51 protein-coding genes (1 of these 51 running past the window's edge) are annotated in these 57,230 nt (G+C 62.5%); 16 read left to right on the forward strand and 35 right to left on the reverse strand.

Annotation, left to right across the window (positions count from 1 at the left end; translation table 11 throughout):
- Positions 1-213: 213 nt before the first annotated feature.
- From EOE18_RS09305 to EOE18_RS09315, 3 genes are read right to left on the reverse strand one after another with little or no spacing between them, the layout of a single operon-like run.
- Complete coding sequence (locus tag EOE18_RS09305; protein WP_127708779.1) at positions 214-1,746, reverse strand: DHA2 family efflux MFS transporter permease subunit; 1,533 nt, start codon at positions 1,744-1,746, stop codon at positions 214-216.
- Positions 1,743-2,909 (reverse strand): HlyD family secretion protein, encoded by a 1,167-nt coding sequence (locus EOE18_RS09310; protein ID WP_127708781.1) that lies wholly within the window; start codon positions 2,907-2,909, stop codon positions 1,743-1,745. Before EOE18_RS09310 ends, EOE18_RS09305 begins: the two co-directional genes overlap by 4 nt.
- 14 nt (positions 2,910-2,923) lie before the next feature.
- Positions 2,924-4,369, reverse strand: a complete 1,446-nt coding sequence (locus tag EOE18_RS09315) for an efflux transporter outer membrane subunit (protein WP_164852718.1) — start codon at positions 4,367-4,369, stop codon at positions 2,924-2,926.
- Positions 4,370-4,468: 99 nt separating this feature from the next.
- Between EOE18_RS09315 and EOE18_RS09320 the strand changes: the two genes are divergently transcribed.
- Together EOE18_RS09320 and EOE18_RS09325 are read left to right on the forward strand one after the other, a co-directional pair.
- Entirely contained in the window at positions 4,469-5,119 is a 651-nt protein-coding gene (locus EOE18_RS09320) for a TetR/AcrR family transcriptional regulator (RefSeq protein ID WP_127708783.1), read from the forward strand.
- A gap of 89 nt (positions 5,120-5,208) precedes the next feature.
- Positions 5,209-5,805 (forward strand): hypothetical protein, encoded by a 597-nt coding sequence (locus tag EOE18_RS09325; protein WP_127708785.1) that lies wholly within the window; start codon positions 5,209-5,211, stop codon positions 5,803-5,805.
- Here EOE18_RS09325 and EOE18_RS09330 read toward each other — a convergent pair.
- Both EOE18_RS09330 and murA read right to left on the reverse strand, forming a co-directional pair.
- Positions 5,802-6,350, reverse strand: a complete 549-nt coding sequence (locus EOE18_RS09330) for a pseudouridine synthase (RefSeq protein ID WP_127708787.1) — start codon at positions 6,348-6,350, stop codon at positions 5,802-5,804. The two genes, EOE18_RS09325 and EOE18_RS09330, sit on opposite strands and share 4 nt — an antisense overlap.
- A 397-nt stretch (positions 6,351-6,747) precedes the next feature.
- Positions 6,748-8,031 carry a UDP-N-acetylglucosamine 1-carboxyvinyltransferase gene (murA, locus tag EOE18_RS09335; protein WP_127708789.1) on the reverse strand — a complete coding sequence of 428 codons (1,284 nt, stop codon included), beginning with the start codon at positions 8,029-8,031 and terminating at the stop codon, positions 6,748-6,750.
- Positions 8,032-8,182: 151 nt separating this feature from the next.
- Between murA and galU the strand changes: the two genes are divergently transcribed.
- Positions 8,183-9,079 carry a UTP--glucose-1-phosphate uridylyltransferase GalU gene (gene galU / locus EOE18_RS09340; protein WP_127708791.1) on the forward strand — a complete coding sequence of 299 codons (897 nt, stop codon included), beginning with the start codon at positions 8,183-8,185 and terminating at the stop codon, positions 9,077-9,079.
- 57 nt (positions 9,080-9,136) lie between these two features.
- Here the strand turns inward: galU and EOE18_RS09345 are convergent, their stop codons facing one another.
- The 8 genes from EOE18_RS09345 to EOE18_RS09380 all read right to left on the reverse strand — a co-directional run bounded on the left by EOE18_RS09345 (position 9,137) and on the right by EOE18_RS09380 (position 19,241).
- Complete coding sequence (locus EOE18_RS09345) at positions 9,137-10,066, reverse strand: right-handed parallel beta-helix repeat-containing protein (protein ID WP_127708793.1); 930 nt, start codon at positions 10,064-10,066, stop codon at positions 9,137-9,139.
- Positions 10,067-10,078: 12 nt separating this feature from the next.
- Positions 10,079-11,320 carry a RecQ family ATP-dependent DNA helicase gene (locus EOE18_RS09350; RefSeq protein WP_246027359.1) on the reverse strand — a complete coding sequence of 414 codons (1,242 nt, stop codon included), beginning with the start codon at positions 11,318-11,320 and terminating at the stop codon, positions 10,079-10,081.
- On the reverse strand, positions 11,313-13,106 hold the full coding sequence (gene recQ / locus EOE18_RS09355) for a DNA helicase RecQ (RefSeq protein ID WP_425464290.1): 1,794 nt from the start codon (positions 13,104-13,106) through the stop codon (positions 11,313-11,315). The genes EOE18_RS09350 and recQ overlap by 8 nt, the downstream gene beginning before the upstream one ends.
- Positions 13,107-13,194: 88 nt before the next feature.
- A complete protein-coding gene (locus tag EOE18_RS09360; protein ID WP_127708797.1) occupies positions 13,195-13,458 on the reverse strand; it encodes a hypothetical protein in 264 nt (87 codons plus the stop codon).
- Positions 13,459-13,614: 156 nt separating this feature from the next.
- Entirely contained in the window at positions 13,615-16,215 is a 2,601-nt protein-coding gene (gene metH, locus EOE18_RS09365) for a methionine synthase (protein WP_127708799.1), read from the reverse strand.
- Positions 16,216-16,230: 15 nt separating this feature from the next.
- The gene (locus EOE18_RS09370; RefSeq protein WP_127708801.1) at positions 16,231-17,289 is read right to left on the reverse strand and encodes a homocysteine S-methyltransferase family protein; all 1,059 of its coding nucleotides are present in this window, start codon (positions 17,287-17,289) and stop codon (positions 16,231-16,233) included.
- 3 nt (positions 17,290-17,292) lie between these two features.
- Positions 17,293-18,240, reverse strand: coding sequence for a methylenetetrahydrofolate reductase [NAD(P)H] (gene metF / locus EOE18_RS09375; protein ID WP_127708803.1), 948 nt, complete (start codon positions 18,238-18,240; stop codon positions 17,293-17,295).
- Entirely contained in the window at positions 18,237-19,241 is a 1,005-nt protein-coding gene (locus EOE18_RS09380) for an ArsR/SmtB family transcription factor (protein WP_127708805.1), read from the reverse strand. The genes metF and EOE18_RS09380 overlap by 4 nt, the downstream gene beginning before the upstream one ends.
- 171 nt (positions 19,242-19,412) lie before the next feature.
- Between EOE18_RS09380 and EOE18_RS09385 the strand changes: the two genes are divergently transcribed.
- Complete coding sequence (locus EOE18_RS09385) at positions 19,413-19,733, forward strand: hypothetical protein (protein WP_246027360.1); 321 nt, start codon at positions 19,413-19,415, stop codon at positions 19,731-19,733.
- Between the two features lie 19 nt (positions 19,734-19,752).
- Here EOE18_RS09385 and arfB read toward each other — a convergent pair whose 3' ends face one another.
- From arfB to pabB, 4 genes are read right to left on the reverse strand one after another with little or no spacing between them, the layout of a single operon-like run.
- Positions 19,753-20,175: an alternative ribosome rescue aminoacyl-tRNA hydrolase ArfB gene (gene arfB / locus EOE18_RS09390; protein ID WP_127708807.1), complete on the reverse strand. Its 423-nt coding sequence runs from the start codon at positions 20,173-20,175 to the stop codon at positions 19,753-19,755.
- A gap of 6 nt (positions 20,176-20,181) precedes the next feature.
- The gene (locus tag EOE18_RS09395; RefSeq protein WP_127708809.1) at positions 20,182-20,874 is read right to left on the reverse strand and encodes an RluA family pseudouridine synthase; all 693 of its coding nucleotides are present in this window, start codon (positions 20,872-20,874) and stop codon (positions 20,182-20,184) included.
- On the reverse strand, positions 20,864-22,057 hold the full coding sequence (locus EOE18_RS09400) for a pyridoxal phosphate-dependent aminotransferase (RefSeq protein ID WP_246027361.1): 1,194 nt from the start codon (positions 22,055-22,057) through the stop codon (positions 20,864-20,866). The genes EOE18_RS09395 and EOE18_RS09400 overlap by 11 nt, the downstream gene beginning before the upstream one ends.
- A 52-nt stretch (positions 22,058-22,109) precedes the next feature.
- Positions 22,110-24,002 carry an aminodeoxychorismate synthase component I gene (gene pabB, locus EOE18_RS09405; protein ID WP_127708811.1) on the reverse strand — a complete coding sequence of 631 codons (1,893 nt, stop codon included), beginning with the start codon at positions 24,000-24,002 and terminating at the stop codon, positions 22,110-22,112.
- A 200-nt stretch (positions 24,003-24,202) separates the two neighbouring features.
- Here pabB and EOE18_RS09410 point away from each other — a divergent pair, with 200 nt between their 5' ends.
- Complete coding sequence (locus EOE18_RS09410; protein WP_127708813.1) at positions 24,203-26,935, forward strand: M1 family metallopeptidase; 2,733 nt, start codon at positions 24,203-24,205, stop codon at positions 26,933-26,935.
- Between the two features lie 36 nt (positions 26,936-26,971).
- Here the strand turns inward: EOE18_RS09410 and EOE18_RS09415 are convergent, their stop codons facing one another.
- The 4 genes from EOE18_RS09415 to EOE18_RS09430 all read right to left on the reverse strand — a co-directional run bounded on the left by EOE18_RS09415 (position 26,972) and on the right by EOE18_RS09430 (position 32,007).
- Complete coding sequence (locus EOE18_RS09415; RefSeq protein WP_127708815.1) at positions 26,972-28,411, reverse strand: sensor histidine kinase; 1,440 nt, start codon at positions 28,409-28,411, stop codon at positions 26,972-26,974.
- Positions 28,411-29,154 carry a response regulator gene (locus EOE18_RS09420; protein ID WP_127709182.1) on the reverse strand — a complete coding sequence of 248 codons (744 nt, stop codon included), beginning with the start codon at positions 29,152-29,154 and terminating at the stop codon, positions 28,411-28,413. The genes EOE18_RS09415 and EOE18_RS09420 overlap by 1 nt, the downstream gene beginning before the upstream one ends.
- 20 nt (positions 29,155-29,174) lie before the next feature.
- Positions 29,175-29,999, reverse strand: coding sequence for an EF-hand domain-containing protein (locus EOE18_RS09425; protein WP_127708816.1), 825 nt, complete (start codon positions 29,997-29,999; stop codon positions 29,175-29,177).
- 205 nt (positions 30,000-30,204) lie between these two features.
- On the reverse strand, positions 30,205-32,007 hold the full coding sequence (locus tag EOE18_RS09430; protein WP_127708818.1) for an aminopeptidase P family protein: 1,803 nt from the start codon (positions 32,005-32,007) through the stop codon (positions 30,205-30,207).
- 70 nt (positions 32,008-32,077) lie between these two features.
- Here EOE18_RS09430 and EOE18_RS09435 point away from each other — a divergent pair, with 70 nt between their 5' ends.
- Positions 32,078-34,141, forward strand: a complete 2,064-nt coding sequence (locus EOE18_RS09435; protein ID WP_127708820.1) for a S9 family peptidase — start codon at positions 32,078-32,080, stop codon at positions 34,139-34,141.
- Positions 34,142-34,359: 218 nt separating this feature from the next.
- Positions 34,360-34,782, forward strand: coding sequence for an acyl-CoA thioesterase (locus tag EOE18_RS09440; RefSeq protein ID WP_127708822.1), 423 nt, complete (start codon positions 34,360-34,362; stop codon positions 34,780-34,782).
- On the opposite strand, the gene EOE18_RS09445 is transcribed toward EOE18_RS09440, so the two are convergent.
- The 4 genes from EOE18_RS09445 to EOE18_RS09460 all read right to left on the reverse strand — a co-directional run bounded on the left by EOE18_RS09445 (position 34,779) and on the right by EOE18_RS09460 (position 38,809).
- Positions 34,779-35,126: an EthD domain-containing protein gene (locus tag EOE18_RS09445; RefSeq protein ID WP_127708824.1), complete on the reverse strand. Its 348-nt coding sequence runs from the start codon at positions 35,124-35,126 to the stop codon at positions 34,779-34,781. The genes EOE18_RS09440 and EOE18_RS09445 overlap by 4 nt on opposite strands.
- A complete protein-coding gene (locus EOE18_RS09450) occupies positions 35,123-35,614 on the reverse strand; it encodes a CHAP domain-containing protein (protein WP_127708825.1) in 492 nt (163 codons plus the stop codon). Before EOE18_RS09450 ends, EOE18_RS09445 begins: the two co-directional genes overlap by 4 nt.
- Before the next feature lie 154 nt (positions 35,615-35,768).
- Entirely contained in the window at positions 35,769-38,171 is a 2,403-nt protein-coding gene (locus EOE18_RS09455; protein ID WP_127708827.1) for an FtsK/SpoIIIE family DNA translocase, read from the reverse strand.
- 110 nt (positions 38,172-38,281) lie between these two features.
- Positions 38,282-38,809, reverse strand: coding sequence for a thiamine phosphate synthase (locus EOE18_RS09460; RefSeq protein WP_246027363.1), 528 nt, complete (start codon positions 38,807-38,809; stop codon positions 38,282-38,284).
- A 22-nt stretch (positions 38,810-38,831) separates the two neighbouring features.
- Here EOE18_RS09460 and EOE18_RS09465 point away from each other — a divergent pair, with 22 nt between their 5' ends.
- The 4 genes from EOE18_RS09465 to EOE18_RS09480 are packed head-to-tail and all read left to right on the forward strand — an operon-like array spanning position 38,832 to position 42,522.
- Positions 38,832-39,512: a YggS family pyridoxal phosphate-dependent enzyme gene (locus EOE18_RS09465; protein ID WP_127708831.1), complete on the forward strand. Its 681-nt coding sequence runs from the start codon at positions 38,832-38,834 to the stop codon at positions 39,510-39,512.
- Positions 39,513-40,649: an 8-amino-7-oxononanoate synthase gene (locus EOE18_RS09470; protein WP_127708833.1), complete on the forward strand. Its 1,137-nt coding sequence runs from the start codon at positions 39,513-39,515 to the stop codon at positions 40,647-40,649.
- Positions 40,646-41,269 (forward strand): dethiobiotin synthase, encoded by a 624-nt coding sequence (gene bioD, locus EOE18_RS09475; protein WP_127708835.1) that lies wholly within the window; start codon positions 40,646-40,648, stop codon positions 41,267-41,269. Before EOE18_RS09470 ends, bioD begins: the two co-directional genes overlap by 4 nt.
- Positions 41,266-42,522, forward strand: a complete 1,257-nt coding sequence (locus EOE18_RS09480) for an adenosylmethionine--8-amino-7-oxononanoate transaminase (protein WP_127708837.1) — start codon at positions 41,266-41,268, stop codon at positions 42,520-42,522. Before bioD ends, EOE18_RS09480 begins: the two co-directional genes overlap by 4 nt.
- Positions 42,523-42,543: 21 nt before the next feature.
- Here the strand turns inward: EOE18_RS09480 and pyk are convergent, their stop codons facing one another.
- Positions 42,544-44,025 carry a pyruvate kinase gene (pyk, locus tag EOE18_RS09485; protein WP_181953035.1) on the reverse strand — a complete coding sequence of 494 codons (1,482 nt, stop codon included), beginning with the start codon at positions 44,023-44,025 and terminating at the stop codon, positions 42,544-42,546.
- 82 nt (positions 44,026-44,107) lie between these two features.
- Here pyk and EOE18_RS09490 point away from each other — a divergent pair, with 82 nt between their 5' ends.
- The 5 genes from EOE18_RS09490 to ruvC all read left to right on the forward strand — a co-directional run bounded on the left by EOE18_RS09490 (position 44,108) and on the right by ruvC (position 46,582).
- Positions 44,108-44,449 (forward strand): DUF1244 domain-containing protein, encoded by a 342-nt coding sequence (locus EOE18_RS09490; protein WP_246027364.1) that lies wholly within the window; start codon positions 44,108-44,110, stop codon positions 44,447-44,449.
- Positions 44,450-44,583: 134 nt separating this feature from the next.
- Positions 44,584-44,823, forward strand: a complete 240-nt coding sequence (locus tag EOE18_RS09495) for a DUF2312 domain-containing protein (RefSeq protein WP_127708839.1) — start codon at positions 44,584-44,586, stop codon at positions 44,821-44,823.
- 139 nt (positions 44,824-44,962) lie between these two features.
- The gene (locus tag EOE18_RS09500) at positions 44,963-45,727 is read left to right on the forward strand and encodes a YebC/PmpR family DNA-binding transcriptional regulator (protein WP_127708841.1); all 765 of its coding nucleotides are present in this window, start codon (positions 44,963-44,965) and stop codon (positions 45,725-45,727) included.
- A gap of 26 nt (positions 45,728-45,753) precedes the next feature.
- Entirely contained in the window at positions 45,754-46,092 is a 339-nt protein-coding gene (locus EOE18_RS09505; RefSeq protein WP_127709188.1) for a DUF3147 family protein, read from the forward strand.
- A gap of 13 nt (positions 46,093-46,105) precedes the next feature.
- Entirely contained in the window at positions 46,106-46,582 is a 477-nt protein-coding gene (gene ruvC, locus EOE18_RS09510; protein ID WP_127708843.1) for a crossover junction endodeoxyribonuclease RuvC, read from the forward strand.
- A 10-nt stretch (positions 46,583-46,592) separates the two neighbouring features.
- Here ruvC and EOE18_RS09515 read toward each other — a convergent pair whose 3' ends face one another.
- The 9 genes from EOE18_RS09515 to leuS all read right to left on the reverse strand — a co-directional run.
- Positions 46,593-47,798, reverse strand: a complete 1,206-nt coding sequence (locus EOE18_RS09515) for a tetratricopeptide repeat protein (RefSeq protein ID WP_127708845.1) — start codon at positions 47,796-47,798, stop codon at positions 46,593-46,595.
- Positions 47,798-50,041 (reverse strand): GumC family protein, encoded by a 2,244-nt coding sequence (locus EOE18_RS09520; protein ID WP_164852719.1) that lies wholly within the window; start codon positions 50,039-50,041, stop codon positions 47,798-47,800. Before EOE18_RS09520 ends, EOE18_RS09515 begins: the two co-directional genes overlap by 1 nt.
- 17 nt (positions 50,042-50,058) lie before the next feature.
- The gene (locus tag EOE18_RS09525) at positions 50,059-50,751 is read right to left on the reverse strand and encodes a polysaccharide biosynthesis/export family protein (protein ID WP_127708849.1); all 693 of its coding nucleotides are present in this window, start codon (positions 50,749-50,751) and stop codon (positions 50,059-50,061) included.
- Positions 50,748-51,800 (reverse strand): O-antigen ligase family protein, encoded by a 1,053-nt coding sequence (locus EOE18_RS09530; RefSeq protein WP_164852720.1) that lies wholly within the window; start codon positions 51,798-51,800, stop codon positions 50,748-50,750. Before EOE18_RS09530 ends, EOE18_RS09525 begins: the two co-directional genes overlap by 4 nt.
- A gap of 451 nt (positions 51,801-52,251) precedes the next feature.
- Entirely contained in the window at positions 52,252-52,605 is a 354-nt protein-coding gene (locus EOE18_RS09535) for a hypothetical protein (protein WP_127708853.1), read from the reverse strand.
- Positions 52,606-52,907: 302 nt separating this feature from the next.
- On the reverse strand, positions 52,908-54,251 hold the full coding sequence (locus EOE18_RS18785; protein WP_127708855.1) for a sugar transferase: 1,344 nt from the start codon (positions 54,249-54,251) through the stop codon (positions 52,908-52,910).
- A 253-nt stretch (positions 54,252-54,504) separates the two neighbouring features.
- Positions 54,505-55,536 (reverse strand): DNA polymerase III subunit delta, encoded by a 1,032-nt coding sequence (gene holA / locus EOE18_RS09545; protein WP_127708857.1) that lies wholly within the window; start codon positions 55,534-55,536, stop codon positions 54,505-54,507.
- 4 nt (positions 55,537-55,540) lie between these two features.
- Positions 55,541-56,035, reverse strand: coding sequence for an LPS assembly lipoprotein LptE (gene lptE / locus EOE18_RS09550; RefSeq protein ID WP_127708859.1), 495 nt, complete (start codon positions 56,033-56,035; stop codon positions 55,541-55,543).
- Positions 56,035-57,230, reverse strand: partial view of a leucine--tRNA ligase gene (leuS, locus tag EOE18_RS09555; RefSeq protein WP_127708861.1) — the end only. The gene runs 1,318 nt beyond the window's last position; 1,196 of the gene's 2,514 nt are visible here — the last part of the coding sequence; its start codon lies beyond the right edge, outside the window; the stop codon is at positions 56,035-56,037. The genes lptE and leuS overlap by 1 nt, the downstream gene beginning before the upstream one ends.

Below are 57,230 nucleotides of genomic sequence, written 5' to 3' on the forward strand. Positions count from 1 at the left end.
CTGGGTCCTTCCTTTGGGCTTGGTGCTGATGACAGTCGATTTTGGCTGGCGCATCTTCCGATGGGCACGTCCAAAACGCGCGCCCTCCGAGGAAACTCCTACGTAGATAATTTGTCCACGCCGCCTAACTAATTACAAATATTAATCCCGGCCACTGATGAAAAAAGGCGGCAGGATCGCTCCCGCCGCCCCTTTCTTTCACCGCACATGAGATCAATGCGCCGCGCTGGTATCAATCGGCCCCTTGGGCTTGGGCGCGAACCAGATGATCAGGGCCGAAGCCACGAAGCACACCGCAATCGTGGTGAAAATATGCATCGTGGCCACCATCACGCTCTGCCCCTGCACAATACGGTCCAGCGTGGCGACGGCGCTTTCCATGCTCTGCCCCATCGAGGTCAGGCTATCCAAGGCCTGCTGGCCCATCGGCATGGCACCGGCCATGGCGGTCTGGGCGCGGGTTGCCTCGTTTTCCCAACTGGTCTGCACCAGCGATGTGGCAAAGGCGCCAAACAATGTGCGGCTGAAATTGGACAGGCCCGCCGCATTGGCTTCCTCACCCGGTGCCACGCTGGCCATGGCCAGGCCGATGGTGGGGACAAAGAACATCACCATGCAAGGACCGGTTAGCAAAGTAGGGATCGCCAATTGCAGGAAGGTCACATCGCTGTTGAACCCTGCCCGCCAATAGGCCAGCCCGCCCAGCCCCAGAATGCCGGTGAAGATGATCTTGCGCGGGTCCATCTTGGCCGCCAATTGCCCTACCACCGGCGCGGAGAGCACGGCAAAGATGCCCATCATCCCCGTGGCATAACCAGCCCATGTAGCGGTGTAGCCCAGATTTTGCTGGAGCCACAAAGGCAGGATCACAATTTGGGCAAAAAAGGCACCAAAGCCCAAAGAATAGGTGATGGTCGTGGCGGTAAAGCCGCGATGGCGGAAGATGCGCAGATCGACGATGGGGTTCTTCTCGGTCAATTCCCAGATCAGGAAAGCGACAAAGCCCAGCGCGGCAATGATACCCAAGCCGCGAATTTCCGCCGAGGCGAACCAGTCATGGTTGCGCCCTTCGTCCAGCATGATCTGCAAAGCGCCGACCCAGACCACCAGCAGGCCAAGGCCCACCATGTCGATCGGGGCCTTGACCAGTTCGTCCTTGCGACCACGCAGCATCACAATCAGCAACAGGCCACCCACCAGCGCGAAGGGCACGCTGATGAAGAAGATCGATTCCCAGCCCACATTGTCGCACAAAGTGCCACCCAGCACCGGCCCGACAATCGGCCCGATCAGCGTGGTCATCGCCCAGATCACCGTGCCCAGCACCTGCTTTTCAGGCGGCAGGATCCGCATCATCAACGTCTGCGCCAAGGGCATGATCGGCCCGCCACACAGGCCCAAAGCCACGCGGCACGCCACCAACATGCCCAGCGACATCGACAGGCCGCACAGCATCGAAAGCACCGCAAAGCCCAGATAGCACAGGATGAACACCCTCTGCGCGCCAAAGCGGGAGGAGAGCCAGCCCGTCAGCGGCACCGTAATCGCCTCGGCCACCGCATAGGAGGTGATCACCCAGCTGCCCTGCGAGGCGGAAACGCCCAGCGAACCGGCAATGGTCGGCACCGAAACATTGGCGATGGTGGTGTCCAGCACCACCAGAAAATTACCCAGCGCAATCAGCAGCACCACCAGCCACAACTGCGCCCCTTCCAAAGGCCGGTCAGGGGAGGTGGTGGCGATCATTTGGACACGTCAATGTCGGCGTTCATCGACAGGCCAACGCGCAAGGGGTGAGCGGCCAGCTCCTTGGGGTCCAGCGCGACACGCACCGGCAGACGCTGCACCACCTTGATCCAGTTGCCCGTGGCATTCTGTGCGGGCACCACGGCAAAGGCCGCGCCCGTGCCGCCCGAGAAGCCCACCACCGTGCCATGATAAGTGACCGAGGAGCCATAAAGGTCGCTGGTCAGCGTAACGGCCTGACCGGGACGCACCTTGGACAGCTGCACTTCCTTGTAATTGGCATCGACATAGGCGGCCTGCACCGGCACCACCGCCATCAGGCTCTTGCCCGGTTCGGCGCGCTGGCCGACCTGCGCGCTGCGGCGGGCAATCACGCCGTCAAAGGGCGCGCGGATCACGGTGCGTTCCAGATCCACCTTGGCCTGATCGCGGGCGGCGCGGGCGGCCAGCACTTCGGGGTTGGTTTCGGTGGTGGTGTTTTCGATCATCACGCGGTTGGCATCACGCGTGCCAGCGGCAGCGGCGCGATTGGCAGCCGCCAGCGCGACAGCCGCCTGCGCCGCGCGCAGATTAGCATTGGCAGTGGCAAAGGCGCTGCGAGCCAGCGTCAATTCCTCACCCGACACCGAACCGGAAGCGGCCAGAGCCTCACGACGCTTCAAATCCACGCCCGCCTTCTCCACATCGGCGCGGGCCGAGGCGAGCGAAGCGGTGGCGCGGGTTTCATCGGCGGCGCGGGCCGCGATTTGCGCGGCAAGGCCATTGTCGGTGGCCGACAGACCACGCACACGGCGCTCGGTCAGCGCCAGATTGGCTTCGGCGCGGGCCAGTGCGATACGCGCATCGGTATCGTCCAGACGCACCAGCACATCGCCCTGCTTGACGGCCTGGGTATCGCTGACCAGCACTTCGCGGATCGGCGCGGTCACTTGCGCGCTCACCTGCGCCACATCGGCGCCGACATAGGCATTGTCGGTTTCCACATGAGCCGATGCGTAAAAGGCATCATAAGCGCCATAGGCAACGGCCAGCGCGGCAACACAGGCACCAAAGCGCAGGAACAACTTCTTGCGCTTGGCGGCGTTGGCGGCATCTTCTTCCGAGGTGAAGTTTTCGACCACGGTTTCCACATCATGCTCGTGGATACGGGTAATGGTGGACATAGCGGGGGACTCCTTCAGGCTTGGAAGCCGCCACCGAGCGCGCGCACCAGCGCAACGTCGAGGGCAAAAGCACGGGTTTTCAGGGCAGCGGTGGCGCGGCGGGCGGCAATCAGCGAATCTTCGGCCACCAGCACATCCAGAACGGTGGCAAGGCCGCCGCGATAGCGGTTGTTGGCCACGGTCCATGCCGCTTGCGCCGCGCTTTCGGCCTCTTGCGCGCTGGCAAGGCGGCGGGTCAGCTCGCGGCGGCTGGTGGTGGCATCGGCAATCTCGTTCAAGGCATGGACCAGCGTGCCATCATATTGCGCCACGGCGGCGGCATAATTGGCCTCTGCCCCGCGTTTGCGGGCGCGCAACTGGCCGCCGTTAAAAATGGGCAGGTTGATGGCAGGGCCGACCTGTCCATAGTCCGAACCCGATTTGGTCAGGTTGGACAGGCCGAGCGATTGCAGACCGATCACTGCGGACAGGTTGATATTGGGATAGAAAGCGGCCTGCGCGATGCGGATTTGCTGCGCATAGCTTTCGGCATGGGCGCGGGCAGCCACCACATCGGGGCGGCGGCCCAGCAATTGGGCGGGAATGTCGCTCGGCAGGCCGGGGCTGGCCAGACCGGTCACCGCAGGGCGCGCGATCGACAGGCCGCGATCGGGCCCAGCGCCCATCAGCGCGGCCAGACGATGGCGGGCCAGGGCAATCTGTTCATCAACACCGGCCAAATCGCCCTGTTCGCTGGCCAGATTGGCGCGGGCGCGGGCGACGGCACCGTCATTTTCCAGCCCCTGATCGCGGCGCTGTTCGATCAGCGCCAGTGTGCGGGCGCGGATCTTGGCGGCATCATTGGCGGCATCCTGTTCGGCATAAAGACCGGCCAGATCGGCATAGGCCGCCGCAATGCCGGTCGATACGGCCAAACGCGCAGCCGCTGCTTCGGCTGCCGAGGCGCTGGTTTCGGCATGGGCAGCACGCAGAGAAGCCCGCGCCTTGCCCCAGAAGTCCACTTCCCAATTGAGGCTGAGCGTAGCCAGCCCCGTCTCACGCCAGCCCTTGGGGGCAAAGGCGGCGGGGAACAGGTAATTGTAGCTCTGCTTGGCATTGCCCGCACTGGCCGAGGCGGTCAGGCTGGGCAATGTGCCGCCGCGCACTTCGGACACTTGCGCCATGGCGCCAGCATAGCGCGCCTCGGCCACGCGCAGGTCGGTCGCGCCCTTCAACCCCTCGGCAATCAGCGCGGAAAGCTGCGCATCGCCATAGGCCTGCCACCAGCCATCACCCGGCCATGCACCTTGCGGCGCGGTCAGGCTTTGGCTGGCGGCCAGCGATTGGGGAGCCTTGGGCGCCAGGGACGTCGGGACGGACGTTTGGGGGGTAGCGCCCAAGGCAGACGTGGCCATCAGCGCCCCTGCCAGAACGGACAGGGTTGCCATGGCGGGCCACGTCGGGGGGAGGAAGCGACTCATCAGTTCACCTTCAAAACCATACTGAACGGTTCAGTTATCGATTTTGCTGGACGCGTCAAGCAAAAACTGTACAGTCCGGTTTAGATAAGAGAGGGTGAAATGCGCTTCAAATGCGACCTTCGCCGCAAGGCCATCTTGGACGCGGCAACAGCACTGTTTCGGGAACTGGGCTTTGAACGATGCAGCATGTCCCAGATTTCGGCGCGCGTGGGCGGGTCAAAAGCCACGCTTTACAGTTACTTCCAGTCCAAGGACGAATTGTTCGCCGCCGCCATGGTCGATGCCATGCACGAACAGGGCGAAGCCATGCTCGAATTGCTGGACCCGACCGAAAGCGATGTGGCCAAGGTACTGGAGCGATTCGGCAATGCCTATCTGAACTTTGTGACCGGTGGCTCCTGCCTCAACAATGTGCGTACCGCGATGCAGGCCAGTTCGGACAGCGCGCTAGGCCCCTCGCTGTACAAGCTGGGCCCGAAAAAGGGTTGGGAAGACATCGCCCATTACATGGCCGAGGTGATGCAGCGCGGCGGTTTACGGCGCGATGATCCGCATATGGCCGCACTGATGCTCAAAGGCATGCTGGAATCGGCGGTGGTCTATCCGATGATGTTTGGCGCCGAACCCGAATATGCCACACCGATTTGGGTGGAACGCGTGGTCTGCGCCTTCATGCGCGCCTATGGCCCCGATAGTGAGGCGGACGATCCGGCAAAGCTTAACATCATGGACGCGGCGGTCACCGACTGATAAGGCCCAAATACCGCCAGCTTTCCGATCCAAGCGCTGGCGGCTGAGAGACTCATCGTGCTTTCGCTTTGATCCGGAGCACGATTGCCATGGGCGACTATCCACTTCCCCGCGACGGGTTGGCCTTTACCCCGCCCAGCGCCAGCGCTTTGGCCGCCTTGCAACAGGCGCAGGCCAATTTGCGTGACGGGTGCCAATTCCTGATCCGCGACGGACAGGCCCATGCTGATGCCCACACCGCTATCACGCGCCCTACCCCCGCCTATCCCCCCGCTTTCAACCAGCGCCGCGCGGGCAATGCCCTGCGCGAACTCGACCGGATGCTGGCGATCATGCTGGAGGCCTGCGCCTGGGTGTTGGGCGCCAGCGCGCATCAACTGGACGTGTGGGACCATTGGCAGGACACATCGGGCAAGCTGCGGCGGATCGAGGCGATCACCCGCCAGACCAGCCATGGCACACGGCGCCTGCATGCCATCGCCCGCCTGCGCCGCCACTATGCGGCCGAGAGCAAAGGCCTGCCGCAAGCCACGCTGATGCGCGATTGGGCCTGCGCGCTGGACGGGGCCGACATGGCTCTGCCCGATACCCATGCGTCTTGGGGGCAATTGGCCAAAGGGCTGGGCGTGATTGCGAACTTTTATCTGGGTTTGAGCGAAAGGCTCGCTGACCGCATTCTGGGCTAGATCCTGATCTCGCGCCATTCCCCCGGCGCGATACCCTCCAACGTCCAATCGCCAATCTGCCAACGCACCAAACGCAGAGTCGGCAGGCCCACCGCCGCCGTCATACGCCGCACCTGCCGGTTGCGCCCTTCACGGATGGTCAGTTTCAGCCAGCCATCGGGCACGCTCTTGCGGAAACGCACCGGCGGGTCACGATCCCACAGGGCGGGCGGATCCATCGCCTCCACCTGCGCGGGCAAGGTCATGCCATCCTTGAGCATCACCCCCCGCCGCAGCGCGTCGAGCGCCTCGTCACGCGCCTCGCCCTCCACCTGCACTAGATAGGTCTTGGCCATTTTGAAACGCGGATCGGCGATGCGCGCCTGTAGCCGCCCGTCATCGCATAGCAACAGCAACCCCTCGCTATCACGGTCCAACCGGCCAGCGGGATAGACGCCCTTCACATCGACATAATCGGACAGGGTGGAGCGCGGCGCATCCATGCTGCTGTCGGTGAATTGCGAAAGCGTGCCATAGGGTTTGTTGAGCAGGATCAGCCGCGCCATAAATGCCTTGCAGGATGGTGGGGGCCTTATGGCCGGAAAGGGGCTTTCGGCTCATAGCCCGCCGCGCGGCCCGCAATCAAGCGCACAGCAAAAAGGGCGCTCGGTACAAGACCGTAGCGAGGCAATCCTCATTCGGTCAAACCTAAGCGCCCTTGATTGTCAGCCTCGGCAGAACCGTAAGGATCGGAAAGAACCCTCGGTAAAGCCCGTAAGCGTCCGGTGAGGCGCTATTAGGGTTAACTTCCCTAACGAATGGTTAACGGCGCGGTAAAAATTACGCATCTGCGCTTAAGCGCACTTGCGGGGGTGGCGGCAGGGACTCGTTAATGTTTCGCACAAAAAAGCCCGCCGGTCCGGATCGGACAGGCGGGCCTTTTGTTTCAAGCAGATGCGGCGATCAATCGCTGCCCACCCGTTCGATATCGGCGCCCAGCAGCGCGAATTTTTCCTCCAACCGCTCATAACCACGGTCGAGGTGGTACAGGCGGTGGACAGTGGTGACGCCTTCGGCGGCCAAACCGGCAATCACCAGACTCATCGAGGCGCGCAAATCGGTGGCCATCACTTCGGCACCATTGAGGCCCGCCACGCCATGGACAATCGCGGTGCGGCCCTTGGTTTCGATGCGCGCGCCCATGCGGGTCAATTCGGGCACATGCATATAGCGGTTTTCAAAAATGGTTTCGGTCAACACGCTGGTGCCTTCCGCGCGGGTCAACAGCGCCATCAACTGCGCCTGCATATCGGTGGCGAAACCGGGATAGGGCGCGGTAGACAGGGTCACGGGGCGCAAGGGCCCTTGCGCCGCCACGAAAAGGCCCGAAGGACGGTCCTCCACAAACACGCCCGCCTCGCGCAGGGCGGCCACGGTGGCATCCATTTCGTTCATCCGCGCGCCGCGCAATTCAACCTCGCCACCGGTGATGGCGGCGGCGCAGGCATAGCTGCCCGCTTCGATACGGTCGGGCATCACCTGATAGGTGGCGCCATGCAGGCGGTTCACGCCATGAATGGTCAGGTCCGAAGTGCCAATGCCCTCGATCTGGCCCCCCATCGCCACCAGCAGGTTGCACAGGTCCACAATTTCCGGCTCACGCGCGGCATTATGCAGGCGGCAGGTGCCCTTGGCCAGAACGGCGGCCATCAGCGCATTTTCGGTCGCCCCCACCGACACCACGGGGAAAGTATAAGTGCCGCCGGGCAAGCCGCCATCGGGCGCCACAGCGCGCACATAGCCAGCGGCCAGCTCGATTTGCGCGCCAAACGCTTCCAGCGCCTTCAAATGCAGGTCGATCGGACGGTTGCCAATCGCGCAGCCACCCGGCAGCGAAACGGTCGCCTCACCCGCACGGCCCAGCAAGGGACCCAACACCAGAATCGAGGCGCGCATCTTGCGCACCAGTTCATAAGGCGCGGTGGTGCTGGTTAAACGCGTGGCTTGCAGCGTCATCACCCGCCCGAAATCCTCGGGTCGCGTACCGGCAATGCTGGTGGAAACGCCAAACTGGTTCAACAGATGCTGAAACCCGTCTACGTCGGCCAAACGCGGCAGGTTACGCAACGTTAGGGGCTCTTCGGTTAAAAGAGCGCAAGGCAGCAGGGTCAAAGCGGAATTTTTTGCACCGGAGACAGGGATTGATCCAGAAAGCCTGCGGCCGCCACGAATGATGATTTTGTCCATATCTACCGTTTAAGAGCCAAACTGCCCCTCTGCAATGGGCGAAAATCGTGTGCATTGGCAATTTGTCGCAATTTCATACGTTTAAATCTTGCTTGTCTCGTAATCTTAAGGTTTAACACCACTGAAACCCCAAAATGATAGTAGGTTGACCATGAGCGATGCCAACATAATCAAGCCTGTACGCAAAGCCGTGTTCCCCGTGGCCGGCCTCGGTACCCGATTCCTTCCCGCCACCAAGGCGATTCCGAAGGAGATGTTGCCCATCGTTGATCGCCCTTTGATCCAATATGCGGTGGACGAAGCGCGCGAGGCAGGCATCGAACAGCTGGTTTTTGTAACCGGCCGCGGCAAGACCGCCATTGTGGAACATTTTGACACGGCCTACGAACTGGAATCGACCATGTCGGGCCGTGGCAAGAATCTGGACGTGCTGGACGCCACCCGCATTCAACCGGGCAATCTGGTCACCGTGCGCCAACAGGTGCCGATGGGTCTGGGCCATGCCATCTGGTGTGCGCGTGCCGTGATCGGCGACGAGCCTTTCGCCATTTTCCTGCCCGATGAATTGATGATCGGCGCACCGGGCTGCATGAAGCAGATGGTTGATGCCTATAACAAGGTCGGCGGCAATCTGGTTTCCGTGCTGGAAGTGCCGCAGGAAGAGGTTTCCTCCTATGGCGTGATCGATCCGGGCTATGCAGAAGGCAATCTGACGCAGGTCAAGGGTCTGGTCGAAAAGCCCAAGGTGGAAGTGGCTCCGTCAAACAAGATCATTTCGGGCCGCTATATCCTGCAACCCGAAGTGCTGGACGTGCTGGAAAATCAGGAAAAAGGCGCTGGCGGCGAAATCCAGCTGACCGATGCCATGGCCCAGATGATCGGCAAGCAGCCGTTCCACGCCGTGACCTTTGAAGGCAAGCGTTACGATTGCGGTTCCAAGACCGGCTTTGTCGAAGCCACTTTGGCACTGGCCCTGCAACGCCCCGATATGGCCGATGAAGTGCGCGAAATGGCGCTGCGTCTGCTGGGCGTGCGCGAAATCGCCTGATCGGCGCCGCCATCAAAAGGGCGCTTCGGAACCAACCGGAGCGCCCTTTTTGCTGCCCTATTGCCTTTTGTAGCGCACCATCGCGGGCGGCAATTGGTTCGCGCCCAGCATCAGCCGACCGCCCTGCCAATCGCGCACAAACACCGCATTGCTGTTCGCGCCCGCCGCCAGCCGCAAACTATTGCCCTCGATCACCAGCCCGTCCGAAACATGGTCGCGGCTTTCGGCGGCCACCGCGATGATCGTGCTGCCATTTTCCTTATGCGCGCCCTGCACCATCCAATTGCCGCTGATCCTGCCGGTGGCACCCGCTGGCAAATCGATCAGATAGTTTGACGCCCGCCCCGCCGTATCGTCGATCACATTGTCGCGGATATCGACCTTGGCCGAACGGGTCTTGATATAATGCCCGCCGTCGCCCGCCTCGAACCGGCTGTTGGTGATGGTCACCTTGTCGTAAAAACCGATATAGACCGAATGGGCGCAGGCCAGCCCGCGATCACAACGCCCCAAATGGGTGAAGGTCGAACGGTCGATGATGATCTGCCCCTTGGCATCATTGCCCGCCAGAATGCCTTCCTCGCTGTTGCGGAACCAGCTTTGGCTAACCAGCAGGTTCCCCTGCTCCAGCCGGATGCCCGCACCATTGCCATCCTGCGTGCCATAGTTGGAAAAGATCAGCCCCTCCACCCGCGCCGAACGGCCGCGCAGCACCAAGGCGGCCTTGCTTTCGCATAGCTGGCTTTGCAGCACGCTTTTACCCAGCGTAGCGGCCGCGTAAGTCACATTGCCCGAGGTCTGCACCCCGCAATCGCGCCAGGTGCCCTCGGCAATGCGGATCGTGGCGCTGCGGTCGCCAATGGCGTTGAGCGCGGCCTGCAAACGGTCGAACCTTTGCCCGCTTTCGACCACCAGATAGGGTTTGGATGTTTGAGCCTGTGCAGGACCGGCAGCGATCAGGGCGAGCGGGATTAGAGCGCGTTTCATAGGCCCAAACCCTTAAGCCTTGCGCGTTAATTTTCGCCCAAGGCCCATCGCCCATTCCACCACGGCCACCAGCCAGCGCGCCTGCGCACAATTGTCGCAATTCCCGCAGGTCAGCGGCGGCACCTCGCCGAAATAGCGCCGCAAATGCGCACGGCGACACCCCCAAGTGCCGATCAACCGCTCCATCGCCGCCCAGCGCAGCCGGTCCACCCCTGCCCTTGGGCCGCTGGCCTGCGCGATGCGGGCGCGGGAGGCCTTACGCTCCTTGGCCGACCACAGCATCAGCGCCAAAGCGGGCGCCCCGTCGCGTCCGGCCCGCCCCGTTTCCTGATAATAGGCCTCGATCGATCGCGGCAGGCCCAGATGGATGATGAAGCGCACATCGCCCTTGTCCACCCCCATGCCAAAGGCGATCGTGGCCACCATCACCGCGTTGGAGCTGGCGTAGAAGGCGCGCTGGCTGGCCTGCCTTTGCTCTGCCCCCATCCCCGCGTGATAGGCCAAGATCCGCCGCCCACAGTTTTGCAGGGCCTGCGCCACCTGCTCCACCTGTCGGCGGGTGGGGGCATAGATGATACCTGCACCGCGCTGCTCGCGCAGCACATCTGCCACTTGCGCCTGCCAATGGCGGCGCTGGCGGATGGCATAATGGATATTTGGCCGGTCAAAATCCGACAGCAGCATTCCATCGGGGGGCAGGGCAAAATGGGTGAGGATATCCTCCCTTGTATAGTTATCCGCCGTGGCGGTCAGCGCCAGCACCGGCGCTGGATGCGCGTCGAGCAAGGGGCGCAAGCAGCGGTAATCGGGGCGGAAATCATGGCCCCATTCGGACACGCAATGGGCCTCATCAATCGCGAAAAGGCAGATTTTGACCGAGGCCAACAGGGCGGCAAAATCCTCCCGCGCCGCCCTTTCCGGCGCGACATAGAGCAGGTCCAGCGCGCCAGCCTGTAGGCGACGAATCACCTCGGCGCGATTATCCTCCGCGCTGGTTAGACAGGCCGCGCGCAGCCCATGGGTCTGTGCGGCGCGCATCTGGTCCTGCATCAGGGCGATCAACGGGCTGATCACCAGCGCGACCCCGTCCAGCAGCACGGCGGGCAATTGATAGGTCAGCGATTTGCCGCCCCCTGTGGGCATCACCGCCAAAGTGGATTGCCCCACCAGCATGCGCTCGACCACCGCGCGCTGCCCTTCGCGAAAATCCTGATGGCCGAAATGCTGCTGCAAGGCGGCCCTCAGCTCAGGCATGATCGGTAATCACCTTCAGGAAAGCATCGCCATAGGCCTCCAGCTTGCGCGCGCCCACGCCGGAAATCTGCGCCATGGCGTCCAGCGACAAGGGCCGGTCGCTGGCCATTTGCCGCAAGGTGGCATCGTTGAAGATGACATAGGGCGGCACCTTGTTCTCCGCCGCCAGATCGCGGCGCAGGCCGCGCAAAGCCTCGAACAGGGGATCGCCACTGGGGTTGGGCGCCGCGCCGCCGCCACGCTTGCGCGCGGTCTTTTCTCTGGTGGGCGGCTGCGCCATCATCATCGCCGCCTCGCCTTTCAGGATCGCGCGGGCGTCCCCTGCCAGTTGCAAACCGCCATGCTCGGTGCCTTCCAAAGCGCCCCGCGCCTGCAAGGCCCGCGCAAGGGGGCGCAGCAAAACCGCTTCCTCCGCCGAAACAATGCCAAACACCGACAGGGCGGCATGGCCCCGCTCGCGCACCCGATCATCCTCCACGCCGGTCAAAACTTGCGTCACATAGCCCAGCCCGAAACGCTGCCCCGTGCGATAGACGCCCGACAGCAATTTCTGCGCCAGCAGGGTCACATCGATCACCGCAGGGGGCGACAGGCAGTTGTCGCAATTGCCGCAAGTCTGGGGCGCCTCCTCGCCAAAATGGCGGCGCAGCAGGGCGCGGCGGCAACCGGCGCTTTCCACCAAGGCGGCCATGGAATCGAGTCGCTGGCGCTCGCCTGCCTGCCTTTCGGGCTCCACTTCGCCCACTCTCTGCCGCGCGCGGACGAAATCCTCCGCCCCCCACAGCATCATCGCCACCGCCGGATCGCCATCGCGCCCCGCGCGGCCGGTTTCCTGATAATAGGCCTCGATGCTTTTGGGCAGGCCGGCATGGGCGACAAAGCGCACGTCAGGCTTGTCGATACCCATGCCAAAGGCGATGGTCGCCACCATCACCATCTCTTCGCTGGCCACAAAGGCCGCCTGATGCGCGGCGCGCTGTTCGGGCGGCAGGCCCGCGTGATAGGGCAGGCAGGGCCGCCCCGTAGCAGCCAATTGCTCGGCCAGCTTTTCCACCCCTGCGCGCGTTCCGGCATAGACAATCCCCGGACCGGGGTTATCGGCCATCAACCGCTTGATCTGCGCCAGAGGATTGTCGCGCGCGGCAATGCGATATTGGATATTGGGTCGGTCAAAGCCCGAAACGATCAGGCCCTCATCGGGAATGCCCAATTGCTCCAGAATATCGGCCCGCGTATGCGCATCCGCCGTCGCCGTCAGCGCCAGACGGGACACATAGGGCATGGCATCCATCAAGGGGCGCAACAGGCGATAATCGGGGCGGAAATCATGGCCCCATTGCGACACGCAATGCGCTTCATCAATGGCGAAAAGGCTGATGTCGGCCTGTTCCAGCAGCTCGCGGAAATGGGGCTGGCTGGCCCTTTCGGGCGCGACATAGAGCAGGTCCAGCTCGCCCGCCTGCAAGGCCGCGATGGTGGCGCCGCGGTCCATGTCGGCGCTGGTCAGGCTGGCGGCACGGATGCCATTGGCATGGGCGCTGCGCAATTGATCATGCATCAGCGCGATCAGGGGGCTGACCACCACACAGGTTCCTGCCATCATCACCGCCGGCAATTGATAGGTCAGCGATTTGCCCGCCCCCGTGGGCATCACCGCCAAGGTGGATTGCCGCGAGAGCACCCGCTCCACCACCTGTTGCTGCACCCCGCGAAAAGCGGGAAAACCGAAAGTGGCGCGCAGGGCTGATAGGGGATCAGGATGAATAAGGGTGCTGGTCTGCATCATGCCAGCTATGCCAGATTATGCGCCCAAAGCAAAAGCCCCGCGCCTTGGCAAAGGCGCGGGGCTTTCGGACGAAACCTGTGATCGGGCTTTAATGGCGCGTGGTGCCCCAGCCCGCCTGCTGGCCGGTGGTGCGGCGTTGATAGCTTTCCAAGGCATTGCTGCCACTGGCCAGAGTGAGCGCCGACAACGCCTTGTCCAGCCCGCCGCGCACAAATTGGTCGATCGCATGCGCGGGGTCCTGCCCCAATTCCTGCGCCAGATCCTTTACCGCGCGGGCCATGTCCTGATATTCGCGCTCGCTCAAATGGGCGGCTGCTTTGTCGAAACCCTTATGCGATTCAAAGCTCAACATCTCTCTCCCTTGGCGGGTGGGCTGATGAGGTTGAACCTATGCCAGAGTTGCGAAGGCGCGATAAAGGCGCGCCTAGCCCGTAACGCTTAGCTAGGGGAAAGCAGCGATTCATGATGAATCGCCGCCCCCCATTTCGTTAATCAGACGTGTTTTCCCTTAATCAAGATTGGGCCGCAACCAGCGGCGCGTTTCTTCCAGATCCTGCCCGCGACGGCCTGCATAATCAGCCAGTTGGTCCTCACCGATGGTGGCAACGCCGAAATACTGGCTTTCGGGATGGGCGAAATAGAAACCGCTGACCGCAGAGGTGGGCAGCATGGCCTGACTCTCGGTCAAAATAATGCCCGCATTCTCGCCCGCATCCAGCAGGTCGAACAATATCGGCTTCAACGTATGGTCGGGGCAGGCCGGATAGCCCGGCGCGGGGCGGATGCCGCGATATTGCTCACGGATCAGCGCTTCATTGGTCAGCTGCTCACCCGCCGCATAGGCCCATAGCTCGCGGCGGACATGGGCGTGCAGGCGCTCGGCAAAGGCTTCGGCAAAACGGTCGGCCAAGGCTTTCAAAAGGATGTCATTATAGTCATCATGGCCCGCCTTGAAGCGTTCCAGATGCGGTTCGATGCCATGGATGCCCACCGCGAAACCGCCGATCCAGTCATCCTGTGTGTCGATAAAATCGGCCAGACAGAAATTGGCGCGGCCACGGCTCTTGATGAATTGCTGGCGCAGCATGGGCAGGCGGGTCCCCTGTTCCAGCACCACATCATCGCCTTCGCGATGCGCGGGCCAGAAAGCGCAGACGCCGCGCGCGGTCAGCCATTTTTCCTCGATAATCTGCCCCAGCATCTTTTGCGCATCGGCATAAAGGCTGCGCGCCGATTCGCCGACGATGGGGTCCTCCAGAATGGCGGGGAAAGTGCCCGCCAGTTCCCATGCGCGGAAGAAAGGCGTCCAATCGAAATAGTCCGCCAGATCCGACAGGCTCCAATCATCGAACCGATGCAGGCCGGGCTGCGCGGGAGCAGACGCCTTTTGCGCAGGGTCGATCACGAAAGCATTGGCGCGCGCGTCGGTAAGCGACAGCAGCTTCGACCCGCCCTTGCCCGCACGGGCCACACGCACCGCTTCATACTCATCCGCCGTGGCGGCGATAAAGGCGTCGGCCTGCGTGTCGGACAGCAGCTGGCTGGCCACGCCCACTGCGCGGCTCGCGTCCAGCACATGCACCACCGCGCCATCATAGGCCGGATCAATGCGCAGCGCCGTATGCACCTTGGACGTGGTCGCCCCGCCGATCAGCAGCGGGATCGTCAGCCCCGCGCGCTGCATTTCCTCGGCCACGGTCACCATTTCATCGAGCGAAGGGGTGATCAGGCCCGACAGGCCGATGATGTCCACCTGCTCCTTCACCGCCGTCTCGATGATCTTGGCCCAAGGCACCATCACGCCAAGGTCAATCACCTCATAGCCATTGCACTGCAAAACCACGCCCACGATATTCTTGCCAATATCGTGAACGTCGCCCTTCACCGTGGCCATGATGATCCGGCCCTTGGCTTTCGCCCCCGGTTCCTTGGCCGCCTCGATAAAGGGGATCAGATGCGCCACGGCCTTTTTCATCACGCGGGCCGATTTCACCACCTGCGGCAGGAACATCTGGCCCGAACCGAACAGATCGCCCACGCGGTTCATGCCCGCCATCAACGGCCCTTCGATCACCTCGATCGGGCGGGCGTAAAGCTGGCGCGCCTCCTCGGTGTCGTCGACGATATAGGCGTCAATGCCCTTGACCAGCGCGTGTTCAAGGCGCTTCACCACATCATAGGAGCGCCATTCCTCGGCCTCCTTCTCGGCGGCTTTATCCTTGCCCTTATAGCTTTCGGCCAAAGTGATCAGCCGCTCGGTGGCGGTTTCCTCGCCAGCCACAGGGCGCATCAGGATCACATCTTCCACCGCTTCACGCAAAACGGGGTCGATCTGGTCATAAATGTCGATCTGGCCCGCGTTGACGATGGCCATGTCCATGCCGGCGGGGATCGCGTGATAGAGGAACACGCTGTGCATCGCGCGGCGCACGATTTCATTGCCACGGAAGCTGAAAGACAGGTTCGACAGGCCGCCGCTGATATGCACATGCGGACAGGCCGCCTTGATCTCGCGGCAGGCCTCGATGAAGTCCAGACCATAGCGGTCATGCTCTTCAATGCCGGTGGCGACCGCGAAGATATTGGGGTCAAAGATAATATCTTCGGGCGGGAAGCCGATGCCGGTCAGCAGCTTGTAGGCGCGGCTGCAGATTTCCACCTTGCGCGCCTTGGTGTCGGCCTGCCCCTTTTCGTCAAAGGCCATGACCACCACGGCGGCGCCATAATCCATGCATTTGCGGGCCTGGGCTAGGAAGGCTTCCTCGCCCTCCTTCATGCTGATCGAATTGACGATCGGCTTGCCCGAGACGCATTTCAGACCAGCCTCGATCACCTCCCATTTGGAACTGTCGATCATGATTGGCACGCGGGCAATATCGGGTTCCGAAGCGATCAGCTTCAGATAGGTGGTCATCGCCTCGACCGCGTCGAGCAGGCCTTCATCCATGTTGATGTCGATGATCTGCGCGCCATTTTCCACCTGCTGGCGCGCCACTTCGATGGCCTTGGTGTAATCACCTGCGATAATCAGCTTTTTGAAAGCCGCGCTGCCGGTGACATTGGTGCGCTCGCCCACATTGACGAAACGGGCGGAGGATTGGGCGTTCATGGGTAATTCCAGCAATCAGGCAAACAGGAAAGGTTCAAGACCGGCAAGGCGCGTCACCGGCTCCAGCGCGGGCAATGGCCGTGCGGAAAGGCCGGATACGGCGCGGGTCATGGCCGCAATATGCGCAGGGGTCGATCCACAACATCCACCAAGAATATTAACCTGCCCCGCATCCGCCCATTCCTTGACCAGACCCGCCGTGGTTTCAGGCAGCTCGTCATAGGCGCCCAATTCATTGGGCAGGCCCGCATTGGGATAGACCATGATCAGCGTGTCGGCGATTTCGGACAGCACCTTCACGTGGGGGCGCAACTGGGTCGCGCCAAAGGAGCAGTTGAGGCCAATGGTGATGGGGCGCGCATGGCGCACCGCATGCCAGAAAGCCTCCACCGTATGGCCCGACAGATTGCGGCCCGACAGGTCGGTCAGCGTCATCGACAGCATGATGGGGATTTCGCGGCCCAGCTTCTGTTCGACATGGCGCACCGCCATCACGCCCGCCTTGGCGTTGAGCGTATCAAACACCGTCTCGATCAGGATGAAATCCGCGCCGCCTTCGACCAAGGCCTCGATCTGTTCGGCATAGACATCGACCAGATGGTCCCAATCGATCTCGCGGAAACCGGGGTCGTTCACATCGGGGCTGAGCGAGAGCGTCTTGTTCGTCGGCCCGACCGCGCCTGCCACGAAACGGGGGCGGCCATCTTGCGCGGTGAACTCGTCCGCCACGCGGCGCGCCAGCTTGGCGGATTCCACATTGATCTCGCGCACCAGATGTTCGGCGGCATAATCGGCCTGGCTGATGCGGTTGGCGGAAAAAGTGTTGGTTTCGGCAATATCCGCGCCTGCCGCGAAATAGGCGCGGTGGATCGCTTCGGGCACTTCCGGCTTGGTCAGCGCCAGAATGTCATTATTGCCCTTCTGATCCTTGGCCAGCCCCAGATCGCCTGCATAATCGGCTTCCGACAGGCCGTAATTCTGGATTTCAGTGCCAAAGGCGCCATCGGTGATGAGAATGCGCTGCTTGGCCTGCGCCAACAATTCGGCCCGCGCCGCAGAGGGAGTGATGGTCATGGCTCAGGCTGCTTTCTCTTGGATAGCTGCCGCTGCTTTGGGGCGCACGCCCAGCAGATGGCAGATGGCATAGGACAATTCGGCGCGGTTCAGCGTGTAGAAGTGGAAATTGCGCACGCCGCCCGCATAGAGGCGGCGACAGAATTCGGCAGCCACCGTGGCCGCCACCAATTGCCGCGCGGCGGGATGGGTGTCGAGGCCCGCAAATAGCCCCTCCATCCATGCCGGAATGGCCGCGCCACAGGCGGCGGCAAATTTGCGCGTCTGGGCAAAATTGGACACGGGCAGAATGCCGGGCAGCACCGGCGCATCAATCCCCGCAGCCGCCAGACGATCGCGGAAACGGAAGAAGGTTTCGGGTTCAAAGAAGAACTGGCTGATCGCGCGGCTCGCGCCCGCATCCAGCTTGCGTTTCAGGTTGTCGATATCGGCTTCGGGACTGGCCGAATCAGGGTGCATTTCAGGATAGGCGGCTACCGAAATATCAAAAGGCGCAATCGCCTTCAAACCCGCCACTAGATCGGCGGCATTCTGGTACCCCTCGGGATGCGGCACGAAAGGCGCGCCCGGCTCGCCCATATCGCCGCGCAGGGCCACAATATGGCGCACGCCCGCCTCCCAATAGGCCTCGGCCACGGCGTTCACTTCTGCCTTGGTGGCATCGACACAGGTGAGATGGGCGGCAGCGGGCAGGCGTGCCTCGGAAATGATCCGCGCCACCGTGCCATGGGTGCGGTCGCGCGTGGTGCCGCCTGCGCCATAGGTTACCGACACGAATTCGGGCGCCAGCGGGGCCAGAGCCTGCACCACATCCCACAATTGCAGCATCATCGCGTCGCTCTTGGGCGGGAAGAATTCGAAAGACACCGCCACATCGCCGGGCAAACCGGCAAACAGGGGGGTATCGAGCGCCTTGCGGGCCTCGCTCAGGGCGTCATAGCTGGCGATCATGGGGTAACAGCCTCTGGGGTAGAAAGGGATGGAGCCGCACCAGCGCCAAGGCGGCGGCCGGTCCAGATTTTAACGGTGAGCTGCCCGCCGGACAGCGCGATAGAAGGTTCGGCGGCAAAGCCCGCCTGCGCGAACCATTCGCCCATTTGCGCATCGGAAAAACCAAGGCGGGCATGGGCATGGACGCTGCGCAATTCTTCATGCCCATGCGCGTCCAGATCGACGATGGCGATCCGTGCACCGGCACGGGCCACACGGGCGGCTTCGGCCAGCACGGCTTCGGGCGCCTGAGCATAATGGAGCACCTGATGCAGCAGGATCGTATCGAATGTCCCCGCCACGCAGGGAAGCGAGGTGAAATCGCCCTGCACCAGATCGACCTGTCCGCCCGGCAAATGCTGCAAACGGCTGCGCGCGATGCGCAACATGTCGGGGCTTTTGTCCAAGGCCGTAATATGGCGGGCGCGGGGGGCAAACAATTCCGCCATGCGGCCCGTGCCCGTGCCAATATCCAGCATCGCCCCCAGATCATCGCCCAGCGCCACGTCCAGCGCCTGCTCCACCGAACCATCGGGGCTGAGCAGCGAGCGGATCTGGTCCCATTCCTCGGCATGGCGGGCGAAATAGGCAGCAGCAGCAGCTTCCCGCGCGGCGCGGATGGCGGCCAATTGGCGACGATCCTCGGCACATTCGGCCGCAAAACCGGCATCGTCATATTCCGCCGCCGCCAAAAGCCGCGCGGTGGCCGCGCCCAAAGCGCTGGGAACCGTCTCGCCAATCGCGCTTTTCAGGAAAACCCAGCTGCCTTCCTTGCGCCTTTGCGCCAGCGCCGCATCGCACAGGATCTTCACATGGCGCGACACGCGGGGCTGGCTCTGCCCCAAGACCTGCGCCAATTCGCCCACCGCCAACTCCATCGCGGACAGCAGGCGCATGATGCGCAGCCGCGTAGGGTCGGCCAAAGCGCGCAACAGGGGGTCTATGAGCAGAGTCTCGGTCATGGCTGGAGTGTCATATAAAGATATCTTTATATGATTACAACCACCACCTGTTTCAACGCGGAGACAAGCTTTGCTTTGCCCCCTCAAGCCTTGCCTTTTCGCAGCCGGCCTCTAACTAATGATGGCAAAGCTGCTCTTACGAAACCCATGTTTGTCTTCAAGGAAACCGCCATGTCGATGCGCCGCCTGCCCGCTTATGCCCTCGCCCTTGCCGCCCCGCTGGCGCTTGCCGCCTGTGGCAGTTCCGACAAGGCGAGCGAAACCGTCACCGCCGAAAACGTGGAAATGCCCGCCGAACAGGCGATGAGCGGGGTGGATGCCGCCGCCATGCCGGTGATCGATTCCAAGGCTGATTCGAGCGAAGCGCCCACCACCACCGAAGGCGTCGCCGCCGCTGCCGGTCAGGCCGCTGCCGATGTGGCCGCCGCAGCTGCCGCTGCCGGTGTTGACCCCAATGCCGCGCCCAGCCCTGCGGCCAAGAAGGCGCAGTAAGGGGAACGGAGGGGCAAGTTCAGTCGAAGCTGACCTTGCCCCGCCCCGCTTTGACCGCGCCACGGATTTTCTTGCCCTCCAATCGCGCGGTCTTGCCCACGCGGTTGAGGCGGCTCTTGGCCCGCTTTTCGGGCAGCTTATGCGCCTCGCGCAGCATCTCGGCCAAACGGTCACGCGCATCGCGGCGATTCGATTCCTGCGTGCGGAAACTGCGGGCGGTGAACACCAGCTCGCCCCCTGCGGTCATACGGCTGCCCGCCAATTCCTTTAACCGGTGGAACACTTCGGGCGCCAAGCGCAAGGCATAGACATTGACGCGCAATTGGCAGGCAGTGGCCACTTTATTGACATTCTGCCCGCCCGGCCCAGCCGAGGCGATGAAGCTTTCCTGCGCCACAGCATGGGCGCGGGAAATGACCGCCTCGACCTGATCCGGCGCCATGGTGGATTACTCGCCTGTGGGTTCTTCGTCGTGCGATGCGGGCGCGGGTTCCTCACCAAAGCCCAAGGCGGCAAAATCCGCCGGAATCGGGGCAATGGCATGCACGGGAGGCTTGCCCTCGCGCTCCACGGTCAATTCCACGGCATGGAGCAAGGTGCGCGCAGCCCCCTCCCCATCGCCATAGATCGGATCGCCCACCAAAGCCGCGCCCAGCCCCAATTGCGCATGGACGCGAATCTGGTGCGTGCGGCCGGTTTCGGGGCGGAATTCCACCAGAGTCAGCCCGTTCACTTCTTTCACCTTGCGCCAATGGGTGATGGCAGGCTTGCCCTTCTTGGCCGCGATCATCCGCCAGCCATCGGCGGCCGAGGAAATCTTGGACAAAGACAGGCCAATCGTGCCCTCTTCACCCTCGACCACGCCATTGACCACGCCCAGATAGCGTTTGGCCACGGCGCGGGCTTCAAAAGCGGCGGAAAAACGCTTCAACGCCTTGGGGTTGCGCGCCAGCAGCAGACAGCCCGACGTGTCGCGGTCAAGCCGGTGGACCGGCGCGGGCTGGCGCTGGAAACCCAGAGTCAGCGTTTCGAGATGGTCTTCCAGACTGCGCCCGCCCGCGCGGGGCTGGTCCAAAGGCAGGCCTGCGGGCTTGTTGATGATCAGAGCCTCGCCATCTTCAAACAGGATTTCAAGCTCCATCGTGTAACGCCTTCTCAATTCGGGAAATGGCTTCCACCAGTCGCGCCTCGTCGGCGGCAAAACTGATGCGGAAACCGGAAAAACCGCAATGCTGGCCGCCAAAGGCCGAAGCGGCGACAATCGCCACCCCATTCTCCAGCAAATGCATCGCCAAAGCCTCATCATCGCCAAACCGCTCCATCAAGGGCGCGGCGTCGATCATGCAGTAAAAGGCCCCATCGGGCGTGGGGGTAAACAGGCCGGGGATGGCGTTGATCCGGCCCACGCAAAGGTCACGCCGCGCGCGGAAACGGTCGCGCCAATCGAGCAGAAACGCCTGCGGCCCTTCAAAAGCGGCAACCGCGCCCGCCTGCGAGATGGAGGAAGCATTGCCCGACACATGGCTCTGCAAGCGCCCCATCGCGCCGATCAGCCAGGCTGGCCCCGCCGCCACACCGATCCGCAATCCGGTCATCGCATGGCTTTTGGATACGCCCGACACGGTCAACACGCGATCGGCCAGATCGGGGCATTCCACCGCCAACGTGGCATGGGCTCCAGCGCTGTAACGCAAAGGCGCGTAAATATCATCGCTCAGCACCAAGACCTGCGGATGAGCGCGCAGCACCTCGCCCAAGGCCTGCAAATCCTGCGCGCTATAGGTGGCGCCGGTGGGATTGCCCGGCGAATTGAGCAGCAGCCAGCGGGTTTGCGGGGTGATCGCGGCGGCCAGTTGATCGGGCGTGATGCGGAAACCGCCTTGGGCATCCGTCGCAATCGGCACCACATTGGCACCGGCAAAGCGCACGATTTCCGGATAGGACACCCACCATGGCGCGGGGATCAACACATCATCGCCCGCATTCAGCGTGGCCAGTAGTGCCAGAAAGATCGACTGTTTCCCGCCCGAGGACACCAGCACCTGCGCGGGATCCACCTTCAGCCCCAGATCGCGCTCGAAATGCAGCGCGCTTGCCCGCCGCAGGGCCGCCGTGCCCGCCACAGCGGTATAGCGCGTATCGCCCTCGGCCAGCGCGCGCACCATGGCCTCCACCACATGGGGCGGGGTGGGAAAGTCGGGCTCACCCACCGAAAGGCTGATAATATCGCGCCCTTCATCACGCAGGGCGATGGCGCGGTCGGTCATGGCATTGGTGCGCGAGGGCTGGATGCGAGCCAGCGCGGAAGAGATCGAATTGCTCATGGCAGGGGCGATAGAGCCAGTTGGCGCCTGCGTCAAAGTGCGAGACGGCGATTCAGCCCAGCAGGCGCGCCTTCATCAATCCACGCAGCGCATTGCCGATGAAGAATCCATCGGCCAAATCCTCCAGCCGCAGCTCTGCCTCCCGCGCGCGCCCTTCGGCCAACAGGGATTGGCGAAGTACACCGGGCAACAGGCCCAGCGAGGCAGGCGGGGTCAACAAAAGGCCATCGCGTTCAACAAAGATCGAGGTGAAGCAGCCTTCGGTCAACAGGCCATCATCGCGCAGGAACAGGCTTTCCTTCGCGCCCGCCGCCTGCCCCGCCTTCAATCCGGCCTGATAGAACCAGCGGTCGGAGGTTTTGTGCTGGAGGCGCCAATCGCCCTCGTCCACCGGCAAGGGCAGCACCGCGCAAGGCACTGGCGCATCGGCATCCATCGGCGCGGGCGCGGGTTGCAGTTCCACCCCCGTCGCCCCGCTGCGCGCCAAAACCAAGCGCAGGCGCGAGGGCTGATCCGCCTCGAAACAAATCGCCTGAATGGCGTTGCGCGCGGCATGGCGGTCAAAACTGAAACCCAGTTCGGCCGCGCTGGCCTTCATCCGTTCCAGATGCAATTCCAGCAAGGGAATGCCCAGATCGGGATGGAATCCCATGGTTTCTATCAGATCGAATTGCGCAATCGTTCTATCCGGCGCCGGTTGATGCACGAAACCCCCTTTAACAAGGCATTCGCGCCATTCCGGCAAAGCCAGCGAATCCGCCACCACTGCTGAACCAACCCCTAACACAGCTGTGCCAGCGCCCCCTTCGCCCAAAGTCAGACGTAGGCTTCGGATTGCCACATTGAACGACGCCGCGCCAGACGCATTTGTCTGCGTATTGGTGGGATCAACACGTAGTTTTGGCGGATCGATATGGCCAATCGCCCCGCAATAGGCCCCGCGCGGGTCACGCTCATGGGCGTGGATCAATTCCATCGCGCGGATCTTGGGCGCGCCGGTCACCGATCCACAGGGGAACAGGGCGCGCAGCACATCGACCACCCCCAGCCCATCGCCCAATTGCGCGCGCACGGTGGAGACCATCTGATGCACGGTGGGATAGGACTCCACCGCAAAAGCATCCTCTACCCGCACGCTGCCCGCTTGTGCCACGCGGCTGATGTCATTGCGCATCAGATCAAGGATCATCAGATTTTCGGCACGATCCTTGACGCTTTCCACCAGATCGCGGACTTGCGCCTCATCCTGTTCCGGCGTGGCGCCACGTGGGCGGGTGCCCTTCATCGGCTTGGCGCGCAAAGCCCCCTGCTCGGCGTCAAAGAACAATTCGGGCGAGAGGCTGAGCAGATAATGCGAGCCATCATAGACCACCCCGCCATGCGCGCCCCCGCCCGCCTTGCGCAATTGGGCATAAAGCGCCAGCGGATCGCCGCTCCACGGCCCTTCCAGCGGAAAGGTGAAATTGGCCTGATAAATGTCGCCTGCGCGGATCGCTTCGGCCACATGGTCAAAGGCCTGCGCATAGGCCCCCGGCCCGATGGCGGGCAGCATCGGCCCGATGCGGGCAGGGCGGTTATGGCTGGCCTGCATGGCCAGAAAGGCCGATACCTGCTCCGCCGTCAGATCCTGCCAGCCGTCAAAGGCCCCCATCCAGATCAAGGGCCCATCCGCCCCGCAACGCCCCGCCGCCAGATGCGCCAGTTTCGGCTCCAGCACCAGACCCGCCTCATAGGCCAGATGGCCCGCTAGCGCATAGCCCTGCGCCAGCAGCGCCTCCATCCGTTCCAGCGCGGGGGCAACCTCCTGCGGCCTGCGCGCCACCACCACATGGGCCGGTTCCCGATAGAGCCGCGCCTTTTGTCCCGAACCTTCCACGCGGGCATCATCCAGCAACACAAAGGGTGCGCAGCGCAGATCGCCGGTGGGAAGGGTTAATTCAGCCATAGTCGCCGCTGCATAGCCCGCCTTACACGATCATGCAAAAGGCCTGTGGGGCAAGGGGGAAGCCTCGCGCAAAAAGCGGATGGATTTTGCGCAAAACGGTAATTAAGTTGCGCGCCATCGCAACGCTGCACCGCTTGAAAAAGCGCCAGCCTATGCCCCGTAAACCAAAGGCCAACGCCGCCTTCCGCCGGAGAGTCTTGATGCGCAACCGCCTGTTTTACCGCGCCCTGTTGAGCAGCAGCCTGCTCGCCTGCGCCGCCATGAGCCAGCCCGCTCTGGCCGCGCGCCCTGTTAAAGCCGATGCCAAGGCGCCGCCCCCGCCCGCCCCTGCCCCCGCTGTGGTGGAAACCCCGCCGCCTGCGCCTTTGGGCAAGCTGGCCGATGCGGTGCGCCCTGCGGCCTATCGTCTGGACCTGACTTTGGACCCTGCGCAGGAGCGTTTTTCCGGCCATGTGGAAATTGACGCCACGGTAAAAGAATCCAGCCGTTTCATCTATCTCCATGGCCGCGATCTGAAAGTGGCCAAGGCCAGCGCCACCATCGGCGGCAAAACCTATCCTGCCACTTGGAGTCAGGTGGACGAAACCGGCGTAGCACTTCTAACCTTTGCCGAGGCGCTGCCCGCAGGCGTGGCCACTTTCGCCTTTGATTATGATGCAGCTTTCTCCGATGGCCCCGCCGGTCTGTTCCGCGTGAAAGTGGGCGATGCATGGTATAGCTGGAGCCAGTTTGAATCGATCGACGCCCGCGCCGCTTTCCCCTCCTTTGACCAGCCCGGCTATAAGCAGCCCTTCACCGTTACCCTGCGCACGCCCAAGGGGCTGACCGCCGTTTCCAACGCGCCGGAAATCGAAACGCGTGAAGAAGGCGGGATGAGCATCCACCGCTTTGCCCCCACCGCGCCCTTGCCCACCTATTTGCTGGCAATGATGGTCGGTAATTTCGCCGTGGTGGAAAGCGTGGTGCCCCCCACGCCCCAGCGCGCCACCCCGCTGCCCCTGCGCATCATCTCCACCCGGCAGAACAAGGACAAGCTCGCCTTCGCGCTGGAAAATTCCAAGGCGATTGTCGCCCATCTGGAGGATTATTTCGGGCAAGCCTTCCCCTATCCCAAGCTGGACCAGATTACCGCCCCGATCATGCCCGGCGCGATGGAGAATGCAGGCGCGGATCTCTATCAGGACAATCTGCTGGTATTGGATGACAAGGCCAGCACCGGCCAGAAGCGCGCCTTTGGCATGGTGGTGGGCCATGAACTGGCGCATCAATGGTTTGGCGATCTGGTAACGCCGGCATGGTGGGACGATATCTGGCTGAACGAAAGCTTTGCCAACTGGATGGGCTATCGCATCGGCAATGCATGGCGGCCCGATCTCAACATTGGCAAGGGCGCGCTGGAGGAAGGCTTTGGCGCGATGAACACCGACTCGCTGCTGGCCGGTCGCCCGATCCATCAACCGATCACCACCAATGCCCAGATCGACGCCGCCTTTGACACGATCACCTATGGCAAGGGCGGCCATGTGGTGGCGATGATCGCCGCCTTTATGGGCGATGAAAAATTCAAGGCAGGCGTGCGCGCCTATATGGCGGCCCATCGTTACGGCAATGCCACCAGCGCCGAATTCTTTGGCGCCATGGCACAAGTCTCGGGCGATCCGCGCATCCTGCCCGCGATGCAGAGCTTTACCGACCAGCAGGGCTTGCCCTTGGTCAGCTTCACCAAGAACACCGATGGCAGCTACACCGCCACGCAAAGCCGTTATGCCCGTTTCGGCACGACCGCGCCGGAACAGAAATGGGGCGTTCCGCTATGCCTGCGCATGGGGGCGGAGCGCTCGTGCCAATTGCTCGACACGGTGTCGACCAAGATCACCGTCAAGGGCAAAGGCCCGCTGATGCCCAATGCGGGCGGCACCGGCTATTACCGTTTCGAACTGCCCAAGGCAGATTGGGATGCGCTGATCGCTTCCTCAGCCAGCCTGTCGGGCGGGGAAGGTCTGGCGCTGGCTGACAGTCTGCGCGCCAGCTTTATGGCGGGCCGCGCCAGCGCCGCGCAATTGGCGCAATTGGCCCGCGTGATGGTGGCCAATCCCGATTCCTATGCCAGCGATGCCGCCGGAGACGGTCTGGCCGCGCTGGAAGGCTGGGGCATGCTGGATGCCAAGGCGGAAGGTGCCTATCGCGCCTTTGTGGGCAAGCTCTATGGCCCGCTGCTGGCCAAGGCAGGCTTCAATCCGGCCAAGGGCGCCTATGCTGGCGAAGCGGCGGAAGTGTCGCAACGCCGCGCGCAATTGGTGGGCAAGCTGGTCAATGACGCCCGCGACCCCGCCCTGCGCGCCAAGCTGGCGGCGGCGGCACAAAGCTGGCTGGATGGCAAGCAGGAGGCTTTGGACGCCAGTTGGTATCGTTCGGGTTTCTCGACATGGCTGGACGCACAGGGCAAGACCGGCGGCGGTTCGCTGACCGCGGCCAAGACCCTGTTCGAACGCGCCATCGCCTCGCAAGACCCGCTGCTGCGCCCCTCGCTGCTGGGCGTGATCGCGTCGAGCGGCAAGGAGGATGTGGCAACGTGGATCCTGTCCGATGCCAAGGACAAGCGCCTGCGTCTGTCCGAAAGGCTGCAACTGGTCGCAGGCGTGGCCAGCAACCGCAAGACCCGCGACATGGGCTATGACTGGATCCGCAGCCATCTGGACGAATTGCTGGGCGGCAGCGGCGGCATCTTCCTCGCCTCGCGCCTGCCGCAGGTGTTTGCGGGCTATTGCTCGGTGGAAAAGGCCGATGCGATTGCCAAGGATTTTGCCCCCAAGCTGGCGGGCAAGACCGGCGCGCTGGAACTGGAACGCACCATCGAGCGGGTGCGTAGCTGCGGCAAGTTGAAGGACGCCCGCAGCGCGGAAGCCTCGGCGCAAATCGCCAAGCTGAAGTGAGGAACAAGGGGCGGCGTCAAAAACCGCCCCTTCTTTTCAAGCAGACAGCGGCAGCCAGAGCGTCGCGTCCAGCCCGCCCACCGCGCCATGCTCCATACGATTGGCCAGCACCAGCCTGCCACCATGCTGTTCGGCAATGGCGCGGGCCAGAGTCAGGCCCAAGCCCGCCCCACCGGTTGCCATATTACGCGAAGGCTCGCCCCGCGTGAAAGGCTGGAACATGCGCTCGATATCGCCATCGGGGATGCCCTTGCCGCAATCGCTGACACAGATCACCGCCCAATCGCGCCCTTCTTCGGCCACGCGCTCCATCGTCACCGCCGCGCTGCCGCTATAGCGCAAGGCATTGCCGATCAAATTGCGCAAGGCCCGCCGCAACCATGTGGCGCGCGAAGGCATGACCAGACGCGGCAAATGGTCGAGCACCACATCATCGCCCATATCCTCATATTCCTCGACGATAGAGGCCACCAGCGCGGATAGTTCGGTCGGCTCCACCGGATCGCTGGGGCGACCCACGCGGGCCAGCGAGAGAATATCGTCCAGCGAGCGGACAATATCCTCGATGGTCTTGGCCATCTTGTCACGCTCGGCGTCATCATCGACGCATTCGATCCGCACCCGCAGGGCGGCCAGAGGCGTTTTGAGATCATGGCCAATCGCGCCCAGCATCACGTCCTTTTCATTGATCAGCGCGGTGATGCGCTCTTCCAGCGCATTATGCGCCACGATCAGACGGCGCACGTCTTCGGGGCCTTCGGGCGTGATCTGCCCCTTGGCCTCACGGGTCTGGGCAAAATGATCGACGCGATGCGTCAAAGCCGCCAAGGGCCGCGCGATCCGCCGCAGGATCAGCGCCATCGTCCCCACCAACACTGCATAGATCAGCAGAGTTTGCAGGATCAGCGTCACCAGCAACCATGGATCATTGGGCGGCACGCTGGTCCGCACCACCAGCCATGGGCCACCGGCGGTCATCTGCACCGCGCCTACCAGCACCGAGGTCGGGCGCGGCGGGCCATGGTTGCCCATCACGCCGTAACGCTTGGCAATGCGATGGTTCCACAAGGGATCGGCGGCAATCGGACGCTCCACCACCAGAACCCGCGCCGCACCAATATCCTGTCCGGCCAGAATCTGGGTCAGGCGATGGGTATATTCATCGCAGGGCTGGTCCACGGGCAGGGTTTGGAAACCGGCCACCATTTCAGGGCGCGGCCCGCGCGGACCTTCGCCCAGATCAGGGCCTTGCCGCATCGGCCCTTCCATCATCGGCGGCGGCTCATCACGATGGCGCAGGGCGATGGTCGCCTTCAAGGCCAATTCGTGGATCAATTGCTCTTCGCGATATTTGTCCTTGGCCTGATACAGCAAGGCAGCGCTGATCCCCTGCGCCAGCAGCAGCGCCAAGGCCAGAGCCATCAACACCTGACCCGTCAGGCTTTTGGGCATCAGACGGTTGAAACGATCCCGCATCAGGCGCCACCGGCCGGCACGCGGCGCACATCCGCGGCCAGCATATAGCCGCCGCCCCATACGGTCTGGATCAATTGCGGATTACGGCTGTCCACCTCGATCTTGCGGCGCAAGCGGCTGACCTGATTGTCCACCGCGCGGTCAAACAGATGCGCCTCGCGCCCCTGCACCATATCGAGCAGGCGATCACGGTCCAGCACTTGGCGGGGATGTTCCAGAAAGGCCAGCAACAGCCGGAATTCCACCGAGGAAATGGCCACCACCGCGCCATCGCCGGCAATCAAGCGGCGCTTGAGCGGGTCGAGCCGCCAGCCTTCGAACAGGAAATCTTCCTCCACGCTTTCCTGCGCCGCGACCGCAGCGCGGCTGCTGCGGCGCAGGACAGAGCGGATGCGCGCGACCAGTTCGCGCGGTTCAAATGGCTTGACCACATAATCATCCGCACCGATCTCCAGCCCGACAATGCGGTCGGTAGCCTCGCCACGCGCGGTCAGGAAAATGGTGGGAATCGCCTTGGCCTCGGTCAGGTGGCGACACAGAGACAGGCCATCCTCACCGGGCATCATAATGTCGAGCAGCACCAGTTCGGGCACTTCCTCGGCAATCATGGCGCGGGCTTGGGCTGCGCTGGCGGCCTGTTTCACCGCAAAGCCCTGACGCTCCAGATAGGAGGCCAAAGGTTCGCGCAGATCAGGCTCGTCATCCACCAGCAGCAGGCGGGTGGGGCTGGAAGGAGTCTCTATTGTCGCCACAAGACCAGTCTTTACTGAGCAGGAGGGGGAGGAGGCGGGGGCATGTCGCCGCCCATGCCATGTTGGGGGCCATGATGACGGGGGCCATGATCGGGGCCACGATCATCGGGACCATGGTCCGGCCCGTGCTGGGGCCCATGACGCCAGCCACCACGCGGCCCCTTGGGCGCGAATTGGGCAAAGGCGGCGCGACGTTCTTCGGGCGTCACCTTGCCATCATGGTTGGTATCGGCCGTATCGAAACGCTTCAGAGCGGCGGCAACAAAGGCTTCCTTTGTCACGCTGCCCTTATGCTGGGGATCGGCCTGTTGCAGCAGATCCATCATCATCATGCCGCCCATAGGACCCATGCCGTGACGGCCCATCTTGTGCGGCCCCTTCATGTGCGGCCCCATGCCATCCATCGGCGGAGGCGGCGGGCCTTGTTCACCAGCAGGCGGCGGCGGGGGAGGGCCATTCGGCGCATCGGCGGGGCCAGCCTGCGGAGCGCCCTCAGGGCGAGGGCCTTCGGGACGCTTATGCGCAGCAAGGAATTCCTCGCGGCTGATCTGGCCGTCCTTGTTCGCGTCCATCGTGTCGAAACGCTTGCCGAAACGGGCATCACGGTCGGCCGCGTCCAGCTTGCCATCCTTGTTCACATCCATGCGGGCGAACATCTCTTCGGCGCGGGCCTGTGCCTGGGCGCGGGTGATGGTCATCTCCGGCCCGCGCGGAGGCTGGGGCGCGGCGGCGGGCGCCTTGGGCTTCGCGGCGGGGGCGGGGGCAGTGGCAGCCATGGCCGAGCTGCCCAGCATCACGGCGGCGGCGCTCAGGCTCAGATAGGTCCAATGTTTCATCAGGGCGATCCTCAAACTCTCTTCCCCGTGGCGCCAAGGGGCGCGCCATCAGGGGCAACAGGGGATGAAAACCGCCACGGCCGGTCGTTGGGGAGGGAGGGGGCTTCCGGCAGCATGGCGGCTTTCGTCATCCTATCTAGACCGGCTCTGTCGCGCGATTATGCCGACGACCGGCTTTTTTGTCGCCAATTGTCGCGTGAGAGGGTTAGTCCAGCGCCGCACATTCCGCCTCCAGCCAGGCCAGCGCATCACCCGACAATTGCGGGCCGATGATCGCCAGAACCTGCGCGTGATAGGCGTTCCACCATTGCTTTTCCGTTTCGCTCAACAACGAAACATCGACCAGATCGCGGCCAATCGGCACATGGGTCAGCGTTTCAAAACCGAAATAGCAGCCTTCCGCGCCTGCAATCTGCCGCTCCTCCACCAGCACCAGATTTTCGATGCGGATGCCAAAAGCGCCGGTCTTGTAATAGCCCGGCTCGTTGGACAGGATCATACCCGCCTGCAATTCCTGCCCCGTGCCTGCCTGACCGCCGCTGGATTTGGCGATGCGTTGTGGCCCTTCATGCACCGACAGGAAGCTGCCCACACCATGGCCGGTGCCATGGGCATAATCGACGCCCGCCGCCCAGAGATATTGCCGCGCCAGCGTGTCCAATTGACTGCCTGCGGTACCTTCAGGGAAAATGGCGCTGGCCAGCGCGATATGGCCTTTGAGCACGCGGGTGAAGCGGTCTTTCACCTCGGCATCCGGTTCCGCACCCGCAATCCATACCGTGCGGGTAATATCGGTGGTGCCATCAGGATATTGCCCGCCCGAATCGACCAGATAGACGCTGGCAGGCACGAGGGCGCGGTTGGTTTCCTCACTGACACGGTAATGCACGATGGCGCCGTTCGGCCCTGCCCCGCTGATCGTATCAAAGGACAGGTCGCGCAAATCACCACATTCGCGGCGGAACTGGTGCAGGGCTTCGGCGGCGCTGATTTCCGTCACGCCGCCCTTTGGCGCTTCCTGCGAGAGCCAGTGCAGGAAACGGCTAACCGCTGCGCCATCGCGGGCTTGGGCGGCGCGGTGGCCAGCCTGTTCGGTGGGGTTCTTGATCGCTTTGGGCAGCACGCAAGGGTCCAGCGCCTCGATGATCTTCGCGCCCTCCAGCGCGGCGAAGATGGCCGACACCGCCCGTTCGGGGTCCACCGCCACGCATTTGCCCGCCAGAGCTTGCAAGGCAGGCACGAAGGACGCGCGATCCTCGATCCGCACCGCATTGCCCAGATGGGCGCGCAGCTGCGGCGTTACCTTCTCCGGCGCGATAAACAGGTCAGCAGTGCCATCGGCATGGGCGATGACGAAAGACAGCGCCACCGGTGTGCGCGACACATCTTGCCCCCGCAGGTTCAGCAGCCATGCCACGCTATCGAGCGCCGAAATCACCGCCGCATCCGCGCCTTTATCCGCCAGCCATTGCGCCACAGCCTGCCTTTTGGCCTCGCTGCCCTGCCCTGCCAGTTCCAGCGGATGGGGGAAGGCAACGGCCAGCGAAGGCGCGGGGCGGTCGGTCCAGACGGCATCGACAGGGTTGCTCTCCACCGCCAGCAAAGCCGCGCCCTTGGCCGCCAAGCGCCGCTCCAGCCCCTGCGCCCAGGGACGGCCATGCAGCCATGCGTCATAGCCGATCCGCGTGCCCTCACCCGCCTGTTCAGCTACCCAAGCCGCCGCGCTGGTGGCGGGGACATTGTGATATTCATACAGCGCGCCATCCACCTGATCGCGCACCTGCAACGTATAGCGGCCATCGACAAAGATCGCGGCCCTATCGGCCATCACCACCGCTGTTCCCGCCGATCCGCCAAAGCCGGTCAGCCATTCCAGACGCTGGGCATAGGCGCCGACATATTCGCTCATATGTTCATCGGAAATGGGGATGACAAAGCCATCCAGCCCCTGCCGCGCCAGTGCCCCGCGCAGATCGGCAAGGCGGGCGGCAAAAATTGCTTTCGACATGGGCGCATTTCCTGAAACTAGGCCCCCATGCTGGCTTGCAGGGGCGGGCCGCGCACCATAGATGGATTGCATGACCATTTCCAGCCAGCAGCCCCCGCTTGCCGCAAAGCAGCCCCATAGCTTCACCCGTCACGGCATCACCGTAGAGGATGATTACGCATGGCTGCGCGATGCCAATTATCCGCAAGTGGATGATAAAGCGGTGCTGGCCCATCTGGAGGCAGAAAACCGCTGGTTTGAAAGCCGGATGGCGGGGCAAAAGGACACGATCGACCTGTTGTTCAAGGAAATGCGCGCCCGCATCAAGGAAGCGGACAAAAGCGTGCCCCAGAAGGATGGCGACCATCTCTACTGGATCGAATTTGAAGAGGGCGCGGAATATAAGAAGTGGTGGCGCCGCCCTGTGGCTGGCGGGCCGGACGAGTTGATCCTTGACGAAGTGGCGCTGGCGGCGGGCAAGGAATATTTCCGCCTTGGCGCTATCTCGGTCTCCGCCGATGGCCGCCTGCTGGCGTGGAGCGTGGATGACAATGGTTCGGAACGCTTTACCGCGCGGGTAAAAGTGATCGCCACCGGCGAGGAATTGCCCGATGTGATCGAGGGCACTCTGTCATCCTTGGTCTGGGTCGCGGGGGACAAGGGGCTGGTTTACAGCCTTGCCAATGAAAACTGGCGCACCGACAATGCCCGCCTGCACTGGCTGGGGCAGAGTGTGGAACAGGACGTCGAACTGTTCCACGAGGATGACGAGGGCTTTCGCGTGGGATGTTCCATGTCGGCCAACGAACAATGGCTGATCATCTCCACCAGCGACCATGAAACATCCGAATTGCGCCTGATCCCCGCCGCCGATCCCTTGGCCCCGCCTTTGCTGGTGCGCGAGCGCGAGGAAGGGGTGGAATATGACGTGGATGAGCGCGATGGCCTGCTCTATATCCACGCCAATGACACGCATGAAAATTTCCGCCTCGCCACCGCGCCTTTGACTGCGCCTGACCAGTGGACCACGCTGATCGAGGGCAGCGACGAGTTTTACCTCACGGGCTTTGACCTGTTCCGCGATTTCTATGTGGTCGAAGGCCGCGTGCGGGGCTTGGACCGGATCGAGGTGCGCTATTACGATGATCCTGCGCGGATCGAGCCGATCACTTTCCCCGAGGCCAGCTATGAGGCAGGCCTTGCCGACAATCCCGAATGGGCGGTCAGCCAGTTGCGGGTCAGCTATGAAAGCATGGTCAGCCCCGCCAGCGTGTTTGATTATGACGTGGCCACGCGGGAATTGACCCTGTTGAAGGTTCAGGAAATCCCCAGTGGCTATGACGCCAGCCTGTATGAAACGCAAAGGCTGGAGATTACCGCGCGCGATGGCACTTTGGTGCCGGTCAGCATTGTTTACCGCAAGGATCGGGCGGCTGCTGGACCGCTCCATCTCTATGGCTATGGTGCCTACGGCATTGCCATGACGCCCGGTTTCTCCACCACGCGCCTGTCGCTGGTCGATCGCGGCTTTGCTTATGCCATCGCCCATATTCGCGGCGGGGATGATCTTGGCCGCGCATGGTACAAGGCGGGCAAGCGCGAGCAACGGACCAATACGTTCAACGATTTCGTCGATGTCGCGCGCGGCCTTGTGGAACGCGGCTTTACACAGGCGGGCAAGATCAGCATTTCAGGCGGATCGGCCGGTGGCGAGTTGATGGGCGCGGTGATCAATTCCGACCCCGACCTGTGGGGCGCGGTGGTGGCGCATGTGCCCTTTGTCGATGTGCTCAACACCATGCTGGACGAAAGCCTGCCGCTAACGCCGGGCGAATGGCCCGAATGGGGCAATCCGATCGAGGACAGGCAAGCCTTCGAGCTGATCCTGTCCTACTCGCCCTATGATCAGGTGCGGGCGCAGGATTACCCGCCGCTGATGGTGACGGCGGGGTTGAACGACCCGCGCGTGACCTATTGGGAGCCTGCCAAATGGGTGGCCAAGCTGCGCGAGTTGAAAACCGACAGCAATGAACTGATCCTGAAAACCAATATGGGCGCAGGCCATGGCGGCAAGTCGGGGCGGTTTGAAAGCCTGACCGAAACGGCGGAGGAGTTTGCGTTTATTCTGTGGCAGTTGGGGGTTGCGGTGGGGTGAGATCTCTGCCCGTTTAAGGTGCCTCCGGCGGGTTAAGGGCGGGGGCCCTTAACAATCCCAATAAGGGATGCGCCATAAGGTTGAAACCAGCGCTACGCCGCCGCGCCGCAGGCTTTTGTACCGCTTCGCGGAATAGCGCATTTCTTGCAAGCCTGGCACCACACCATAAAGGGATCGCCAAGGGCCCCCGCCCTTGGCCCGCCGGAGGCAAAGACCCCATGCCCAACCGCTACACCCAGACCTTCACCGCCACAGGCGACCATATCGACATCATGGGCCATGTGAACAACGCGGTCTGGGTGCAATGGATGGAGGCGATCTCGGTCGCCCATTGGGAGGCCGATGCAAGGCCCGAACACCGCGCTGCCTATGTCTGGGTCGTGACGCGGCACGAGATCGACTATCGCGGCAATATAGGCAAGGGCGAGAGCGTCACCGCCGAAACCTTCATCCCCGAAGGGCCAACAGGCGCGCGGTTCGACCGGCGGATCGATTTCCGCAATGCAGGCGGCAAGGTGATTGTGTCAGCGCGCAGCACATGGGCGATGCTGGATAAGGACAGCTTGCGCCTGACACGGGTTTCGCCAGAGATCGCCGCGCCTTTTGCACCCGATGGCGGTTGGGCCGGTTCGCAGGGCTAAAGCTTTGAAGAACGCCGATCCACGGTGAAGGTGCGATTGCGGCTGCGGTCGAACAATTGCTCTTCATCGGCCACGATCATCGCCAGAATGTCGGGCGCGGACAGGGCGGCAAAACAGGCATCCATGGTTGCCTGATCCGGAAAGTCGATCTCCATCACCACATCGGGATCATGGATCGAATCTGTGCCATCGGTCGGGATCAGAAAGCGCCGCTCATAGCGGGTGGCGTAGCCTGCCAACACCTGTTCTCCGATGCGGGCGTGGCGGGTTTCGTAATAGTCGATAAACTCATCCTTGCTCATGCCCTCGCGGCGTTTGAGCAAAGTGATGAGCGTTATGCTCATGCGCGGGCGTTGCGGCGCGAAACCTGTGCCACAGCAGTGCCCTTGGCATAGATGAAGCCAAAGGCGGGCGAGGCGCGCAGGCCCAGACCATGGATCGGGGCGTAATAAACGCGAACCTGCGTCCAGTCACCATTGGGCGAGATGTCTTCGGCCATGGCGCTGCGCTCGATCATGCCAGGGCGCGACCAATTGGCGTGGTTGAGCAGCACATGGCGCTCGTCCATCACCTTGGCCACGGTGGCGACATGGCCCGAACGCATCGAACGGGTAGCGCGGAAAGCCAGCACAGCGCCTTCCTTGGGGGCTTGGCCGCGTTCATAACGGCCTTCAGCCTCACCCCACCAGCCAGCGGCGGCGCCATGCAGGGCAATGCCGGAAACTGCGCGGGCATAGGGAGCGCATTGGGTATGGGCTGCTGCGGGCACCGCCAGCACGGTCAGCGTTGCGCAAGCAACCATGGCCAGCAAAGAACGGAAACCCTTGAACATTTAACAACCCCTATGGCGAACCGCTGTTCGTTAGCCATGGTATAGGGGGCAAAATCACATCAGGGAATGTGCGGAGGCGGCAAGTCATCGCGCCTGCACAACGGTTCACCCCCTTTCGCAGATGCAGCAAGAGGATAAACCGTTAATGCAAGGCTCAAAGCGGGCTGCCATCCTTGTCCCGATAGACCTCGCGGCGGCCGACATGGTTGGCGGGGCCGACAAGGCCATCGTTCTCCATCCGCTCGATCCATTTGGCCGCCGTGTTGTAGCCCACGCCCATCTGGCGTTGCAGCCAGCTGGTCGAGGCCTTCTGGCTTTCAAACACAATGTGGCAGGCCTGCAGATATTTGCGCTCTTCGGGATTGTCGCTGGCGGTGGCTTCCAGATCGTCAAAGCCGAAACTGCCCTCTTCGGGCTCCTCGGTGACGGAATCGACATAGGCGGGCTTGCCCTGCGCGCGCCAATGGTCGGCCACGGCTTCCACTTCCTCGTCGCTGACGAAAGGCCCGTGAACGCGCAGGATCGGGCCGGATGAGGGCTTGTAGAGCATGTCGCCCTTGCCCAGCAATTGCTCGGCCCCCTGCTCGCCCAGAATGGTGCGGCTGTCGATGCGGCTCGTCACGGCAAAGGAAATGCGGGTGGGCAGGTTGGCCTTGATCACGCCGGTGATCACGTCGACCGAGGGGCGCTGCGTGGCCATGATCAGGTGGATCCCCGCCGCACGCGATTTCTGCGCCAGACGCTGGATCAGCACTTCGATCTCCTTGCCCACCGTCACCATCAAATCGGCCAGCTCGTCGACGATCACCACGATCAGCGGCAGAACCTGATAATCGAGCTGCTTGTCCTCGAACAATTCCTCGCCCGTGTCGGGGTCAAAACCGATCGAGATGCGGCGGCCCAAAGGCTTGCCCTTGGCAGCGTTGCTCTTCACCTTTTCGTTGAAGTTCACAATGTTGCGCACGTTGATCTCGCTCATCTGGCGATAACGGCGCTCCATTTCCTCCACCGCCCATTTCAGCGCGCGCACCGCCTTGGCAGGCTCGGTCACGACCGGAGAGAGCAGATGCGGAATATCCTCGTAGGATTTCAATTCCAGCACTTTGGGATCGACCAGAATCATCCGGCATTGCTGCGGCGTCAGGCGATAGAGCAAGGACAGCAGGATGCAATTGAGCCCCACCGATTTACCCGAACCGGTGGTCCCCGCCACCAGCAGGTGGGGCATGGTGGCAAGGTCGGTCACCACCGGCTCGCCCGCGATATTCTTGCCCAGAATCATTGGCAGCAGGCCCTTGGCCCCGACGAAAGCCTCGCTGGCGATCATTTCCTTGAAGGACACCATCTGACGGTCGGCATTGGGCAATTCGATCGCCATCACGGTCCGGCCCGGAATGGGCGAAACGCGGGCGGAAATCGCGCTCATATTGCGGGCGATGTCATCGGCCAGCCCCACCACACGGCTTGCCTTGATGCCGGGCGCGGGCTCCAGTTCATAGCTGGTGACCACAGGGCCGGTGCGCACGCCGGTAATCTCGCCCTTGACGTTGAAATCTTCCAGCACGGTTTCCAGCAGCTTGGCGTTGCGCTCCAGCGCCAGCTTGTCCACCTTCACCGCCGAATTGGCGGGCGGTTCGGCCAGCAGGTCAAGGCTGGGCAATTCGCAGGCGTCAAAGAAGTCGCCCTGCTTGGCCAGAGTGGCCAGTTCGGCAGGCTTGGCCGCGCGGATGGATTCGCTGATTTCAGGCGCGCGGCGCGAAGGCCTTGCGGGCTCGTCGGGGGAGAAAGGTAAGTCCTCGCCCGCATCCTCTTCCTCAACGGGCATAGAACGCGGGGCGCGCTTGGGACGGGGGGTAAGGATCTCGCCGGTTTCGGGGTCGAACTCTTCCTCTTCCTCCGGCCTTGCACGGCGCAGGCGCAAGGGCAGCGCCAGCAGGCTGCCCCATTCGATGGCAAACACTCGCGTCACCGCTGCGCCGCCGCCCACAAAGGCCAAAACCCCGCAACCCAGCGCCAGCCAGGGCTGCACCAGATCCGGCGTCAACCCCGCCAGCCCATGCACCGCCGCCGCGCCCAGCAGGCCGGTTACCCCGCCCGGCGAGGCAGGAAAGCTGGTGGGATGGTCGCCCAGAATCAGCGACAAAGCCGTCGCCAGCAACCCCATGCCCAGCACCAGCACCGCCGTCGGCCGCAGCCAATGCTGGCGGTGGAGCGGCACCGCCTCATCCTCGCCATGCACTTCGGCATCGGCAATGCGCCACAATTGCCGCGCAAACACCAAGAGCAAAGGCACCAGCAAGCCGCCAATCGGGCCAAACAGGAACAGCACTCTTTCCGCCACAAAGGCGCCCGTCATCCCCAGCCAGTTGAGCGCAGGCCCCGCCGCAGCGGTGGAGAAGGACGGATCGCTCTGGTGATAGGAGACCAAAGCCAAAGTCAGCCCCAGCGCGGCCAGAGTCAAAGCCCCCGCCCCCAGCAATTCGGCGCTGCGCAAAACGCTGCGGCGCAGGATGAGGCGCAGGTTGGAAGCGCTGCTATGATAGGCTTTGGAGGCCATGGGTCTGGTTCTTTTCAAAGAGGCTGATGTGGGGCTTGATACCCTCACTTATTGCGCGGAAGGGCGGCGTTTCGTCAAGAATGGCGGGGCAAAGCGCTGGGGGAAAGGGGCTATACCAAACCATCAATCGCCGCCCAGCGCGGCCAGCGCAAAGCCCGTGCGCGTGCCCTGTCCATGCCTCCCAGTGCGATCACCGGCACGCAGGCCCGCGCCGCCATCAGGTGAAAACGCAAAGGACCCAAGGTCTTACCATCGGGATGGCTGCGGGTGGGGAATACAGGCGAGAGCAGGATAGCATCGCAGCGCGCTGCTTGCGCCATTTCCCGCAGGCCATGCACCGTGGCCAGACGTAACCCCTTGCCGCCCCGCCCGATCACCCGCGCCGCGCCATAGGCCCCATCCGCGCCCCAGGCCCTCGCCTGCGCCATGCTACCCGCCAACACGACCCGATGCCCTTTCGCCCGTGCCGCCCGCGCCAGCACCGCAAAACGGGCGCGGCGCTGTGGCAAAGGCAGATGATAATGCCGATAGATCAAGCCGCTTGCCTTTGGCAGACGCGCCAAAGCCGCCTCCAGCCCCGCATCATTGCGCGCGTCGCTGATCAGCCAAAGCGAAGGAAGGGGGTGTTTTGCCGCCATCTCCCCGCTATAGCACCGCGCCATGACCACGCCAAACGACCCGATCACCGCCACCTCCCCCCTCGCCCGCCTGCGCGCGCACATGGCGCTGGCCGCCAAGCCCGCCCGCCGCAAGGCCGAGGACATCACGCTGATCGCCATTTCCAAAACCTATGGCGGAGAGGCGATCCTGCCCCTGTTGCAGGAAGGCCAGCGTGTGTTTGGCGAAAACCGCGTGCAGGAAGCGCAGGCCAAATGGCCGGAGTTGAAAGCGCAATATCCTGATGTGCAATTGCATCTGGTGGGCCAGTTGCAATCGAACAAGGCCGAGGATGCCGTCGCGCTGTTCGATGCGATCCATTCGGTGGACCGCCCTAGTCTGGTCATCGCTCTGGCCAAGGCGATGGAGAAGCTGGGCCGCCGCATCCCCGTCTTCGTGCAGGTTAACATTGGCGCGGAGGAGCAAAAGGGCGGCTGCGCGATTGCCGATCTGCCCGCCTTGCTGCGCCAAGTTCGCGAGGCAGGTCTGCCGCTGGCGGGTCTGATGTGCGTGCCGCCGGCCGAGATCGAGGCCGCGCCATTCTTTGCCCTGCTGGACAAGCTGGCCGATGAAAATGGCGTTGAGGGCCTGTCGATGGGCATGAGCGGCGATTTTGAAACCGCGATCCAATTGGGCGCCACCCATATTCGCGTTGGCTCGGCCCTGTTCGGGGCGCGGGGGTAAATGTTCGCCGCGCAGAAAGCGGATCTGGCCGCGTTGCAACAGCGCGGCCGGTGGCGCAGCCTTGCGCCGCGTGCGGGCGTGGATTTTGCCTCCAACGACTATCTGGGCCTTGCGACAAGCCCCGAAATGCGTGCCGCCGCAGCCGAAGCCTTGGCGCGCTGCGTGGCGACCGGCTCGGGCGGATCGCGCCTGCTGCGCGGCAATCATGAAGAGCATGAGGCGCTGGAGGCCGAGGCCGCGCGCTTCTTCGGCAGCGAGGCCGCGCTGTTCCTGCCCACCGGTTTTACCGCCAATTCCGCGCTCTTGGCCACCATGCCCCAGCGCGAGGACCATATTTTTGCCGACAGCCTGATCCATGCCAGCAGCCATGAAGGCCTGCGCCTCACCCGCGCTGGGCATAGTTTATTTGCCCATAATGACGGACAGGCGCTGGACGATGCCATCGCCCAATGGCGGAAATCGGGTGGCAAAGGCACGCCGTGGATTGCAGTGGAATCGCTCTATTCCATGGATGGCGATTTCGCGCCTCTGGACGATCTGGCCAGCATTGCCCATCGCCATGAAGCGGTGCTGGTGGTGGATGAGGCCCATGCCAGCGGCGTGTTCGGGCCGGGCGGGCGCGGCTGCGCCGCCATGCTGGGCGCTCGGGGGGAAAATCTGATCACGCTGCACACCGGCGGCAAGGGGCTGGGGGCGGAAGGCGCCCTGCTTTGCGGGCCGCAGGTGATGCGCGATTTTCTGGTCAACCGGGCGCGCGGCTTCATCTTCTCCACCGCGCCCGCCCCCTTTGCCGCCGCCATGCTGCGCGCAGCGCTGCGCATCAGCGAGGCGGGCGATGATCTGCGCGCCGATCTGTTCGAACGGATGGAACTGGCGCGCCAAGTGCTGGGGCCTTTGGGGGCGCAATGCCACTTCGGCCCCTTGGGAGGATCGCCCATCCTGCCGCTGGTGCTGGGCGAGGACAAGCGCACCATGGCGGTGGCCGCCGCGCTACAGGCCAAGGGCTTTGACATTCGCGGCATCCGCCCGCCCACCGTGCCCGAAGGCACATCTCGCCTGCGCATTGTGATAACGCGCAATGCCGCGCCGGAACAAATCCACGCCTTGGGCGATGCCTTGCGGGAGGTTTTGGCATGAAATCTATCATTGTTACCGGCACAGACACCGGCATTGGCAAGACCGTGCTGGCGGCCGGTCTGGTGGGAGCTTTGGGCGCGCGTTACTGGAAACCGGTGCAATCGGGGCTGGAGGATGAAACCGACAGCGAGGCGATTGCCCGTCTGGTGCCCAACGCTCTGGTCCATCCCGAAGCCTATCGGTTGATCACACCCGCCAGCCCGCATTGGGCGGCCAGGATCGATGGCGTGGAGATTGACCCTGCGCGCCTGAGCCTGCCCCAAGGCGATGGCCCCTTGGTGGTGGAAGGGGCTGGCGGGGCCTTGGTGCCTTTGAGCGAGAACCGCCTCTATGCCGACCAATTCGCGGCATGGGGCCTGCCGGTGGTGGTGGCTGCCCGCACCCAATTGGGCACGATCAACCATAGTTTGATGACCATCGAGGCCCTGCGCGCACGCGGTTGCGCTATCGCGGGCGTGGCCTTTGTCGGTGAAACAGGTGAGGCCGAGGCTGAAAGCGAGCGGATCATCTGCGCCATGGGCAAGGTCCGCCGTCTGGGCCGCCTGCCCCGCCTTGATCCGCTGACCCCGGCCAGCCTTGCCACCGCGATGGAGGCGTTTGATCTGGAAGGGCTGGTATGAACTCCCCCGTCTGGCATCCGTTTACGCAGCATGGGCTAGGCGAACCCATCCCCTTGGTCGAACGCGCCGAGGGAGCCAGCCTCTACACCGCCGATGGCCAGCGCATTGTTGACGCTATTTCCAGCTGGTGGGTGACCACCCATGGCCATAATCACCCCCGCATCGTGCAAGCCATCCGCGATCAGGCGGGCAAGCTGGATCAGCTGATCTTTGCCGGATGGACGCATCAACCAGCGGAAGATCTGGCGCAAGGCTTGGTGGAACTGACCGGCCTGCCCTATGCTTTCTTCTCCGATTCCGGCTCCACCTGCGTCGAGGTGGCGCTGAAAATGGCCTTGGGCCATTGGCGCAATCTTGGGCAAGGCCACCGGCAACGCATCATCGTGATGCAGCATTCCTATCATGGCGACACGATCGGCACGATGAGCGTGGGCGAGCGGGGGATTTACAACGCCGCCTATGACCCGCTGCTGTTCGATGTGGAAACCGTGCCCTTCCCCCATGCGGGTGCGGAGCAGGCCACCTATGACGCCTTGGACAAGGCCTGCGCTGCGGGCAATGCGGCGGCCTTTATTGTCGAGCCTTTGGTACTGGGCGCGGGCGGGATGCTGTTTTACCCCCCCGCCGTGCTGACCGAAATGGCGCGGATCTGCTCCGCGCATGATATTTTGTTCATCGCTGACGAAGTGATGACTGGCTGGGGCCGCACCGGCACTTTGCTGGCCTGCGAACAGGCGGGAGTGGCGCCGGACATTCTCTGCCTTGCCAAAGGCATGACCGGCGGCTCGATGCCTCTGGCCGTCACTATGGCCAGCGCTGCGGTCTATGCCTCGCATTATGCGCCGGACAGGGCCAAGACCTTTTACCACTCCAGCTCCTATACCGCCAACCCGATTGCCTGCGCAGCGGCGGTGGCCAATCTGGCCATCTGGCGCGAGGAGCCGGTGCGCGAAACCATTGCCACTCTGGCCGCGCGGCAGGCCGAAGGGGCCGCCATACTGGCGCAAGTGGACGGCATCGAGAATGTCCGCCAATGCGGCACGATTCTGGCGCTGGATTATCGGGTGAAGGCGGGGGGCTATCTCTCGGCGCTGCAACCGCGCCTCTTGGCCTTTTTCCGCGAAAGGGGCCTGTTGATCCGGCCCTTGGGCAATACAGCCTATCTGCTGCCGCCCTATAGTATCAGCGCGCAAGATCTGACGCGCTGTCATCAGGCGCTGGCCGATGCCGCGCTGTTGGCGGGGGAAGGGTAAGCCCCTCCCCCGCCGCAAGGCTTACTCCGCGTCGCTGCCGTCTTCTTCCACAGCGCGATAGAGTTCCAGTTCATTGCCCTTCAGCGTCACCACATGCAGCAGATTGGTGGCGCCCGGCGTGCCAAAGGGAACGCCAGCCAGCGTCACCAGCTTGCTGCCGGCCACGCCGAAACCATGGCGCAGGGCCATACGCTTGCCCTTGGCGATCATTTCCTCAAAGCTGCCAATGTCGCGCGTGTGGACCGCATGGGCGCCCCACAGCAGGGCCGCCTTGCGCGCCGTCTTCTGGCTGGGGGTCAGCACCAGAGTGGGCACAGCGGGGCGTTCACGCGCCACGCGGCGGGCGGTCGAACCGCTGCCGGTGAACACGATGATGCCGGTCAGCGTCACGGTGTCGGCAATCGCCGCGCAAGCCTTGGCCAGCGCGTCTGCCGTGGTCTGGTCGGGGTTGATTTCGGCCAGATGGACGCGCTGCTTGTAATAGCCGTCCTTTTCCACCTGAGTGGCGATGCGATGCATGATCGTCACCGCTTCTTCCGGCCACTGGCCAGCGGCGGTTTCGGCCGACAGCATCACCGCATCCGCGCCGTCATACACGGCATTGGCCACGTCCGACACTTCGGCGCGGGTGGGCGCGGGGCTCTCGATCATCGATTCGAGCATTTGCGTGGCCACGATCACCGGCTTGCCGCTGCGGCGGGTCAGTTCCACAATCCGCTTCTGGATCGGGGGCACTTCTTCGGGCAGCAATTCGACGCCAAGGTCGCCGCGGGCCACCATGATGCCGTCCGACAGCTCGATAATGCCTTCCAGCGTTTCAAGCGCAGCGGGCTTTTCAATCTTGGCGATCAACGCGCCATGGCCACCCATCAAGCGACGGCATTCGGCCACGTCATCGGGGCGCTGCACAAAGGACAAGCCGATGAAATCCGCGCCATGCTCGATCGAGAAGGCCAGATCGCGGCGGTCCTTTTCGGTCAGCGCGGGCACGGGCACCACCGCGTCGGGCACGTTCACGCCCTTGCGGTCGGAAATCACGCCGCCCACTTCGGCGCTGCACAGGATTTCATTCTCGTCGGCGCGAATCACGCGCAGGCGCAGCTTGCCATCATCGATCAGCAGGCGCTGCCCCTTTTGCAGGATGCCGAACAATTCGGGATGCGGCAGGCAAACGCGATTTTCATCGCCGGGTTCAGGATTGCGGTCCAGCGTGAAATGGCCCGAATGGCGGATCACCGCGCGGCCATCCTTGAACGTGCCCACGCGCAGCTTGGGCCCCTGCAAATCGCACAGGATGGCGATGGGCTTGCGCAGCTTTTCTTCTACGGCACGCACATTGGCGATGGTTTCTGCATGCACGGTATGATCGGCATGGCTCATGTTCACGCGGAAGGCATCAGCCCCGGCGCGCACCAGCCTTTCGATCATCTCCGGATCGCGGCTGGCTGGGCCCAGCGTCGCGAGGATCTTGACCTTACGGCCACGAGGATCAAGCTTAGTCACACCGATGTCTCCCTTTCGGATCTCGCCGCTGCTATGGCAAAGCGCCGCTACAAACCCAAGAACAGCAAGGTTCGTAACCCTGATGAATATGAATGCAATCCATTCCGCAAGCGCAGATGGCTCCGATCCGCTCGACCAGCTGGACGATGCCCATGCCGCCGCCGCCTTTCGCCGCCTGGTGCGCCATTTGCGCCATCGCCATGATGCCGCCAATATCGACCTTATGGGCCTTTCCGGATTCTGCCGTAATTGCCTTGCCGACTGGATCATGGAAGCGGGCGCGCCGCTGGACAAGGCGGGCGCAAGGGAAGTGATTCACGGCATGAGCGCCGATGAATGGAAGAGCCGCTATCAAACCGAAGCCACGCCCGAACAAATGGCGCGGATGAAGGAAAGTCTGGCCAAAAACGCGGGCGCGCACTGAACACCCACCCGCGACTCGCGCATGGGCGCAAAGGCTGGGAACAAATGCCGTCCCCCGCCTTGCCCGCAGGGCCGATTTGGCCCTAGGAGCGCTGCCAATCATTCGTTGTTAGCATCTGTAAGGAGAACCATCCCATGGCTGAAATGGCCGCCGACGAACGCCTGCGCCTGCTGATCGAGCGTATCGAGCGTCTGGAAGAAGAAAAGAAGGGCATCAGCGACGACATCAAGGATGTCTATAACGAAGCCAAGGCCACCGGCTATGACCCCAAGGCCATGAAGGCAGTCGTGCGCATCCGCAAGATGAAGCCGGACGACCGCAAGGAAATGGAAGCGATTCTCGAAGTGTACAAAAACGCTCTGGGTATCGACTGATCCAGAACGGGGGCCGGGTTTTGAGCCGGTGCCGCTACAAAGCCGCAAAAGCGCCGCTTTTAAAGGCCCCCGTTGCCCATCAGCCTCTTCTGGGCTAGGGCCCGCGATGAAATCCACCTTCTAGCTGAATGAAGCGACCATGGCAGGCCATTCCAAATTTAAAAACATCATGCACCGCAAGGGCGCGCAGGACAAAAAGCGCTCGGCAATGTTCTCCAAACTGTCCCGCGAAATCACCGTGGCCGCCAAGATGGGCATGCCCGATCCGGACATGAACCCCCGCCTTCGCGCCGCTATCAACGCGGCCAAGGCGCAGTCCATGCCCAAGGACAACATCACCCGCGCGGTCGACAAGGCCAGCAAGGGCGATGGCGAGAACTATGAAGAAGTGCGTTATGAGGGCTATGGTCCCGGTGGCGTGGCGATCATCGTGGAAGCGCTGACCGACAACCGCAACCGCACCGCCACCAATGTCCGCACCGCCTTTGCCAAGAATGGCGGCAATCTGGGCACCGCCGGCGCGGTGAGCCATGGTTTCGACCGCCTTGGCCTGATCGAATATCCCGCCAAGGTGGGTGACGAGGAAAAGGTGCTGGAAGCCGCGATCGAAGCGGGCGCCGATGACGTTGAATCCGACATGGGCGATGGCGACGAAAATCCGGGCGGTCACTCGATCTGGGTTGCCGTGGATTCGCTGCACCCCGTCGCGCGCGAGCTGGAAAAGGTGCTGGGCGAAGCCGAAGGCGTGAAGCTGGCATGGCGTCCCCAGATCAAGACCACGGTGGATGCCGATACGGCCGCCACCCTGCTCAAGCTGATCGACGTGCTGGAAGACGATGATGACGTCCAGACCGTGTGGGGCAATTATGACATCCCCGACGATGTGATGGAAAAGCTGGGATAAGAGTGGCCAGTCCACTCCTGTCTCTTATGGCCAAGGCCGCGCTTTCGGGCGTGATCATTGTGGCCATAGCGGAAATCGGCAAGCGCGCGCCCACCATGGCCGCGCTTGTCGCGTCTTTGCCGCTGGTTTCGGTGTTGGGCATGATGCTGCTGTGGCATGGCCGACCCGATGCGGAAAATATGGCCGCCCATGCGCTGGCGACGTTCTGGTATGTCATCCCCTCGCTGCCGATGTTTTTGCTGATGCCCTATTTGCTGCGCCATGGCGCGGGGTTTTGGCTGGCGCTGGGTTTGGGCTGCGCACTGACCATGGCATTGTATGCCGTGATGGCGCATTTTGGCCCACGTTGGGGCCTGCCTCTCTAAAGGCTAAGCTGACATGATCATTCTGGGCATTGACCCCGGCCTTACCTGCACCGGATGGGGCGTAATCGCCAAGGCAGGCAGCCGCATCAGCCATATTGCCAATGGCCAGATCCGCACCGACAAAGATGCCTCGATGGCCGACCGCCTGCTGGAGCTGGACCGCGAGATCACCGATGTGGTGGCGCGCTATCACCCCGATTTCAGCGTGGTGGAAGAAATCTTCGTCAATGTGAACCCGCAATCGACCCTGAAACTGGGCCAGGCGCGTGGCGTTGCGCTGGTGGCTTTGGCGCGCGCCGGTCTGCCGGTGTCGGAATATCCGTCCAAGGTGGTGAAAAAGGCGTTGGTGGGCACCGGAGGCGCCGCCAAGGGTCAGGTGCAAGCCATGCTGGGCGTGTTGCTGCCCGGCGTAAAGCTGAAGGGCGAGGATGCCGCCGACGCATTGGCCGTGGCCATCACCCATGCCCACCATTTGGGCAGCCACCGCTGAGCCCAGACGCTTAATTGGCTCGTAAGAGCCTTGGCTGGGCAAAACTGACCATGCCATCCTGCGGCTTGATCACGAATTTAAGCCAGACGCCGGGGCAGCGCCCGTCCCAGTTCACCTCGGCCTGCCATGTGCCTTTGCCATTGGGCGTTGCGGGCAAAGCCTCCGCAGCGGTGGCATCACAGCCCAGATAGGGCACAATCGCCCCGTTACCCTGCGCATCGGCGCCGGTTGCCGTCCAGGTCAGGCGATAGCGCCCCTGCGGCAGCACGAGTTTCTGGCGCAAGAAGGCCGCGGGCAAGGAGCCGCTGTTGTTGACCTGCAATCCGCGCGCGTCCTGACGCAAGCCGATGTCGCCCGAACTGTCGCTGTTCCATGAAAATTCGGTCAAACCATCGCGGCCCACGTGGAATTCGCGGAAATCGGGATCGCCGATCAGACCTTTGGCAGCGGCGGGGCAATGGGCCCGCCACAAGCCTATGGCCGCGGGGATCTGATTGCGGCCGGTCAGTTGGTTGATCACCATCTGCACGCCGCCACAACCCAATGAACCGCCCTTTTGCGCCAGTCGGGCCAAGACATCCACCCGCGCAGCCAAGCGCTGGTCGGCCAGACCGATCACATCACGGGTGTACACCTGCGCCCAATTGGGGTTGAGGCTCAATCGCTCGGCCATCACCTCGCGCATGGCCGGATCCTGCTCCAGCGGGTCGAACAGGGCATGGTTGTTGATGCTGGCCGGATGCAGGCGCAACAGCGCATCCATGCGCAGCCCCGCCACGCGATAATCCCCCATCGCCCATGCCCGCTGCAGCCAATAGGTCTGGGTGGGCGCGGCGCGCCATCCACGCTGGGCGGAATAGGTAAAGGCGGCCTCGGCCCCTTGCGCATCGCCTAGCATCAGGCGCGCGGTGCCCAACATGGCGCTGCTGCGCGCATCAAGCGGCGCGATCTGCATGGCGCGGCGGGCCAGAGCCTCGCCCGCCTTGGCATCGCCCTTGCTCAAAGCCATGAGGCTTTCTTCGTTCAGCGCCTCGCTATGCAGAAATTCGGGCACATAGCGAGCCAGCGACAGTTGGTTGGCAGATAGGCGGTTAGCGGACAGGCGGTTGAGCCCATCCCCCACCGCCAGCGCGGCATAACAAGCCACAGCGCCCGCCACGGCCCAGGTCTGCCATCCTTGGCCAGCCTTGGCCCGTCGCGAAGCGCTGCCTGCCATCACTTCCTCACATCGGCCTGATAGCCATATTGGTAGTGGTAATTGTCGTAACCATAATAGGAGGTGTAGCGGTTGCCGGTCTTGAGCGCGTCAAACTTGGTCAGCACCCCGCCCAGAACCACCGGATTGACCGCATGGAGACGCGAGAGTGCCCCGCGCAGCGCGCCATAGCGGCTACGATCGGCCTCGGCCACAAAGATGACGCCTTCCACCAGCGTGGCCAGCATCGGCGCATCGGCCAGACCCAGCACCGGCGGCGAGTCAAACAGCACCACGTCGAACTGTTCACGCGCTATTTTCAGCACTTCGCGGATGCGGACGCCCGAAAGCAACTCGGTCGGGCTGGGCGGGATCGGGCCAGAGGTCACCACGCTGAGCCCGGCCACATTATGCTGCTGCGCCACATCGGCAATCGACTTGTCCGAGGTGAGCAAGGTCACCAGACCAACTTCATTGTCAAAGTCCACGCGGCGATGCAGCGAGGGGCGGCGCAAGTCGGCGTCGATGAGCAAGACCTTTTTGCCCATACGCGCCAGCGCAATCGCCAGTGCCAGACTGGTCGTGCTCTTGCCCTCGCCCGGCTGCGCGCTGGTGATCGCCATACTACGCGGCATGCCGTTCTGGGTGGAGAACATCAGCGAAGAGCGCATCGAGTTGAAGGCCTCGGACAGAGCCGACTTGGGGTCGGACAGCAACTCCAGAGGCTCCAGATTCGACGTCTTTGGCACCATGCCCAGCAGCGGCATGCCCAGCTTGGCTTCCACGTCCTCGGGAATATGGACCGAGTCGTCGAGTTGGTCCTTCGCCGCGATCACCAGCGCCGTCACCGTGATGGCCAACACAAAGCCAATCAGCAGATTCTTGCCCACGTCCGGCGAGGAAGGCTTGAGCGGCACGCTGGCGCGGTCGATGACGATGATGTTGGACACGGTGATACCGGCCGACGCGTTGAGCTCCTTGTAACGCTGGAGCAGACCGTCATAGACCTCGCGGTTGGTATCCACTTCGCGGGCCAGCAGGCCATAACGCACCGTGCTGTCCTGTTCGTCCAGAGTCTGGGTCTTGAGCCCGGCCACCTGCGCTTTCAGCTCTTCCTCTGCCTGGCGGGCGGCGTCATATTCGGCCTTCACCGCATTGCGGATCGCCTTGACGTTGGTATCCAGCTGCCGGTCGATAGAGGCCAATTGCGCCTCGCCAGCCCGGACCGAGGGGTAATCGGGCAGATGGCGTGCGCGGTCCTGCTCCAGAGTGGCGGCCACAGTGGCGCGCTGGTTCAGCAATTGCTGGATGCCCTGATTGCCCATCACCTCGGTGGCGCTGAATTTCGACGTGGAATTGATGGCATTCCAACGCGCTTCGGCGGCAATGCGACGTGCCTTGGCATCATTGGCCGCATTGTTGAGCTGCACAAGACTGGAGGTGGTCACCGAACCACTCTGCTGGGCCGCCAGCTGGGTGTTCAACGCCTGCCCTGCCGGTGCCACATTCATGCGGATCAGACCGGCGCTGCGGGCATAGGCGTTGAGGTTGCGTTCGGATTCCTCCAGCTTGCCCTTCACCTCGACCAATTGGTTGGCCAGAAATTCGCGGGCATAACGCGAGGAATCAAAGCGCTTTTCCAGATTGAACTGGATGAATTCGCTGATGTAGGTGTTGACCAGATCCGCCGAGAATTGCGCATCATTGGATTCATAGGTGATCTTGATCAGGCGCGAATCTTTGGGCAGCATCACGTCGAGATGCTTGTCGAGCAGCCGGATCACCTCATTCTGGCGCTGGGCTTCGTTCAGCTTGGTCAAGGCGTCCTTTTTGCCCTGCGAGGCAAAGAAGGTCTCGCTATTGACCAGATTGAGCTTCTTGGCGACCCTTTCGGCAATCCCGCGGCTTTTGAGCACGTCAACCTGCGTGCGCAGGAAGCGGTCCGTGTCGAACGTATTGCCGCTGCCTGCTTCGCTTTCCTCGGCGTCGGCCTGATTCTTCAAAAACCGCCCGCCGGTGTTGTTCACCTGAATATCGCCGCTGGCCTGATAGCGCGGCGTGGTAGCAAAGGTAATCGCCACCGACAATAGCGCGATGGTGACAAAGATCAGCAGGATCAGCTTCAGGTTCGAACGCACCACCGCAAGGATATAGCGGAAGTTGAAGCCACGACCCGCGCCCTGGTCTCCTTCGGGCGCATGATGGGTGTCCTCTGTTTGAACAGGCGGAACAAGATGCAGGGTTTGGGGGGCAAGACTGGCCACTGGACTATCTTTCCGCTTTAACGAAGGATGTAGAAAATGTTGAACAACGGCGCCGTCTGCAACAGATCGGTCCACAAGGCGCGACCCGGCGAACGGCCCACCACCACCACATCACCGGCGATGATTTGAGGGTCGGCAGCCAGACCACGGCGGATCTGCTTCAAATTGAATCGCGCCGCCAGACGCTGGCCGTTCAAATTGCGGAACACCATCACCTGATCGAGCTTGGCCGTGCGCGTGGTGCTTTGCGCCAGCGCCAAGGCGCCCAGCAGGGTGAGATTGGGGGTGGCTTCAAACCGCCCCGCTTTTTGCACATCGCCTTCCACCGTCACGCTGGACTGGGCATGCTGCACGATGCTGACCGCGACAACCGGATTGCGGATATAGCGGCTTGCCAGACGGTCGGCGATATCCTGTGCCAATTCGCCGGTGGTGCGCCCACCCGCCATCAGATCGCCCGCCATCGGCACCTGCACCGTGCCGCCGCCATCAACCCAATATTGTTCGGAGGTCAGATCGGGTTCGCCCACCACGCGGATATACAGGCGGTCGCCCGACTGGATCGCGCCCTGCTTCACACCTTCCACCTGCACCGGGATCGTCTGATAAGCGCTGGCCCCGCTGGGCACCGTCACGCTTTGAGCCGATGCGACACTTGATATCAACAGACCTGCCAAAAGGGTCAGACTGCGGCTGCCACGATTGCTCATGCGTTACCGTCCAATGCGTTTGATTTTTGCAACTGAAATGAGCCTGCCAGAAGCAAGCCTGCCGAAATGGCCGCAAACCCGTCGAGCGCCATGGTGCGCAGCGGATAGTCGACAAGGGAATGGAGCCCGAGCTGCGCCAGCCCCATCCAAGCGAAAGCGCGAATATAAAGCGGCGTCGCCTCCGCATTGCGCTTGCGATTTACGAATAGAATTCCCGAAACGGCCACCAGAGCAACAACACCGGCAAGACCATTTTCGAGGAAAAATTCCAGATAGTCATTATGGGCGCGGATCACGAAAATATCACTTACACTCTCCAGAAGCTCCTCACCCTCATATAGTCTGAGGAAACTTCCATATCCTGCACCAATAGCGCGATATTGTCCAATCATATTGATGGAATTTGCCCATATTTCAGGACGTTGGTCATGATCCTGGCTGAATCGGGCCATGGCGGTGCCGATCGTGCCATCCCGCGTCATCAGGAAAGCAGCACCAATAGCCAAAACCAGCGCCACGATCAGCGCCGCCTTCATCGGCTTTTTTCGCCAGGGCATGATCGGCCCCAGCAAATAGGCCTGCCCCACCAAAGCCAGAGGCAATAAAGCCATGCCGGTCCGCGATTGGGTCAGCACCACGCCCAAGGCAAAGGCAACATCAAAGCATAGGGCCACCACGGCCACCGACCATGGATGAAGGCCTTGCCTGGTAAATCCATGCAGACCGCGCAGCAGCGCCCCGAACACCAACATCACCAACAGGAGAACGTCAGCCTGATGGTTGCGATTGCCCTGAAAGCCGACGAGGTAATTATCGGCCTCGTAATAAAAGCGGAAGAGGTTGCCCTCTCCTCCACCGATCTGGATCGCCCCTACCATCAACGACAGAACACCGACCAGCACAAGCACAGCAAACAGGAGGATCTGTCCGCGCCGGTCGAGCCAGGCCACCATAGGGATCAACAGAGCGGTAGCGGCAAGACTGATCCACGAGGTCAGCGCATGCGCCGGAAACAGCGCCAGACTATGCCATTCGTTCTGACGCCCCACCAAAGCCAAGCCATCGATCAGCGCGGCGCGACCGGCAAGGCCATGCCACAGGGCAGGCGGCAAAGGCAGCAGAAACAGGGTAGGAAGCAGCATAACACAGGCAGCACAAAGCCAGCTTGCCTGCGGAGCGCCGTGACGCCCCTTGCCGGTAAACCACAGGAAAAAACAGGCAGCGGTAAAAACCTGCAACACCATTTCGGCGAGAGGGAAAGTGACACCCCCACCGCCAAGCATCATGGTGGCCGCAAGAGCGAGAATAACCCAATAGGTGCCCCGCCTTTGCGATGTAACGATGTGGTGAAGCCCTGTCATCGGCCCGTTTAATTCATCCAGTTGTCAAGAAACGAGCCACCCTCGTAGATCGCGACCGAGGGAAGTCTGCGCGGATACCCAAAAATGGCTTGAACCAATGCGAGTATCCGCGCAAATCTGCAGCTAGCGGGAATTGCCGCTAGCGCGAATTGCCGCTATTCACCGCCTGCGTAACTCCGACAGTTACCGCGCTGGTGACGACTGCGGCCGGTAGCGATTGCATCACGACTTGCGTCACCGTCTTTACACCGACACTAGACGCCGCAGCACCAGCGCCGCCAGCTGCCAAACGGGTAGAGCAGGCCTTCTTGACTGCACGGCCGGCAACCTGTTCAGCAAAACAGCTAGAACCAACGGGCTTTACAGCCGAAGCAGACACAAACTGCGTCGAAGCAACCGGCAGGGCCGAAGAGGAACGGGTATTCTGGGCGGCCGGGGCGCTGGCCATCGCCAGACCCGAAGCTGCCAAAATGGCAAAAATTTCGGTAGCCATAAGATTAAGACTCCTGTTTCAACGAGTCTTAATTAACTGATTTTACAGGGTATGTCTAGGTATATATACCTAATTTTAAGCACATAGCCCGCCAGCTTGCCCAGTAGCCGGGCCATTTTTGGCGTTCATCTTCATTCGATAAAGAAAAACACACTTACTAACGATCAATGCAGAGACCCAAGCAATAGATCGCTAATATTCGGATCGGATCTGCAGTCACCTGCTCACGCGGCCGGATCCGAATATGCGAATAGCGCTGCCTCACACCCTCGTGAGGCAGCGCCAAAGCGCAGTTTACGCGATCAAAAAGCCTTGTCGTGCACCAACACTTTAAAGGTCGCGACAATAATCCACAGATCGCGCCAAAGCGACCAACCGCGCAAATACTCAAGGTCAGCCGTCAGACGCAGCGAGAGATCCTCTTCGCGGTCCGTAGCGCCGCGATAGCCGCGGATCTGCGCCAGCCCCGTCAGACCCGGCTTGAGCGCATGACGCTCCCAATAGCGGGGATCGACTTCCCAGAACAGCTTGTCACCGGCCAGCGAGCCCGTAGCGTGCGGACGGGGGCCGACAAGGCTCATATCCCCACGCAGCACATTGAGCAGCTGTGGCAGTTCGTCGATCGAAGTCGAGCGAATGATCTTGCCGATGCGCGTGATACGCTTGTCGTCCTTGGAGGCCGACTGCGATCCGTCACGGCCGATCTTGTTCACCGTCATGCTGCGGAACTTGAAGATCGGGAAGAACCGGTTCGCACGACCCACGCGGCGCTGGACAAAGAACACCGGCCCGCCATCCTCCAGCTTGATCGCCAAAGCGACCAGAATGAACAGCGGCAACAGCGCCAAACAGGCCGATCCAGCGACAAACAGGTCCAAAGCGCGCTTTTGCAAGCGGTCGCGCAGCCCCATCGGCCCCACCGAAACCTGCAACAAGCCACGCCCGCCATCCAGACGCGCGCCCTGCGCCGACAAGCGATAGACATTGTCATCCACCACTTCGCCATCGACATTGGCACCCTTCAGGATGATCGACCAATTGGCGCAGCGTTCGGGCGTCGAGCTGACCACCACCCGATCGGCATTGCGCATCACCATACCGATACGGTCCAGCGCATTGGGATCGCTCAACGTGGGCACAAGTGCAAAGCTCTGGGCCGAAACGTGGAAGGCGCCGGGCAGGCTGATCGAAGGGCCGCCATCGTCGATCACCAACTGGTTGATCACCGCCACGCCACAGCGCCAGCGCACGAATTGGCGCAAAGCCACGCGGCCCACCGCCATCAACACGGCCGACGCACCTACGCCCAGCGTGAACACCGAACGCGAATAGGTTTCGGCCGAGCGGGTGTAGAAGGTGATGAAAGTCACCACCACCGCCGCCATCACCAGCGCGCCTAGGCTGCGCGAGACGCTGAAAGTCCGGCTGCTCAAGGCGTTGAGCGAATAGGCCCCGTTATATAGACCAATGGTTAGGTAGACGGGCAGGATGATTTGCGGCACCAACAGGGTCTGCGTGCTAAAACCGTCCAGCCCCAGCAGCATTGCCGACAGCATGAAGCTGGCGAACAGCAGGGCCGCATCGGTCAACATATAGACCATGTGGCATTGCAGGCGGCGCTGCTGCAAAGACGGCATCAGTGGCATACGCAAAGCCTTGGCCCGGGCACGTGCTCTCTTTCGCAAGGATCCGGTCACTCGTGCAACGGGAGCATTCATCGTGCAATTCCTCGTGTCATCTGCAGCGTGTGCCGTGGTTTCGGCGTTTTTCTAGTTACGCCTAAACCTCGTAACCATCCTTAGTTTCAGTAGCATAGTGGTGCGCTGCAGCAAACCCGCTAAATAGGTCTGCATGCGCCATTGTGGCACAAATTCTCAAAAAAATGATGTATTTCAGGAACTAATCCCGCCTTGCAGCCGCCCTTGCTATCTCGGCCAGCCCCTGTCCGAGAAGTAATTCCGCATCCTGGCTATGGGACATCAACAAGCGGTGTAATGCCATCAAACGCGCGACCAGTCTTTCCAGCTTCTTACCCCGCCAAATACGTAGTTGTTTAGACAAATCACCAGCGTCTTTCCAAAAGATACGTCTGGCAGCCGATTCGCCCTCTATAAATACACCTACGTCATCGCGCGGATCCATCCGCGCCGCCAACTGCGCCAGTTGCGCCACCCGCCGTTCAAACGCCAGCAACAGGCCCACCGCATTCAATCCAAGATCGAACATTCTACGTAGCTCTTCGGGAACTTTTGCCGATTCCCCGGAAAGCACCACATTCACCAGCGTGGCAAAGCCCTCGTCCTCGGTCTTTGCTCCAATTTTTTCAAAAGCTTCCGCGTTGGCGGGACGCGGTCTTTCCGGCGCCGCATCCAGATAAAGCGCCAGCTTGGCGATCTCCGAAGCGGCCAAACGCGTGTCCAGACCCACCGCCGAAGCGATGCGCTGGGCCAAAGCCTGATCCATCGGCACGCCTTCCGAATCGGCCATCATACGCACCGTTTGCGTTACCGAACGCAAATCAGGGGGATAAAACACGCCCAATAACGAATCGGACCGCTTTTCCAGCAGCTTGGCCGTTTTCGATTTATCGCTGGCATTGGCGGCCTGAATGATAACGGGACACCCCGCCACATCGCTGGCCAGCAGAATCTCCAGTGCGTCGAAAACTTCGTCCCCGCTGGCGCGCACCCAGATATGGCGCGAATCACCGAAAAGGGAAACAGAACGCGCCTCGTCATCCAACTTGGCCGGATCGCGCTTCAATTCTGCGCCGCTCATCTCGATGCGCTCGCCCGGATCGCGCAACAGGCCAGCGATGCGATGGGCGGCATCCTGAATGCCCGCATCATCATTGCCGCAGAAGAAGAACACCCGCGCCTGTGCCGCCGCCTTGGGGGCTATGCTGGCAAAATCCTTCTGGGTGGCCTTCATCGGCTCAACGTTGGGCGCGCAGTTTGAGCGCCAGATTGGTGACAATCCGGTCCGCCACCACCCGCGTCAGATTCTCCAGCGCGGTTTGCTCGGCCGCCACCGTGGCATATTCGGAGGAGACCACATCCATGCCCGCGTCCGACCCCGCCGTAGCGTCCAGCAGCACCGCCCCTGTCGCCACATCGACCAACTGATAACGCGCACGCAGGGTGCGCCGCTCACGCCCCACGGTGTTGTTCGACAACAGGCCCAGCCCCACCAGCTTGTCATCCAACCGCACGACCAGACGATAGCGCGGCGAATCCCCCGCTGGCCCCAGCCGATCGGTCAGCGCATTACGCATCAGCCAACCGGCCTTGCCTGCAATAGCGGGCACTTCCACGCTGCCCAGCCCTTGCGCCACGGCAGCCTGTCCGCCGCCCTGATAGAGCGGTTGCAGGCCACAGCCCGACAGCGCCGCCAAAGGCGCCAGCATCAGCACAAGGGCCAGACGGCGCATCACGCCACCAGATTCACGAGGCGATCGGGAACGACGATGACCTTCTTGATCTCCGCCCCTTCCAACGCGCGCTGCACCTTTTCCGAGGCCAGAGCCAGACGCTCCAGCTCTTCCTTGCTGGTGCCCTTGGCCACGGTCACGGTGTCGCGCAGCTTGCCCTTGACCTGAATGGCCACGGTCACTTCATCATCCACCAGCAGGGCGGGATCAACCTCGGGCCAAGCAGCATCGGCGATCAAGCCTTCCCCGATCTGCGCCCAAGCCTCTTCGGCCAGATGCGGCATCATCGGCGCGATCAGCAGCAGCAGCGCGCGGATCGCCTTGGAGCGGCTTGCGCTGGGCGCAGCCTTTTCCACCACGCCGGTCAGCTCGTAAATGCGCGCCACGGCTTTGTTAAAGCCAAGCGATTCAATATCGCCCGCAATGGCCTGCACCGTCTGGTGCATCTTGCGCTCAACCGCCTTGTCCTCGCCGCTGGCCGCCGCGTCATATTTGGCAAACAGACGCCACAGGCGCTGCACAAAACGGGCGCAACCCTCGATGCCCGCCTCGCTCCACGGCAGATCGCGCTCCGGCGGGCTGTCGGACAGCATGAACCAGCGGATCGCATCAGCGCCATAGCTGGCCACGATCTCGTCGGGGTCGACCACATTCTTCTTCGACTTCGACATTTTAATGACGCGGCCCACTTCCACCGCGCCGCCGTCAGCCTTCAAAGTCGCGCCATCGGCACTGCGCACTACATCGCTGGGGGCAAACCACACAGGCTGGCCGTTCGAAGGATCGATCCGGCTATAAGTCTCATGCGTCACCATGCCTTGGGTAAACAGGCTGGCGAAAGGCTCCTTCACGTCGATCTTGCCAATGCGGGCCAGAGCGCGGGTCCAGAAACGGGCATAGAGCAGATGGAGGATCGCATGTTCGATCCCGCCAATATATTGCCCCACCGGCAGCCAGCGCGCGATTTCCGCCGGATCAAACGGCGCATCCGAAGGCTGGCTGGCAAAGCGCAGGAAATACCACGAGCTGTCGACGAAAGTGTCGAGCGTGTCGGTCTCGCGGCGAGCCGCGTGGCCGCATTGCGGGCAATCGACATGCTTCCATGTGGGATGACGATCCAGCGGATTGCCGGGCACGTCAAAGGTAACATCCTCGGGCAGGGTGACGGGCAGATGCTTCTTGGGCACCGGCACCA

Source organism: Novosphingobium umbonatum, assembly GCF_004005905.1.
GTDB classification, from domain to species: domain Bacteria; phylum Pseudomonadota; class Alphaproteobacteria; order Sphingomonadales; family Sphingomonadaceae; genus Novosphingobium; species Novosphingobium umbonatum.

Excerpts from the sequence above, each read along its gene's own strand:
- EOE18_RS09395 (WP_127708809.1), bottom strand. The coding sequence starts at position 20,874 with ATGGAGCTTGAAATCCTGTTTGAAGATGGCGAGGCTCTGATCATCAAC.
- EOE18_RS09360 (WP_127708797.1), bottom strand. The coding sequence starts at position 13,458 with ATGTTGAGCTTTGAATCGCATAAGGGTTTCGACAAAGCAGCCGCCCAT.
- EOE18_RS09460 (WP_246027363.1), bottom strand. The coding sequence starts at position 38,809 with ATGGCGGCAAAACACCCCCTTCCTTCGCTTTGGCTGATCAGCGACGCG.
- EOE18_RS18785 (WP_127708855.1), bottom strand. The coding sequence starts at position 54,251 with ATGCCACTGATGCCGTCTTTGCAGCAGCGCCGCCTGCAATGCCACATG.
- EOE18_RS09430 (WP_127708818.1), bottom strand. The coding sequence starts at position 32,007 with ATGTCGAAAGCAATTTTTGCCGCCCGCCTTGCCGATCTGCGCGGGGCA.
- EOE18_RS09305 (WP_127708779.1), bottom strand. The coding sequence starts at position 1,746 with ATGATCGCCACCACCTCCCCTGACCGGCCTTTGGAAGGGGCGCAGTTG.
- murA (WP_127708789.1), bottom strand. The coding sequence starts at position 8,031 with ATGGACAAAATCATCATTCGTGGCGGCCGCAGGCTTTCTGGATCAATC.
- bioD (WP_127708835.1), top strand. The coding sequence starts at position 40,646 with ATGAAATCTATCATTGTTACCGGCACAGACACCGGCATTGGCAAGACC.
- EOE18_RS09500 (WP_127708841.1), top strand. The coding sequence starts at position 44,963 with ATGGCAGGCCATTCCAAATTTAAAAACATCATGCACCGCAAGGGCGCG.
- pabB (WP_127708811.1), bottom strand. The coding sequence starts at position 24,002 with ATGGCTGAATTAACCCTTCCCACCGGCGATCTGCGCTGCGCACCCTTT.
- recQ (WP_425464290.1), bottom strand. The coding sequence starts at position 13,106 with ATGATGCAGACCAGCACCCTTATTCATCCTGATCCCCTATCAGCCCTG.
- EOE18_RS09505 (WP_127709188.1), top strand. The coding sequence starts at position 45,754 with ATGGCCAAGGCCGCGCTTTCGGGCGTGATCATTGTGGCCATAGCGGAA.
- EOE18_RS09515 (WP_127708845.1), bottom strand. The coding sequence starts at position 47,798 with ATGGCAGGCAGCGCTTCGCGACGGGCCAAGGCTGGCCAAGGATGGCAG.
- EOE18_RS09495 (WP_127708839.1), top strand. The coding sequence starts at position 44,584 with ATGGCTGAAATGGCCGCCGACGAACGCCTGCGCCTGCTGATCGAGCGT.
- EOE18_RS09440 (WP_127708822.1), top strand. The coding sequence starts at position 34,360 with ATGCCCAACCGCTACACCCAGACCTTCACCGCCACAGGCGACCATATC.
- EOE18_RS09450 (WP_127708825.1), bottom strand. The coding sequence starts at position 35,614 with ATGTTCAAGGGTTTCCGTTCTTTGCTGGCCATGGTTGCTTGCGCAACG.
- metF (WP_127708803.1), bottom strand. The coding sequence starts at position 18,240 with ATGATCGCCAGCTATGACGCCCTGAGCGAGGCCCGCAAGGCGCTCGAT.
- EOE18_RS09525 (WP_127708849.1), bottom strand. The coding sequence starts at position 50,751 with ATGAGCAATCGTGGCAGCCGCAGTCTGACCCTTTTGGCAGGTCTGTTG.
- EOE18_RS09400 (WP_246027361.1), bottom strand. The coding sequence starts at position 22,057 with ATGAGCAATTCGATCTCTTCCGCGCTGGCTCGCATCCAGCCCTCGCGC.
- EOE18_RS09425 (WP_127708816.1), bottom strand. The coding sequence starts at position 29,999 with ATGAAACATTGGACCTATCTGAGCCTGAGCGCCGCCGCCGTGATGCTG.
- EOE18_RS09380 (WP_127708805.1), bottom strand. The coding sequence starts at position 19,241 with ATGACCGAGACTCTGCTCATAGACCCCCTGTTGCGCGCTTTGGCCGAC.
- EOE18_RS09490 (WP_246027364.1), top strand. The coding sequence starts at position 44,108 with ATGAATATGAATGCAATCCATTCCGCAAGCGCAGATGGCTCCGATCCG.
- EOE18_RS09370 (WP_127708801.1), bottom strand. The coding sequence starts at position 17,289 with ATGACCATCACTCCCTCTGCGGCGCGGGCCGAATTGTTGGCGCAGGCC.
- galU (WP_127708791.1), top strand. The coding sequence starts at position 8,183 with ATGAGCGATGCCAACATAATCAAGCCTGTACGCAAAGCCGTGTTCCCC.
- arfB (WP_127708807.1), bottom strand. The coding sequence starts at position 20,175 with ATGGCGCCGGATCAGGTCGAGGCGGTCATTTCCCGCGCCCATGCTGTG.
- EOE18_RS09445 (WP_127708824.1), bottom strand. The coding sequence starts at position 35,126 with ATGAGCATAACGCTCATCACTTTGCTCAAACGCCGCGAGGGCATGAGC.
- lptE (WP_127708859.1), bottom strand. The coding sequence starts at position 56,035 with ATGCGCCGTCTGGCCCTTGTGCTGATGCTGGCGCCTTTGGCGGCGCTG.
- EOE18_RS09470 (WP_127708833.1), top strand. The coding sequence starts at position 39,513 with ATGTTCGCCGCGCAGAAAGCGGATCTGGCCGCGTTGCAACAGCGCGGC.
- EOE18_RS09410 (WP_127708813.1), top strand. The coding sequence starts at position 24,203 with ATGCGCAACCGCCTGTTTTACCGCGCCCTGTTGAGCAGCAGCCTGCTC.
- EOE18_RS09310 (WP_127708781.1), bottom strand. The coding sequence starts at position 2,909 with ATGTCCACCATTACCCGTATCCACGAGCATGATGTGGAAACCGTGGTC.
- EOE18_RS09325 (WP_127708785.1), top strand. The coding sequence starts at position 5,209 with ATGGGCGACTATCCACTTCCCCGCGACGGGTTGGCCTTTACCCCGCCC.
- EOE18_RS09330 (WP_127708787.1), bottom strand. The coding sequence starts at position 6,350 with ATGGCGCGGCTGATCCTGCTCAACAAACCCTATGGCACGCTTTCGCAA.
- metH (WP_127708799.1), bottom strand. The coding sequence starts at position 16,215 with ATGAACGCCCAATCCTCCGCCCGTTTCGTCAATGTGGGCGAGCGCACC.
- EOE18_RS09480 (WP_127708837.1), top strand. The coding sequence starts at position 41,266 with ATGAACTCCCCCGTCTGGCATCCGTTTACGCAGCATGGGCTAGGCGAA.
- ruvC (WP_127708843.1), top strand. The coding sequence starts at position 46,106 with ATGATCATTCTGGGCATTGACCCCGGCCTTACCTGCACCGGATGGGGC.
- holA (WP_127708857.1), bottom strand. The coding sequence starts at position 55,536 with ATGAAGGCCACCCAGAAGGATTTTGCCAGCATAGCCCCCAAGGCGGCG.
- EOE18_RS09350 (WP_246027359.1), bottom strand. The coding sequence starts at position 11,320 with ATGCCTGAGCTGAGGGCCGCCTTGCAGCAGCATTTCGGCCATCAGGAT.
- EOE18_RS09415 (WP_127708815.1), bottom strand. The coding sequence starts at position 28,411 with ATGCGGGATCGTTTCAACCGTCTGATGCCCAAAAGCCTGACGGGTCAG.
- EOE18_RS09385 (WP_246027360.1), top strand. The coding sequence starts at position 19,413 with ATGTCGATGCGCCGCCTGCCCGCTTATGCCCTCGCCCTTGCCGCCCCG.
- EOE18_RS09455 (WP_127708827.1), bottom strand. The coding sequence starts at position 38,171 with ATGGCCTCCAAAGCCTATCATAGCAGCGCTTCCAACCTGCGCCTCATC.
- EOE18_RS09535 (WP_127708853.1), bottom strand. The coding sequence starts at position 52,605 with ATGGCTACCGAAATTTTTGCCATTTTGGCAGCTTCGGGTCTGGCGATG.
- EOE18_RS09315 (WP_164852718.1), bottom strand. The coding sequence starts at position 4,369 with ATGAGTCGCTTCCTCCCCCCGACGTGGCCCGCCATGGCAACCCTGTCC.
- EOE18_RS09435 (WP_127708820.1), top strand. The coding sequence starts at position 32,078 with ATGACCATTTCCAGCCAGCAGCCCCCGCTTGCCGCAAAGCAGCCCCAT.
- EOE18_RS09345 (WP_127708793.1), bottom strand. The coding sequence starts at position 10,066 with ATGAAACGCGCTCTAATCCCGCTCGCCCTGATCGCTGCCGGTCCTGCA.
- EOE18_RS09320 (WP_127708783.1), top strand. The coding sequence starts at position 4,469 with ATGCGCTTCAAATGCGACCTTCGCCGCAAGGCCATCTTGGACGCGGCA.
- EOE18_RS09465 (WP_127708831.1), top strand. The coding sequence starts at position 38,832 with ATGACCACGCCAAACGACCCGATCACCGCCACCTCCCCCCTCGCCCGC.